Annotated in this window: 54 protein-coding genes and 1 pseudogene (2 of these 55 cut by a window edge); 19 read left to right on the plus strand and 36 right to left on the minus strand. The window is 67.0% G+C overall.

The window, feature by feature from the left end; translation table 11 throughout:
* Positions 1 to 76, minus strand: the 5' end (the start) of a protein-coding gene (uriT, locus tag ACWRN3_RS16410; RefSeq protein WP_476741307.1) for a uridine transporter UriT. 1,355 nt of this gene lie to the left of the window's left edge; the window shows 76 of its 1,431 coding nt (coding positions 1–76); its start codon is at positions 74 to 76; its stop codon lies off the left edge, out of view.
* On the minus strand, positions 77 to 1,198 hold the full coding sequence (gene uriH, locus ACWRN3_RS16415; protein WP_476741308.1) for a uridine-preferring nucleoside hydrolase UriH: 1,122 nt from the start codon (positions 1,196 to 1,198) through the stop codon (positions 77 to 79).
* Positions 1,199 to 1,466: 268 nt separating this feature from the next.
* Here uriH and ACWRN3_RS16420 point away from each other — a divergent pair, with 268 nt between their 5' ends.
* From ACWRN3_RS16420 to ACWRN3_RS16430, 3 genes are read left to right on the plus strand one after another with little or no spacing between them, the layout of a single operon-like run.
* Positions 1,467 to 2,456 (plus strand): LacI family DNA-binding transcriptional regulator, encoded by a 990-nt coding sequence (locus ACWRN3_RS16420; protein ID WP_476741342.1) that lies wholly within the window; start codon positions 1,467 to 1,469, stop codon positions 2,454 to 2,456.
* A gap of 34 nt (positions 2,457 to 2,490) precedes the next feature.
* A complete protein-coding gene (locus tag ACWRN3_RS16425; protein ID WP_324643712.1) occupies positions 2,491 to 3,597 on the plus strand; it encodes a GTP pyrophosphokinase in 1,107 nt (368 codons plus the stop codon).
* 9 nt (positions 3,598 to 3,606) lie between these two features.
* The gene (locus ACWRN3_RS16430; RefSeq protein ID WP_476741309.1) at positions 3,607 to 4,584 is read left to right on the plus strand and encodes a hypothetical protein; all 978 of its coding nucleotides are present in this window, start codon (positions 3,607 to 3,609) and stop codon (positions 4,582 to 4,584) included.
* Between the two features lie 87 nt (positions 4,585 to 4,671).
* On the opposite strand, the gene ACWRN3_RS16435 is transcribed toward ACWRN3_RS16430, so the two are convergent.
* Positions 4,672 to 5,244, minus strand: a complete 573-nt coding sequence (locus ACWRN3_RS16435) for a hypothetical protein (RefSeq protein WP_476741310.1) — start codon at positions 5,242 to 5,244, stop codon at positions 4,672 to 4,674.
* 421 nt (positions 5,245 to 5,665) lie between these two features.
* Here ACWRN3_RS16435 and ACWRN3_RS16440 point away from each other — a divergent pair, with 421 nt between their 5' ends.
* The 6 genes from ACWRN3_RS16440 to ACWRN3_RS16465 all read left to right on the plus strand — a co-directional run bounded on the left by ACWRN3_RS16440 (position 5,666) and on the right by ACWRN3_RS16465 (position 11,579).
* Positions 5,666 to 6,718, plus strand: a complete 1,053-nt coding sequence (locus ACWRN3_RS16440; RefSeq protein ID WP_476741311.1) for a D-2-hydroxyacid dehydrogenase — start codon at positions 5,666 to 5,668, stop codon at positions 6,716 to 6,718.
* 17 nt (positions 6,719 to 6,735) lie between these two features.
* Positions 6,736 to 7,473: a fumarylacetoacetate hydrolase family protein gene (locus tag ACWRN3_RS16445; RefSeq protein ID WP_476741312.1), complete on the plus strand. Its 738-nt coding sequence runs from the start codon at positions 6,736 to 6,738 to the stop codon at positions 7,471 to 7,473.
* 91 nt (positions 7,474 to 7,564) lie between these two features.
* Positions 7,565 to 8,362 (plus strand): IclR family transcriptional regulator, encoded by a 798-nt coding sequence (locus ACWRN3_RS16450; protein WP_324643690.1) that lies wholly within the window; start codon positions 7,565 to 7,567, stop codon positions 8,360 to 8,362.
* A 159-nt stretch (positions 8,363 to 8,521) separates the two neighbouring features.
* Complete coding sequence (locus ACWRN3_RS16455) at positions 8,522 to 9,871, plus strand: MFS transporter (protein ID WP_255173930.1); 1,350 nt, start codon at positions 8,522 to 8,524, stop codon at positions 9,869 to 9,871.
* A complete protein-coding gene (locus tag ACWRN3_RS16460) occupies positions 9,868 to 10,812 on the plus strand; it encodes an NAD(P)-dependent oxidoreductase (RefSeq protein ID WP_324643689.1) in 945 nt (314 codons plus the stop codon). Before ACWRN3_RS16455 ends, ACWRN3_RS16460 begins: the two co-directional genes overlap by 4 nt.
* 131 nt (positions 10,813 to 10,943) lie before the next feature.
* On the plus strand, positions 10,944 to 11,579 hold the full coding sequence (locus ACWRN3_RS16465; RefSeq protein WP_476741313.1) for an ANTAR domain-containing protein: 636 nt from the start codon (positions 10,944 to 10,946) through the stop codon (positions 11,577 to 11,579).
* A gap of 21 nt (positions 11,580 to 11,600) precedes the next feature.
* Here the strand turns inward: ACWRN3_RS16465 and ACWRN3_RS16470 are convergent, their stop codons facing one another.
* Positions 11,601 to 11,990, minus strand: a complete 390-nt coding sequence (locus ACWRN3_RS16470; protein ID WP_324643687.1) for a CBU_0592 family membrane protein — start codon at positions 11,988 to 11,990, stop codon at positions 11,601 to 11,603.
* Between the two features lie 256 nt (positions 11,991 to 12,246).
* Between ACWRN3_RS16470 and ACWRN3_RS16475 the strand changes: the two genes are divergently transcribed.
* The 3 genes from ACWRN3_RS16475 (at position 12,247) to ACWRN3_RS16485 (ending at position 15,595) form a co-directional block, all read left to right on the plus strand.
* Entirely contained in the window at positions 12,247 to 12,696 is a 450-nt protein-coding gene (locus ACWRN3_RS16475; RefSeq protein ID WP_324643686.1) for a helix-turn-helix transcriptional regulator, read from the plus strand.
* Positions 12,693 to 13,112 carry a VOC family protein gene (locus ACWRN3_RS16480; protein WP_324643685.1) on the plus strand — a complete coding sequence of 140 codons (420 nt, stop codon included), beginning with the start codon at positions 12,693 to 12,695 and terminating at the stop codon, positions 13,110 to 13,112. The genes ACWRN3_RS16475 and ACWRN3_RS16480 overlap by 4 nt, the downstream gene beginning before the upstream one ends.
* 113 nt (positions 13,113 to 13,225) lie before the next feature.
* Entirely contained in the window at positions 13,226 to 15,595 is a 2,370-nt protein-coding gene (locus ACWRN3_RS16485) for an excinuclease ABC subunit UvrA (RefSeq protein ID WP_324645338.1), read from the plus strand.
* A gap of 16 nt (positions 15,596 to 15,611) precedes the next feature.
* Here the strand turns inward: ACWRN3_RS16485 and ACWRN3_RS16490 are convergent, their stop codons facing one another.
* Complete coding sequence (locus ACWRN3_RS16490; protein WP_324643684.1) at positions 15,612 to 16,586, minus strand: alpha/beta hydrolase; 975 nt, start codon at positions 16,584 to 16,586, stop codon at positions 15,612 to 15,614.
* Positions 16,587 to 16,647: 61 nt separating this feature from the next.
* On the opposite strand from ACWRN3_RS16490, the gene ACWRN3_RS16495 reads away from it, so the two are divergent.
* Entirely contained in the window at positions 16,648 to 17,220 is a 573-nt protein-coding gene (locus tag ACWRN3_RS16495) for an MOSC domain-containing protein (protein WP_324645337.1), read from the plus strand.
* Positions 17,221 to 17,258: 38 nt separating this feature from the next.
* On the opposite strand, the gene ACWRN3_RS16500 is transcribed toward ACWRN3_RS16495, so the two are convergent.
* The 18 genes from ACWRN3_RS16500 to ACWRN3_RS16585 all read right to left on the minus strand — a co-directional run bounded on the left by ACWRN3_RS16500 (position 17,259) and on the right by ACWRN3_RS16585 (position 35,533).
* Positions 17,259 to 18,884, minus strand: coding sequence for an aldehyde dehydrogenase family protein (locus ACWRN3_RS16500; protein WP_476741314.1), 1,626 nt, complete (start codon positions 18,882 to 18,884; stop codon positions 17,259 to 17,261).
* Entirely contained in the window at positions 18,881 to 19,651 is a 771-nt protein-coding gene (locus ACWRN3_RS16505) for an HD domain-containing protein (protein WP_255173922.1), read from the minus strand. Before ACWRN3_RS16505 ends, ACWRN3_RS16500 begins: the two co-directional genes overlap by 4 nt.
* Positions 19,652 to 19,681: 30 nt before the next feature.
* Complete coding sequence (locus ACWRN3_RS16510; protein WP_476741315.1) at positions 19,682 to 20,983, minus strand: NAD(P)/FAD-dependent oxidoreductase; 1,302 nt, start codon at positions 20,981 to 20,983, stop codon at positions 19,682 to 19,684.
* Between the two features lie 2 nt (positions 20,984 to 20,985).
* Entirely contained in the window at positions 20,986 to 21,306 is a 321-nt protein-coding gene (locus ACWRN3_RS16515) for a 2Fe-2S iron-sulfur cluster-binding protein (protein ID WP_110542213.1), read from the minus strand.
* A gap of 49 nt (positions 21,307 to 21,355) precedes the next feature.
* Positions 21,356 to 22,099 carry an SDR family NAD(P)-dependent oxidoreductase gene (locus tag ACWRN3_RS16520; protein ID WP_324643681.1) on the minus strand — a complete coding sequence of 248 codons (744 nt, stop codon included), beginning with the start codon at positions 22,097 to 22,099 and terminating at the stop codon, positions 21,356 to 21,358.
* 37 nt (positions 22,100 to 22,136) lie between these two features.
* On the minus strand, positions 22,137 to 23,999 hold the full coding sequence (locus tag ACWRN3_RS16525; RefSeq protein WP_476741316.1) for a PEP-utilizing enzyme: 1,863 nt from the start codon (positions 23,997 to 23,999) through the stop codon (positions 22,137 to 22,139).
* Between the two features lie 67 nt (positions 24,000 to 24,066).
* On the minus strand, positions 24,067 to 25,146 hold the full coding sequence (locus ACWRN3_RS16530) for a PEP/pyruvate-binding domain-containing protein (RefSeq protein WP_324643679.1): 1,080 nt from the start codon (positions 25,144 to 25,146) through the stop codon (positions 24,067 to 24,069).
* 5 nt (positions 25,147 to 25,151) lie between these two features.
* Positions 25,152 to 26,429 (minus strand): cytochrome P450, encoded by a 1,278-nt coding sequence (locus ACWRN3_RS16535; RefSeq protein ID WP_476741317.1) that lies wholly within the window; start codon positions 26,427 to 26,429, stop codon positions 25,152 to 25,154.
* A 125-nt stretch (positions 26,430 to 26,554) separates the two neighbouring features.
* A complete protein-coding gene (locus ACWRN3_RS16540) occupies positions 26,555 to 27,349 on the minus strand; it encodes an IclR family transcriptional regulator (protein WP_324643678.1) in 795 nt (264 codons plus the stop codon).
* Positions 27,350 to 27,446: 97 nt separating this feature from the next.
* Complete coding sequence (locus tag ACWRN3_RS16545; RefSeq protein WP_324643677.1) at positions 27,447 to 28,136, minus strand: HD domain-containing protein; 690 nt, start codon at positions 28,134 to 28,136, stop codon at positions 27,447 to 27,449.
* A gap of 196 nt (positions 28,137 to 28,332) precedes the next feature.
* Positions 28,333 to 29,313: a cyclase family protein gene (locus tag ACWRN3_RS16550; protein ID WP_255173914.1), complete on the minus strand. Its 981-nt coding sequence runs from the start codon at positions 29,311 to 29,313 to the stop codon at positions 28,333 to 28,335.
* The gene (locus tag ACWRN3_RS16555; protein WP_255173913.1) at positions 29,310 to 29,567 is read right to left on the minus strand and encodes a hypothetical protein; all 258 of its coding nucleotides are present in this window, start codon (positions 29,565 to 29,567) and stop codon (positions 29,310 to 29,312) included. Before ACWRN3_RS16555 ends, ACWRN3_RS16550 begins: the two co-directional genes overlap by 4 nt.
* A 9-nt stretch (positions 29,568 to 29,576) precedes the next feature.
* Entirely contained in the window at positions 29,577 to 30,914 is a 1,338-nt protein-coding gene (locus ACWRN3_RS16560; protein ID WP_255173912.1) for a TRAP transporter large permease subunit, read from the minus strand.
* Between the two features lie 79 nt (positions 30,915 to 30,993).
* Positions 30,994 to 31,773 (minus strand): NAD(P)-dependent oxidoreductase, encoded by a 780-nt coding sequence (locus ACWRN3_RS16565; RefSeq protein WP_255173911.1) that lies wholly within the window; start codon positions 31,771 to 31,773, stop codon positions 30,994 to 30,996.
* Positions 31,774 to 31,816: 43 nt separating this feature from the next.
* The gene (locus tag ACWRN3_RS16570; protein ID WP_324643676.1) at positions 31,817 to 32,443 is read right to left on the minus strand and encodes an RraA family protein; all 627 of its coding nucleotides are present in this window, start codon (positions 32,441 to 32,443) and stop codon (positions 31,817 to 31,819) included.
* 24 nt (positions 32,444 to 32,467) lie between these two features.
* Positions 32,468 to 33,475, minus strand: a complete 1,008-nt coding sequence (locus ACWRN3_RS16575) for a tripartite tricarboxylate transporter substrate binding protein (RefSeq protein WP_255173909.1) — start codon at positions 33,473 to 33,475, stop codon at positions 32,468 to 32,470.
* Between the two features lie 49 nt (positions 33,476 to 33,524).
* Positions 33,525 to 35,027: a tripartite tricarboxylate transporter permease gene (locus tag ACWRN3_RS16580; protein ID WP_476741318.1), complete on the minus strand. Its 1,503-nt coding sequence runs from the start codon at positions 35,025 to 35,027 to the stop codon at positions 33,525 to 33,527.
* 2 nt (positions 35,028 to 35,029) lie between these two features.
* Positions 35,030 to 35,533: a tripartite tricarboxylate transporter TctB family protein gene (locus tag ACWRN3_RS16585; protein WP_255173907.1), complete on the minus strand. Its 504-nt coding sequence runs from the start codon at positions 35,531 to 35,533 to the stop codon at positions 35,030 to 35,032.
* Between the two features lie 120 nt (positions 35,534 to 35,653).
* Here ACWRN3_RS16585 and ACWRN3_RS16590 point away from each other — a divergent pair, with 120 nt between their 5' ends.
* Positions 35,654 to 36,454, plus strand: a complete 801-nt coding sequence (locus ACWRN3_RS16590; RefSeq protein ID WP_324643673.1) for an IclR family transcriptional regulator — start codon at positions 35,654 to 35,656, stop codon at positions 36,452 to 36,454.
* A gap of 146 nt (positions 36,455 to 36,600) precedes the next feature.
* Here ACWRN3_RS16590 and ACWRN3_RS16595 read toward each other — a convergent pair whose 3' ends face one another.
* The 4 genes from ACWRN3_RS16595 to ACWRN3_RS16610 form a co-directional block, all read right to left on the minus strand.
* Positions 36,601 to 37,770 carry an MFS transporter gene (locus ACWRN3_RS16595; RefSeq protein WP_476741319.1) on the minus strand — a complete coding sequence of 390 codons (1,170 nt, stop codon included), beginning with the start codon at positions 37,768 to 37,770 and terminating at the stop codon, positions 36,601 to 36,603.
* Positions 37,767 to 38,432: a GntR family transcriptional regulator gene (locus ACWRN3_RS16600; RefSeq protein ID WP_476741320.1), complete on the minus strand. Its 666-nt coding sequence runs from the start codon at positions 38,430 to 38,432 to the stop codon at positions 37,767 to 37,769. Before ACWRN3_RS16600 ends, ACWRN3_RS16595 begins: the two co-directional genes overlap by 4 nt.
* Positions 38,433 to 38,580: 148 nt before the next feature.
* The gene (locus ACWRN3_RS16605) at positions 38,581 to 39,951 is read right to left on the minus strand and encodes an MFS transporter (RefSeq protein ID WP_476741321.1); all 1,371 of its coding nucleotides are present in this window, start codon (positions 39,949 to 39,951) and stop codon (positions 38,581 to 38,583) included.
* Between the two features lie 195 nt (positions 39,952 to 40,146).
* Positions 40,147 to 41,019, minus strand: coding sequence for an NAD(P)-dependent oxidoreductase (locus ACWRN3_RS16610; protein ID WP_476741322.1), 873 nt, complete (start codon positions 41,017 to 41,019; stop codon positions 40,147 to 40,149).
* Between the two features lie 138 nt (positions 41,020 to 41,157).
* Here ACWRN3_RS16610 and ACWRN3_RS16615 point away from each other — a divergent pair, with 138 nt between their 5' ends.
* Entirely contained in the window at positions 41,158 to 41,418 is a 261-nt protein-coding gene (locus ACWRN3_RS16615; RefSeq protein ID WP_476741323.1) for a DUF3072 domain-containing protein, read from the plus strand.
* Positions 41,419 to 41,524: 106 nt separating this feature from the next.
* On the opposite strand, the gene ACWRN3_RS16620 is transcribed toward ACWRN3_RS16615, so the two are convergent.
* Positions 41,525 to 41,728 (minus strand): hypothetical protein, encoded by a 204-nt coding sequence (locus tag ACWRN3_RS16620; protein WP_159634846.1) that lies wholly within the window; start codon positions 41,726 to 41,728, stop codon positions 41,525 to 41,527.
* Between the two features lie 299 nt (positions 41,729 to 42,027).
* On the opposite strand from ACWRN3_RS16620, the gene ACWRN3_RS16625 reads away from it, so the two are divergent.
* Both ACWRN3_RS16625 and ACWRN3_RS16630 read left to right on the plus strand, forming a co-directional pair.
* A complete protein-coding gene (locus ACWRN3_RS16625; protein ID WP_476741324.1) occupies positions 42,028 to 43,371 on the plus strand; it encodes a glycosyltransferase family 87 protein in 1,344 nt (447 codons plus the stop codon).
* 28 nt (positions 43,372 to 43,399) lie between these two features.
* Positions 43,400 to 44,656 carry a glycosyltransferase 87 family protein gene (locus ACWRN3_RS16630; RefSeq protein ID WP_476741325.1) on the plus strand — a complete coding sequence of 419 codons (1,257 nt, stop codon included), beginning with the start codon at positions 43,400 to 43,402 and terminating at the stop codon, positions 44,654 to 44,656.
* A 24-nt stretch (positions 44,657 to 44,680) separates the two neighbouring features.
* On the opposite strand, the gene mptB is transcribed toward ACWRN3_RS16630, so the two are convergent.
* On the minus strand, positions 44,681 to 46,306 hold the full coding sequence (mptB, locus tag ACWRN3_RS16635) for a polyprenol phosphomannose-dependent alpha 1,6 mannosyltransferase MptB (RefSeq protein WP_476741326.1): 1,626 nt from the start codon (positions 46,304 to 46,306) through the stop codon (positions 44,681 to 44,683).
* A 149-nt stretch (positions 46,307 to 46,455) separates the two neighbouring features.
* Positions 46,456 to 46,857: a MerR family transcriptional regulator gene (locus ACWRN3_RS16640; protein ID WP_255173888.1), complete on the minus strand. Its 402-nt coding sequence runs from the start codon at positions 46,855 to 46,857 to the stop codon at positions 46,456 to 46,458.
* A 184-nt stretch (positions 46,858 to 47,041) separates the two neighbouring features.
* On the opposite strand from ACWRN3_RS16640, the gene ACWRN3_RS16645 reads away from it, so the two are divergent.
* Positions 47,042 to 48,541: a SulP family inorganic anion transporter gene (locus ACWRN3_RS16645; protein ID WP_476741327.1), complete on the plus strand. Its 1,500-nt coding sequence runs from the start codon at positions 47,042 to 47,044 to the stop codon at positions 48,539 to 48,541.
* A 58-nt stretch (positions 48,542 to 48,599) separates the two neighbouring features.
* Here ACWRN3_RS16645 and ACWRN3_RS16650 read toward each other — a convergent pair whose 3' ends face one another.
* The 5 genes and pseudogenes from ACWRN3_RS16650 to ACWRN3_RS16670 all read right to left on the minus strand — a co-directional run bounded on the left by ACWRN3_RS16650 (position 48,600) and on the right by ACWRN3_RS16670 (position 53,363).
* Entirely contained in the window at positions 48,600 to 49,721 is a 1,122-nt protein-coding gene (locus tag ACWRN3_RS16650) for an NAD(P)/FAD-dependent oxidoreductase (protein WP_476741328.1), read from the minus strand.
* A gap of 79 nt (positions 49,722 to 49,800) precedes the next feature.
* The gene (locus ACWRN3_RS16655) at positions 49,801 to 50,844 is read right to left on the minus strand and encodes a Gfo/Idh/MocA family protein (protein WP_476741329.1); all 1,044 of its coding nucleotides are present in this window, start codon (positions 50,842 to 50,844) and stop codon (positions 49,801 to 49,803) included.
* On the minus strand, positions 50,844 to 51,626 hold the full coding sequence (locus ACWRN3_RS16660) for an amino acid ABC transporter ATP-binding protein (RefSeq protein ID WP_303694166.1): 783 nt from the start codon (positions 51,624 to 51,626) through the stop codon (positions 50,844 to 50,846). The genes ACWRN3_RS16655 and ACWRN3_RS16660 overlap by 1 nt, the downstream gene beginning before the upstream one ends.
* A pseudogene (locus tag ACWRN3_RS16665) lies at positions 51,623 to 52,410 on the minus strand (amino acid ABC transporter permease). The gene ACWRN3_RS16660 and the pseudogene ACWRN3_RS16665 overlap by 4 nt, the downstream one beginning before the upstream one ends.
* A gap of 89 nt (positions 52,411 to 52,499) precedes the next feature.
* Positions 52,500 to 53,363, minus strand: coding sequence for an ABC transporter substrate-binding protein (locus ACWRN3_RS16670; protein ID WP_364398447.1), 864 nt, complete (start codon positions 53,361 to 53,363; stop codon positions 52,500 to 52,502).
* A gap of 173 nt (positions 53,364 to 53,536) precedes the next feature.
* Between ACWRN3_RS16670 and ACWRN3_RS16675 the strand changes: the two genes are divergently transcribed.
* Complete coding sequence (locus ACWRN3_RS16675; RefSeq protein ID WP_476741330.1) at positions 53,537 to 54,646, plus strand: LacI family DNA-binding transcriptional regulator; 1,110 nt, start codon at positions 53,537 to 53,539, stop codon at positions 54,644 to 54,646.
* A 25-nt stretch (positions 54,647 to 54,671) separates the two neighbouring features.
* On the opposite strand, the gene ACWRN3_RS16680 is transcribed toward ACWRN3_RS16675, so the two are convergent.
* On the minus strand, positions 54,672 to 55,219 hold the 3' portion of the coding sequence (locus tag ACWRN3_RS16680) for a LacI family DNA-binding transcriptional regulator (protein ID WP_476741331.1). 496 nt of this gene lie beyond the right edge of the window; only the last 548 of its 1,044 coding nucleotides appear in the window; the start codon falls outside the window, past its right edge; the stop codon is at positions 54,672 to 54,674.

A 55,219-nucleotide genomic window follows, 5' to 3' on the forward strand; every position in this document is an offset into this window, starting at 1 on the left:
CGGCCAGCAGGGCGGTCATGAGGGCGGCGATGTTGCCGCGGCCGGTCTTGGTTTCAGTTATGGTTGCGGTCGTCATTTACTTGACCCCTCCGGCGGTGAGGCGGGCACTTTCCGGGCGTACGACGTCGGCCGTGCTGCCCTGGGTGCGCTCTGCACCTTGGTGCGTGCCGCCGTCGTCCGCTGTGGTGTTGGCGCCCGGCTCCCCGATGCGGACCAGCGCGTCGGTGACGAGGTCCCAGAACCGTCCGTGGTCCAGGTCCACGGCCACGCTGGTGTGGCAGTCGGCGGGTGCGGGGGCGCGGAAGTCTGCCACGGTCATGCCCAGGGTCAGCGTGCCCTGGAGTTCGATGTTCACGGGGACCTTGCGGGTGCTGACGATGCTGGGGTCGATGACGTACGCGACGGCGCAGGGATCGTGGACCGGCGGGTAGTCGAAGCCCTGCGCGTCCTTGTAGGTGTGGGCAAAGAAGTCCATCAGTTCGGTGACGAACTTGGCGGGCCCGGTGCCGATGGCGGCGATTTTCTCCACGACCTCCGGGGTGGCCAGCGCCTGGTGGGTGAGGTCCAGGCCCACCATGACCACGGGCCACTTCTCGTTGAAGACGATGTGGGCGGCCTCGGGGTCGATGATGATGTTGAACTCGGCCACGGCGCTCCAGTTGCCCACGTGGTAGCCGCCGCCCATGAGGACCACTTCCTTGACGCGTTCCACGATGCGCGGTTCCTTGCGGGCAGCCATGGCGATGTTGGTCAGGCCGGCGGTGGGGACGAGGGTGACGGTGCCGGGCTCGTGCGCCATGACGGTGTCGATGATGAGGTCGACGGCGTGGCGCGGGTCCAGTTCGATGGTGGACTGGGGCAGGGCGGGGCCGTCCATGCCGGACTCGCCGTGGATGTCCGGTGCTGTTTCGATGCTGCGGACCAGCGGGCGGGGGCAGCCGGCCGCGAAGGGGACGCCGGTGATGCCGGCGATGGTGCCGACGGCCAGGGCGTTGCGGGTGACTTTTTCGAGGGTCTGGTTGCCTACCACCGTGGTGACGGCCAGCAGTTCGAGGTTGGGGTTGCCGTGTGCCAGCAGCAGGGCCACGGCGTCATCGTGGCCGGGGTCGCAGTCCAGGATGATCTTCCGGGGTTCTGTTGAACCCGTCCGGTGCTGGCTCGCTTGGGGATTTGGTTCCACGATGGTGCTCCACGTCATTGGGGCCTGCCGGGGAGGCAGGGGTCTTGAGTATTCCGGGAGTGATCATGGCAGGGTTTTGTGGTGTACGTCAAACGCTTAACGTTGCCTCGGCATTACCGCACGTCAAACGCTTGATGCCTTGGTGGGCATAGAAGTTCACCACTCTCACCATGCCCATCTTTTTGAGGCGGGACCGGTGCCCGGCCGTGCCTACTACGATCAAAGTATGGATTCCGGGGAACAGGTGCAGCAGCAACGGCCACGGCCGCGGCGGGTGACGGCGGCGATGGTCGCTGCGCGGGCCGGCGTTTCGGTGGCCACGGTGTCGCTGGTGGCCAATGGCAAGACAGCCGGCCGCGTGGCCGAGGACAACATTTCCCGGGTACGGGAGGCCATTGCGGAGCTGGGGTACGTGGTGGACGGGATCGGCAGTTCCCTGGCCAAGGGGGTCAGCTCGATCGTGATCCTGGTGGCGCCGGACATCTCCAACCCGTTCTTTGCCAAGGTGATTGCCGGGGTGCGGGAATCGCTGGGCCCGCAGTACCAGCTGCTGCTGTCCGTCACCGAGGCCGGCGAGTTTCCGGAGGCCGACGACGTCCGGCGCCTGATGTCCCTGCGGCCGGCGGGGCTGCTGGTGGACGCACCCAACGCGGGGTTCCTCGAAGACCTGGCGTCGCCGTCGCCCCTTGTCCTGCTTGATGCGCCGGGGCTGGAGTCCTACGCGCCCTCCGTGAACCTGGATGTGGCCAGCGGGGCACGCCAGCTGGCGGCGCACCTGGCCGACGCCGGGCACAGGGAAGCTGCCTATGTGGACAGCGTGACCGGCACCGGGACGTTCGCGGTCCGGCGCGCAGCGTTCCTGGCGGAAGCCGCCTCCCGTGGCGTCACCGTAAGCCCGGAACGCATTATCAGCACCACCATCGACGTCGGCGCGGCGGCGGGCGCGTTCGCCGAAGCGTGGCCGGACTGGCAGCGCGCGGGGGTAACCGCCGTCGCCTGCGCCACCGACACCCACGCGTACGGGGTGCTGCAGGAAGCGCGGGTTGGGGGAATCCGGATCCCCGGGGAGCTGGCCGTGGCCGGGTTCGACGACCTGCCCTATTCGGCTACGAGCAATCCGGGCCTGACCAGTGTGCACCTGCCGGCCACCGCCCTGGGTCAGAAGGCCGGGGAGCAGCTTCGCGGCCTCATGGAGGGGAAGTCGCTGGGGTCCGGCGGCGTCACCCTGGAGACATCGCTGGTGGTGCGCGGGTCCACGTCAGCAGCCGCAACGTAGGCTTCCTGTCGGACCCCGGCCGTAAGCTGGGATCATGCCGAGTAACTGGGAAAGCCTGGACGAGCCGCTGCGTGAGTCGGTGCAGCACAACGTGGAGATCTATGAGCGCGTCCGGCCTGCCCTGAAGCTGGTTACCCGTGATGTCCTGCTTGTTTTGCGGGACATGCTGAAGGACAGCGAGGTCACGCCGCTGTTCGTTACCGGCCGCACCAAGACAGTGGAATCCTTCAAGGAAAAGATCTCGCGTACCGAGGAGCCGCTTGAACCGGGCGGGCGGAGGCTCCTGAAGTTTCCGGACCCGTTCCGCACGCTCAATGACATGGTGGGCATCCGGGTGATCACCAAGCTGCCGGCGGAGAATGCCGCGGTGGCCAATGTCATCAAGCGCCAGCGGCAGCTTTTCGACTGCCGCGGCGACCGGGAAAAGGACATTGGCTCCATCGAGTCAGGAACCTACGGGTATTCGAGCCGGCACCTGATCCTGCGCACCATCCAGAATGAAGCCGTCAAGGAGTACCAGCAGGTCTTCAACCCGGATCTGCAGCCCAACGGCAGCTACTTCTTCGAGTGCCAGATCCGCACCATCTTCGCGCATGCGTGGAGCGAGATTGAGCACGATATCCGGTTCAAGGCCGAGGACCCGCGCGCCTGGACGCCGCACTTCGACCGGCAGTTCACCGCCACCGCCGCCATGCTGGAAACCGTGGAAACCGCCTTCTCCGACCTTCACGAAAGCTACGAGGAAGTCCGCGGCTATTGGGACATGGACGGCGAAGGCGCGGCCCCGCTGACGCCCAACCGGATCCGGGACGTCTGGCGGACCCTGCTCCCGCACGTGGACCGGAAGGTGGACGATGACTGGGGCTGGGCTGCCGAGCTTCTCGCCGCGCACGGGCTCAACCAGACCATGCAGCTGGCCGGGCTGCTCAGCGCCAACCAGATCACGGAGGTCCGCAAGGCCCTGGACCACCGCTACTCCCCCGGCCCGGACCGGCTCCTGGACGACCTTCTCCTCTGGCAGTACGGCACCAAGCACATCGACCTCACCGCGGAAGATCCCGACGCCGTCCCGCACCCGCGGCGCGACAGCCTCCTGCGGCGGTTGCGGCAGATCGAGCGGTACAGGATGACGAAGAAGTAAGGGCCGTTGGTGAAACCCGTGCGGCTGGTGCTGTCCGGCTTCGGTGCCGTGGGCCGCGCCTTTGCCGAGGTTGTCCTGGAGCAGGGTCCCCTGTTGCAGATTGCCGCCGTCCGGGGCCACGGGACGGAAGTCTTCCTTGCGCCCGGTTCCGCTGCGCCTGCGCGTTCTGCATGGGAGCCGGTCAGGTCCGCTGAGGAGACACTGGCCCGGACCGGCGCCTCCGTCCTGGTCCAGGCACTGCCGTCCTCGCCGGAGGCTCATGCGCGTGCACTGCAGGAGGCGGTTTCTGCCCTCCGGAGCGGGGTGGATGTGGTGACAGCAACCAAGAGCCACGTACTCAGCCATTGGCGGGACCTTGAGCGTGCGGCCATCGATGGCGGGAGCCGCATCCGGATCTCCGGGGCTACCGGCGCCGCGCTTCCCGCGGCGGACATGGCCCGGGTCGCACTGCGGGGCATGGGCTGCAACGCTGTCCGGGCCTGCCCCAACGGCACGTCCACGTTCATCCTGGATGAGCTGTCCCGCGGCGCCGGGCTGGAGTCCGCAGTCCGGGAGGCGCAGCGCAGGGGCATCGCGGAGGCAGACCCTTCCGCGGACCTGTCCGGTAAGGATGCGGCCACGAAGATGCGGCTTATCGCCGGGCTTCTCTGGAACTGGGACGTCTCCCGGATTGCAGTGGAGGCGGAGCCAATCGATGCTTCCACGGCCGCCAGGGCGCTGACGGCGGCTGGGGACGGACTTCGTTTGCGCGCCGTGGCGGCCGCATCCTTGGAGCGACCCATGGTGGTTACGGTTCGCTTGGAAGCCGTGGGAGCGGCGGACCCGCTTTTTGCTATTGCGGGCCCGGAGAAGGCCATGGTTTTCAGCTGCCCGGACGCCGGGGACATCACCGTCCAGGGCGGGCGCTCCAGCCCGAAGGGGGCGGCGCTGGCGATGCTGAAGGACGTACTTAACCTGGTTGGGTTAAGTGGATCCGGATTCCATTAGAGACCTGCGGGGCCTGCCTCTTGGCGGGCCGGTACCGCACAGCCGGCAGTCAGCCCAACAGTCACTGCTTCCAGCCGAAAAGGCCCTTCAATCGCTGCCGATTGCCCACAGCCTGTATATGCAAATGCCGATATTGGCCAGGGCGAACAGGGTCAGTCCGATTTGCCAAATGACGTAGCTTGGCCAGGAAAATACGCGGAGATACCGGGGGCTTTCCAGCCCGTAGTCTCCAGGCCGGTAGGCACGTCCCAAACGCGGGGCCCGCTCATATTTCCACGCCCAAGAGTGCGTGGACAGCGGCTCAATGCCCATGGATTTTTCCAGTTCCATAAGCTTGTGTTTTTCAATGAGTTCAAGAAAACGATGCCTCCCAAGTAAATGCATCGACATGAGTATGAGAACTGCTGCCAGCCCTGCCGAAGTTGCGGCCGCCAGGTTGGCGACGTCGCGGCTCAGTGAGATTGTCATCAGGAATGACTGCGCGGTGAGGGCAAGAACGGGCGTTTGCCATAGCAATTCGTCGTGCGCAAGGAATCGGGCAGTCAACATTTCATAAGTCAGCTGGTCATGCCCGTGATTGATCTCCTGGGGCGGGAAGGATTGACCCGACGACCGCCCTTCCGCCGGATTCACTTCAGGACCTCCTGCGACGTCAGGCATGGCGCACCGCGATCCCAGCTGGCCCGGCGTGTGGATAAGAACCCGCAGAGACGCCGCTGCCAAAATGAAAAAGGGTCAGCAGATTTCCAGGAATGCAAAAGGATCGAAAATGGCGCATCCGGACCTCCAGAATGGACGTAATTCGCCCATCCTCCACCCGTTGTCACGCAGCAACTAGGGGTAATACTCCCCTTCTTTCATTTCCGAGTACTAGGGGTGGCCTTATGAATTACCTCCGAGGACGTAATCAGCCCCTGCCGAGGGGACGGATGGATGCTGCGGGGCGCTCCGGCGCCATCCCGATGGTTCCCCTTGTGACTGTGGCCTCAGTAGCGGGCAACTGGACCCGCCTAAGCCACCTCCGTCAGTTGGAGGTCCACAAATGTTCATTATTTCGAACGTTGACCACTATGCTGTACGCATGACTTCCATCAAGACCGTGGCCATCGCCGTCCCGCTCGAAGCAGAGCTTGTGGACCAGATCCGCGCCGTTGACCCGTCCATCAACGTCCTCTACCAGCCGGACCTCCTGCCGCCCGAACGTTTCCCGGCCGACCACGCAGGGGATCCGGCCTTCAAACGGACGGACGAACAGGAACAGCGCTACTGGGCAATGCTCAACAGCGCCGAGGTGCTGTACGGCTTTCCGAACGAGAATCCTGACGGCCTGGCGCGCATCGCGCGGGAAAACCCAAGGCTCGAGTGGGTCCACGCGATGGCGGCCGGGGCGGGCGGAGCCGTCAAGGCATCGGGCCTGAGCCAGGACGTCCTGCAGAAGTTCAGGATCACCACCTCCGCCGGGGTGCACGCCCTGCCCCTCGCAGAGTTCGCGGCGATGGGAATCCTCAACGGCTTCAAGCGCAGCGCCGAACTTGCCCAGGACCAGGCCGCGAAGGCCTGGCCCAGCCTCCGGGTCCCCACCCGTCTGGTCAACGGATCAAACCTGGTCATCAGCGGCCTCGGTGAAATCGGGCTGGAAACCGCCCGGATCGCCCGCGCGCTGGGCATGAAGGTCAGTGGCACCAAGCGGACCGTGGAGCCCATCGACGGGATCGACCACGTCGTGGACAACGAAGGCCTCCCCGCCCTCCTGGCCACGGCAGACGCCGTCGTCAACACTCTGCCCGGCACCGCCTACACGGAAAAGCTGTTCAACCGGGAGATGTTCGCCGCCATGAAGCCCGGGACCACCTTCGTTAACGTGGGCCGCGGAACCGTCGTGGACGAGGATGCGCTGCTGGAGGCACTGGACAATGGCCAAGTGGGCTACGCGTGCCTGGACGTCTTCGCCGTGGAGCCACTGCCGCAGGACAGCCCCCTGTGGAACCACCCCAAGGTCATGGTCTCACCCCACACCTCGGCCCTCAGCGCCGCCGAGAACCGCCTCATCACGGAGCGGTTCTGCAGCAATCTCCGGACGTTCCTCGACGGCGGGGACCTGCCCCACCTCGTGGACACCGTCCACTTCTACTAGGGCTGGGCGGAGAACCGGTGCGCATCGCAAGACTAAAAACAGCAGCAGGCCCGCAGCACGCAATCGAACGGGACGGCACGTGGCACCACATTGCCGACCCGTTTGAGGAAACCCTCCGCTACACCGGCGGCGCCACCGCTCACAGCGAGGCTACGTTCCTCGCCCCGGTGACGCCCGCCGTCGTCCTCGGCATAGGCCACAACCGGACCTTGAATGACCACCCCCTGCCCATCCAGGCGTGGCACAAGTCCGTCCACACCGTCGCCGGGCCGGGCGACGCCATCACCGCAGTCCGCGGTCACGGCACGGTCAATGCCGAGGGCGAACTCGCCGTCGTGATCGGCAGGACAGCCGCCAACCTGACTTCAGAAAACGCCCTGGATCACGTCCTCGGCTACACCTGCGTCAACGACGTCACCAACGTGGACCAGAACGCGGTGGACGAGCGGAACTTCCAAGGCAAGGCCGGCGTCAACTACACACCCATCGGCCCCTGGATAGAAACCGGACTCCCGGACCCCGAAAAGGTGGCCATCGACGTCTATGTCAACGGGACAGCCAAGGCCACCTCCGGGACCTTCAACCTCCCCTCCTCGGTAGTGGAATGCCTCATCTACGTCACATCATGGCTGATTCTGGAACCCGGCGACGTGGTGATGACCGGAGCGCCCGCCACAGTGGTACCCGTCGAGCCCGGGGACCGGGTGGAGATTGTGGTGGAGGGCATCGGCACCCTGAGCAGCCCGGTGGCCTGACGGCGTCGTGGGCCGTTGCGGCATTTATGATGGATTGCGTTCAGTTGACTGAACGACACCGACGTCTGCCCTGGCGACCCAAAGGAGAATCATGGCCGATTCCCATGCCCCCGCTTCATCCGACAAAGCGGGAGCCACCTCGCCGGCTCCGGCTGTCACCCGGGCAGCAGCCGTCCTGGATGCCCTCGCCGCCTCGGCCACCGGGCGCCTGACCCTGAGCGACCTCTCGCGCGAAGTGGGCATCCCCAAGTCCTCCACTTCCAACCTCCTGCTGGCACTGGAGGAGGCCCGGCTGATCAGCCGGCAGGGCTCGGAGTTCACCCTGGGCCGCAAGCTGGTGGAACTGGGCGCCGCCTACCTTGGCCGGATGGATGAGGTGCAGGAGTTCTACCGCTACTGCGAACAGGCCTCCGTCCTTTCCCGCGAGACGGTGCGGATTGCCATGCTGGACGGCACCAATGTCATCTACCTGGCCCGGTACGAGGGCCATCCCGCGGTGCGGCTCACGTCCAACATCGGCGACAAGATGCCGGTGTCCCTGTGCGCCGTGGGCAAGGCGCTGATTGCGCGGCTGCGTGACCATGACCTGGAGGAAATGTTCCCGGACGACGCTGAACTGCCGGTGCTCACACCCAAATCCCTGCGCACGGGTGCGGAACTGAAGGCGCAGCTGAAGGAGATCCGCGAGCAGGGCTTTGCCTTCGAGGACGAAGAATCCACCACCGGCGTGGTGTGCCTCGCCGTCTCCGTCCCCACCCGCGGCGCCCACGGTCCCAGCCTGGGCCTTTCCGTGACAGCGCTCAAGGCCACCTACACGCCGGAGCAGGGCTCCCAAATGGTCAAGGAACTGCAGGAACTTGCCCACTCCCTGGGCAACCCGATGGGCTAGGAACGCGCCAACCGGACGGGCTTTTCGTAACTCAAAACCAAAAACTGTTGCTCGTTGTTCAGCTTGCTGTATTGTGTTCAGCATAGTGACCGACACAACAGGTGTTGTCGCTATCCCACCAGGCCAACGGGGGCCTGGAGTGCATTAGAGGGAGTTCTCGTGACAACTCGTACTAACTCACCGCAGGCCACCACGGACGGCGCCGTCGTCGATCCGGACCAGCTGCGAAGGGCAACACTTGCCAGCTCCGTGGGATCCGCCCTGGAGTACTACGACTTCTACATCTACGGCCTGGCCTCGGCCCTGATCTTTGGCCCGCTGTTCTTCGCGCCGCTCGGCGAGAGCGGAGCCGTCATCGCCTCCTTCGCCACCTACGGCGTCGGCTTCGCGGCGCGGCCCTTCGGCGGCGTGGTCTTCGGCCACATCGGGGACCGCTTCGGCCGCAAGATGGTGCTCATCCTGACCATCGGCCTGATGGGCCTGTCCAGCTGCGCCATCGGCCTCCTGCCCACCTTTGAACAGGCGGGAATGCTGGGAGCGGTGCTCCTGGTGACGCTGCGCATCCTGCAGGGTCTGGGCGCAGGCGCCGAGCAGGCGGGCGCCACCACCCTCATCTCCGAGGTGGCCCCGCGCCGTCGTCGTGGCTTCTTCGCTTCCCTGCCTTTCGTGGGCATCCAGCTCGGCACCCTCCTGGGCGCCGGCACCTTCGCCCTGATGGCCCTGGCGGACAAGCAGGTCCTGCAGGGCTGGCTCTGGCGCGTTCCGTTCCTGGCCAGCATCATCCTGATCGCGATTGCCGTGTTCATCCGCCTCCGCCTCAAGGAGACCCCCGTCTTCCAGGAACTGGAGAAGCACAAGGCCGTGGTCAAGAACCCGGTGGGCCAGATCTGGAAGCACTCCAAGAAGAACGTGCTGGTGGGCATTGGCCTCCGCATGGGCGAAAACGGCAACTCGTCCATCTACTCCGCGCTGCTGGTGTCCTTCATCAGCATGCCGGCCGGCGTCTTCCCCGGCGACAAGTTCATTGGCCCCACCGGCCTGCTGATTGCCGCGGGCTTCGCAGCGGTGCTGGTCGTTGCCTTCGGCGCCCTGTCCGACCGCTTCGGCCGGGTCCCCGTGTACCGCTACGGCGCGCTCTTCCAGGCCGTCATCGCCCTGCCGGCCTTCTACCTGGTCACGCTCGGCAACGTCGCCTTGGTCTGGGCGGTCATGGTGGTGGGCATCGCCCTGGGCGTGCAGTCCATGCTTGGTCCGCAGTGCGCCCTGCTCCCGGAACTCTTCGGCTCCCAGCACCGCTTCACCGGCGTGGCGCTCAGCCGCGAACTTTCCGCGGTGCTCGCCGGCGGCTTTGCCCCGATGATCGGCGTCGCACTGCTGGCGGCCACCAACCATTCCTGGCTGGTGCCCGCGATCTACTCGCTGGTCCTGGCGGCAATCTCGTTCGCCACCACGTTCTTCACCCCGGAAACCAACGGCCGCGACCTGGTCCTCGTGGAGGACGCCAGGTGAACAACGGCAACCCCGGCCCGGCGGATCCCGCACCCAAGCGCGCGGGGTTCGTCGGGCTGGGGCTGATGGGGGCACCGATGGCCGCCAACCTGCTCACGGCAGGGTGGCAGGTCACGGGCTGGAACCGCTCCCCCGCCGCGGTCCGCGACCTCGAGTCGCTGGGCGGGACCGGCGCCAGCCACGTTGCGGACCTTCGGGACGAGCCCGTCATCATCTTCATGCTCCCCGACCTCCCCTTCATCGAGGACGCTGCGGCGGGGCTCCTGGAAGCGTGGCGGGCGGAACCGCCCGCAGCCGGGACACTCGTTGTGGTGATGAGCAGCGTGTCCCCGGTCGCGGTGCGGGCCTTCGGGCTCGCTGTTGCGGATGCCAGCGGCGGGAACGCCTCAGTGCTCGATGCCCCGGTCAGCGGCGGAACGGACGGAGCGCAACGGGGGACCCTGGCCATCATGGCCGGCGGATCCCCGGAAGACTTCAACCGGGCCCTCCCGGCTTTGGAAGCAATGGGGACCTCCGTCCGCCGGCTGGGGGACCTGGGTGCCGGCTCGCTGGCCAAGGCATGCAACCAGCTGATCGTGGGAACCACGACGGCGGCACTCGCCGAAGCTGCCGAGCTTGCGGAACGCTCCGGCCTGGACGTCAGTGCCCTCTTCGAGGTCCTGGCTGGCGGCCTCGCTGCCAGCAGGGTGCTGGATCTGGTGGGCCCCCGGCTCGCGGCAAAGGATTACACGCCGACGGGACCGGCGAAGTTCATGCACAAGGACCTGTCCTTCGTGCTGGAAAGCGCCGCCAATGCCCGCACCGCTACACCCATGGCTTCCGCTGGCGTCGACCTGTACGCAGAACTGGTGGCGCAGGGCCTGGGCGACCAGGACCTGGCCGCGGTACGGCAGGCCATTGCCAATCTGGGCACCGCCTCCGCCGAGGAGTCTCCGCACTAAGTCCGCTGTTCGCCCGGCCCTGTTTAAGCCGCCCGGGCCTGCGGGCCCAGCCGCGGGCCCGCTGCTATATTCTGGTGTTTTCAGGCCTGGGCGCAGGGGAGCCGGGCTACAGCACGTCGAACGGCCCTTCAGTGATTCCCAACAGTGCACACCCAGACTCCATACAGGGGAAAGTCCCGCCCACCGATTTCCTCAACTGCCCCACCGGATTCGTCGAGTACTACTTCGCGGACGGCGTCTTCCGCTGGTCAGACGGGCTGTACCGGATGTACGGGTACGAACGGGGCGAGGTGGTCCCGACCATGGAGATGGTTCTTCCCCACGTCGAGCCCGAAGACCGGCCAAGGGTCCAGGCATACTGGGACCATGTGTCCACCCATGGCGGACCGTCATCCCTCTACCTGTCCATCCGGGACCGCAAGGACCGCCAGCACAAGCTGCTTTACTCTGCTGACTACATCATGGACGGAGACACCCCGATCGGCGTCTGGGGCGTGGTGGTGGACCTCACCACGTCAATCCATACGGACCGGCACCAGCTTGCCACCGAGGCGGTGGCGGCGTCGGCCCTCAACCGGGCGGTCATCGAACAAGCCAAGGGCGTCCTGATGGGCCGCACCGGAGTCACCGCCGACCAGGCCTACGGGCTCATCAACCAACTGAGCCAGGACACAAACCGCAAGGTCTACGCTGTTGCGCAGGACATCGTTGACCGCGCCACCGTCCGCGCCGGAGATCCGGAGAACCAGGGCCACCCCCTGCTGTAACCGCCGGACGCCGTCATTGGCCTAGACGGCCAGCCGGGGCCCGTCCGACAGGACGGGCGCGGAACTGACCACGGGCAGGGCGTCAGTGAATGCCTCGACGACGGCCAGCTGGCCGGTGGAGTCCGGAACACCCGGATACTGGACATGCGCGGCTTCAACCGGCTCGGCGGCCGCTTCCTCCGAACGCATGCGGACCAGCGCCACGGCAGAGATCAGGAACCAGGCAATATTGGTAACCACTGACGGCCAGGCGCCGTGCAGCGTTCCGTTGATGATGAAGGCGACCGAACCGAACAGGTTGGCGGTCTGGAAGCCCTTCCCGGCCTTCAGCCACCCCATGGAAACAGACAGGTACGCACTGAGAATCGCAACCGCGCCTGCCCAGCCGGCAATTTCCCACAGCAGTTCCATGGCGTCCTTCCAAGGTGGTGCCTGCGCAGTATCAGGGCAGGGCTCAAGAGGTGGTTCAAGGGTGGTTTCGCCGGATGCCGTTCCGTGGGAATCTGCATCATCCAGCTCTGCGTTGACTCGAGCCCTGTTCGGGCGAGGACCTCTTACGCTGGCCGGCGGCATAATCATATCCTGCGCGCTGACGCCCAAATTACTGCCGATACGTGATACTCCCCACGTCTGGACAAGGCCTGCGCGGCGTAGCACGATCGAAGCTGTGACCAGCAGTCCTGCCTCCGATCCCTACCTCCGCGAACTCACCCAGCTGAGGCGCGTCAAAGACCGGATGGACCGCGAATATGCCCAGCCGCTGGACGTCGAATCCCTTGCCAGGGATGTCCATATGTCGGCCGGCCATTTCAGCCGCCGCTTCAAGCTGGCCTACGGCGAATCCCCGTACAGCTACCTCATGACCCGCCGGATCGAACGGGCCATGGCGCTGCTCCGCAAAGGTGACCTCAGCGTCACCGAGGTGTGCTTCGCCGTCGGCTGTTCCTCGCTGGGCACCTTCAGCACCCGCTTCAGCGAACTGGTGGGCATGCCGCCGAGCGTCTACAAACAGGAGGCAGCGGAGTCGACGGCGGGGATCCCGGCCTGCGTGGCGAAACAGGTCACCAGACCGGTCAGGAATCGAGAAGCGCCGGCCCGTGAGCCGTCACTAGCATGACTGCCATGGACATCAACATTTCCTCAACCTTCCTTCCCGCCACAGACCCGGACGCCTCCCTGGCGTTCTACCGCGACGCCCTGGGCTTCGAAATCCGCAACGACGTAGGCCGCGGCAGCATGCGGTGGATTACCGTAGGCCCCGCCGGCCAGAAGGACGTTTCCATCGTCCTTCACCCGCCCGCCGTGGACCCGGGCATCACCGAGAGTGAGCGCCGCACCATCACCGAGATGATGGCCAAAGGTACCTACGCCACCATCGTCCTCTCCTCCCCCGACGTGGACGCCGCGTTCGCCAAGGTGGAGGCAACCGGGGCCGATGTGGTCCAGGAACCCATCGACCAGCCCTACGGCATCCGCGACTGCGCCTTCCGCGACCCGGCCGGCAACACGGTCCGCATCAACCAGCAGCCCTAGGCATATAAACAGACACGTATATACCGGACGAGGCCGGAACGGGGGCTGCCAGCGCAGCTCCGCTTCGGCGCCGCTCCAGGAAGAAGGGGGACACTTTGAGCACGGAAGCAGACATGGAAACCAGGCAGGGAGCGCACGTTGCCGACAGCCACGACCTGATCCGGGTGCAGGGCGCGCGGGAGAACAACCTGAAGGACGTGAGCCTGGAGCTGCCCAAGCGCCGGCTGACCGCGTTTACGGGTGTTTCCGGCTCCGGCAAGAGCTCGCTGGTGTTCGCCACCATCGCCGCCGAGTCGCAGCGGATGATCAACGAAACCTACAGCGCGTTCGTGCAGGGGTTCATGCCCAGCCTGGCCCGGCCGGACGTGGACCGGCTGGAGGGGCTGACCACGGCGATCATCGTGGACCAGGAGCGGATGGGCGCCAACCCGCGCTCCACCGTAGGCACGGCCACCGACGCCAACGCCATGCTGCGGATCCTGTTCAGCAGGCTGGGCAAGCCCTACGTCGGCCCGCCCACGGCCTTCTCCTTCAACGTGCCCACCCGCAAGGCCAGCGGCATCATGAGCACCGAGAAAGGTGGCCGGGTGGAGAAGAACGTGGTACGCCAAGTCACCTACCTGGGCGGCATGTGCCCGCGCTGCGAGGGCATGGGGAACATTAGCGACATCGACCGGACCGCCCTCTATGACGAGTCAAAGTCCCTGAACGAGGGCGCGCTCACCGTTCCCGGCTACTCCATGGACGGCTGGTACGGCCGCCTGTTCGAGGGCATGGGCCTGCCCATGGACAAGCCGATCGCCAAGTTCACGGCGAAGCAGCTGGACACGATGCTGTACGCCGAGCCCACCAAGATCAACGTGGAAGGCGTCAACCTCACGTTCGAAGGGGTCATCCCCAAGATCCAGAAGTCCATGCTCTCCAAGGACGTGGAGGCGATGCAGCCGCACGTGAAGCGGTTCGTGGAGCGCGCCGTCACGTTCGCCACCTGCCCGGACTGCGGCGGAACCCGCCTGACCCCGGAAGTGCTCAACTCCCGGATCAACGGCAAGAACATCGCGGACCTGTGCACCATGCAGATCAGCGACCTGGCACAGTGGATCCGCGGGCTGGACGAGCCCTCCGTGCGGCCGCTGCTCGCCGGGCTGCGCGACCTGCTGGATTCGTTCGCCGAGATCGGCCTCGGCTACCTCTCCCTGGACCGCCCGGCGGGCACCCTCTCCGGAGGTGAGGCGCAGCGGACCAAGATGATCCGGCACCTGGGCTCCTCCCTCACCGATGTCACCTACGTTTTCGATGAACCGAGCATCGGCCTGCACCCGCACGACATCGAGCGGATGAACACGCTCCTGCTGCAGCTGCGCGACAAAGGCAACACGGTCCTGGTGGTGGAGCACAAGCCGGAGATGATCGCCATCGCCGACCACGTCGTCGACCTCGGTCCCAAGGCCGGTACCGGCGGCGGCGAGATTGTCTACGAGGGCAATGTGGACGGGCTGCGTTCCAGCGGCACCATTACCGGCCGGCACCTGGACGACCGCGCCCGCCTGAAGGACTCCTTCCGGAAGGCCGCCGGCGCCCTCGAGGTCCGCGGCGCGTCAACGAACAACCTGCAGGACGTCGACGTCGATGTGCCGCTCGGCGTCCTCTGCGTGGTGACGGGCGTGGCCGGCTCCGGCAAGAGCTCCCTGATCCACGGCTCGCTGGCAAAACGCGAAGGGGTGGTCGTCATCGACCAGGGTGCCATCAAGGGGTCCCGACGGAGCAATCCGGCCACCTACACGGGCCTGCTGGAGCCCATCCGAAAGGCGTTCGCCAAGGCCAACGGCGTAAAGCCGGCGCTCTTCAGCTCCAACTCAGAGGGTGCCTGCCCCACCTGCAACGGCGCCGGCGTGATCTTCACCGAGCTGGGCGTCATGGCCACGGTCGAGTCCACCTGCGAGGACTGCGAGGGGCGCCGTTTCCAGCCCGCCGTCCTCGAATACACTCTGGGCGGCCAGAACATTGCGGACGTCCTGGACATGTCGGTGGATGCGGCACTGGCGTATTTTGCCGAGGGCGAGGCCAAAACGCCCGCCGCGCACAAGGTCCTGGAACGCCTGGCCGACGTGGGCCTGGGCTACATCTCCCTGGGCCAGCCGCTGACCACCCTGTCCGGCGGCGAGCGCCAGCGGCTCAAGCTGGCCACCCAGATGGCGGAGTCCGGAGACGTCTACATCCTGGATGAGCCCACGGTGGGGCTGCACCTGGCGGACGTCGAACAGCTGCTGGGGCTGCTGGACCGGCTGGTTGATTCAGGAAAGTCCGTGATCGTCATCGAGCACCATCAGGCGGTGATGGCGCACGGTGACTGGATCATCGACATCGGCCCGGGAGCAGGGCACGACGGCGGCAGGATCGTCTTCGAGGGCACCCCGGCTGACCTGGTGGCCGGCCGGGCCACGCTCACCGGCCAGCATCTGGCGGCGTACGTCGGGGCCTGAAGCCGCTGGACCCTGCTTAGCGTCCGCCTGGCAGCTGACCCAGGAAGCTGACGGTGGCGGCGGCGACCTGCTGCTGGGCGGCGCTGCGGCTGATGCCGGGCTGGCCGTCGCCCGGTTGTGCGCCGTAGTCACCGAAGAACGCGTGCACTCCGCCCTGGACGGCGGCGAACTCCGTGTCCGGGGGCAGGAGTTCCCGGGAGGCCTGGATCTTGTCCGGCGTGCTGAGACCGTCCTTGGTCCCGGAGACGGACAGGACGGAGAGGCCGGGCCGTCCCCGCAGCGATTCCACCGGGTAGGAGGCGTACAGGACCAGGCCATTAATGTCGGTGTTCGCCAGGGCGAATGACGATGCGGACACCCCGCCCAGGGAGTGGCCGCCCACCGCCCACGTGGTGATGTCCGGGTTGTCCTCGATGGCGCTGCGGGCCTGGTTGCCGTCCAGCAGGCTCAGCCCGAGCGGCTCCTTCAGGATGACCACCCGGTACCCGGCGCCCACCACGGGGCCCAGGATGTCCTGGTAGGCCCGGGCGTCCACGCGTGCGCCCGGGTAGAAGACCAGTCCTTTGGTGGCGTTTGCTGCGTCGGGTGACATGGTGATGGCGGTACTGGTTTCGGTGACAGTGAGGTCCGATGCCGGCCCGGCCTCCGCCGTTGGGCCCGGCTGGTAGGCGAAGGGGCTGAGCCAGGCCAGCCCGGCGGCGAGCGCCAGGACGGCAACCCTGCCGGCCCACGCCGCGACGGCCCGGACGCGGGAGCGGGGCCGGGGGACATCGCGGCGGCGCCAGAGCAGAGCTGCCCAGCCGGCACCGGCGGCAGCCGCTGCCAGCAGGATGCCCGGCAGCAGCGGGTGGCCGCCCAGGACAGCCGAGTTCCCTGCCAGCATCCACAGCGCAACGCCGGTCAGGGCGGCGGCGCACCCTGCCGATGCCCAGAAAAGGGCCGTCCGTTTCCTGGGCAGCGCGCTGGCTTGGCCGGCAGGTGAGGTCTCCATGGTTCCTGATCCTTCCATCCGGCGGCAGGATTTCAATGCCGGGCTGGCCTACGCTGGCCGTATGCCCGAAAAGTTCCGGTACGACGTCGAGATCCTGCACCTGCTGGTATCCCCCGCGCACGCTTACTTTGGCCGGGCCCGGGACGGTGCCGCCAGCGTTCCCACCACTGATGCTCCGCAGGCCGAGGTGGTGGCCGGCAAGGGCATCGTGGGCGACCGCTTCTTCGGCAAGGCCGCCCACATGGATGCTGCGGTGACCCTGTTCGCCGTCGAATCCCTCGAAGCCATCGCCGCCGAGTTGGGCACGGCGCCGTTCGATCCGCTGCTGACCCGCCGGAACGTGGTGCTGCGCGGAGCCCAGCTGGTGCCGTTGCTGGGGCAGGACTTCGTGCTGGAATCCGGCGGCTCCTCGGTGACCCTGCACGGCGGCCGGCACGCCCAGCCCTGCGCCTGGATGAACGAAATGCTCGCCCCCGGCGCCCATCCGGCCATGCGCGGCCGTGGCGGCATCCGCTGCCGGGCCGTCTCCAGTGGATTTTTGCACCAGGGTCCTGCCGTGCTGGTCAGCCCGGTGCCGCTGGACCCTGCCCGGGCAGGCGAGGCGAGCGTCCTCCGTCCGTCCCGCCTGCCGTAGCAGGCCCCGCCCTGCAAGACGTAAGACGGACGACGGCGTCACGCACGGCACGCTTTCGGCCCACCTTGGGCGGGGAAGCCCCGGAAATCCTGGCTTCCGCCGTCGTGCGCTGCCTGAAAGCATGCCTGGCGCGACGCCTGCCGCGCCCTACCTTTCCGGTGGATCGACTTGTAGCTCAGGTAGGCGTTGAGGCCCTCGATCCCGTACTCGGTGCCCAGCCCGGAGTCGTGCCGGCCGCCGAACGGGGCGGAGTGGTTGGAGGCGAAGAAGTTCAGTCCCACCGAGCCCGTGTCCATGCGGTCCGCCACGGCGAGCGCGGCGTCCTCGTCCCGGCCGAACACCAGGCCGCCCAGGCCGAATTCAGTGTTGTTCGCCAGCGCCACTGCCTCCTCGACACTGCCGCCGGCGTCGTTGTATTTGAGGATGGTGATCACCGGCCCGAAGATCTCTTCGCGGGCGATCCGCATGTCCGGGGTGACGTCGGCGAACACAGTTGGCTCCACAAAGTAGCCGTTCTCCAACCCTCCGGTCAGCGACGCAGCGCGCCCTCCGGTGGTGGCGCGGGCGCCTTCAGCCAGCCCGGACTCGACGTACTCCATGACGGTCCGGTACTGCGGTTCGGTGGCGCAGGGGCCAAACACCGTCTCGGGATCCAGCGGATCACCCTGTTTCCCGGCGGCGATGGTGGCAGTAACCATGTCCACCACTTCGTCGTAGCGGCTGGCCGGGGCCAGAATGCGCGTGGAGATGTAGCAGGTCTGCCCGGTGTTGCGCATGGAGGACTTGATCAGCACCCGGGACATGGCGTCCAGGTCCGCGTCCGGCAGGACGATGGCGCTGGACTTGCCGCCCAGTTCCAGCGTGACAGGGCGCAGCAGCTCGCCGCAGGCCGCGGCGATCTTGCGGCCCACCGGCGTCGAACCCGTGAACGCTACCTTGGCCACTCCGGGGTGCTTGACCAGCACGTCACCCAGGCGGCCGGAGCCGGTGACCAGGTTGACGACGCCGGCCGGGACGCCTGCTGCGGCAATGGCGTCGATGATCACGCGGATGGACAGCGGGGTGGGGGACGCGGGTTTGATCACCACGGTGCAGCCGGCCAGCAGCGCCGGCGCCAGCTTGATCATCACCAGGTTGATGGGGAAGTTCCACGGGGCGATCAGGGCGCAGACGCCCAGGGGATCGCGCCGCACCACCGATTCGCCGCCGCCACGGGGGAAGGGCCGGACGTCCTCCTGTTCCAGGTATCCGGCCAGGGTGGCGAAATAGCGGAGGATCCCGGCGGCGTTGGCGGCAGCACCGGACGATTCGGCCACCGGCGATCCGTTCTCCCGCGAGTTGGTCAGGGAGAGTTCGTCAGCGCGCTTCTCCACTTCGTCGGCGATCCGGAGCAGGTAGGCGGCCCGCCCGGACGGTGCCAGCCGGGGCCATTTGCCAGCGAACGCTTTTTGGGCGGAGCCGACGGCGGCATCCACGTCCTCCGGGGTGCCGTCCGGGACCGAGCCCCAGATTTCGCCGGTGGCGGGGTCGGTGACCGGGTTCCGGCCGGTGCCCCGGGACCGCTGCCAGGCGCCGTCGAAGTAGATGGTGTCCACGTGGGTGTGCGGCAGGGCAAGGCCGGACCGTGTGGCCAGGGCCGGTGCGTCATGCGTGGCGGAGGTCATCGGATCACCGCCGTCTTCAGCAGGGCGTTGGACCGGCAGAGGTCCGCGGTGGCCATCTCCAGGGCAGCCTCAGTGATGAGTTCCGGGATGATTTCGGCGGCCAGCCGGTCCGTGTAGGTGGCGGGGTCCATCCCGAACCAGGATGAGGCCAGGGCGATGCCGGCGTGGTCGAACCGCCACAGCCTGTCGGCGTCACGCATCAGCGCGTCCTCCAGTGAGCGGGCCACGGGCCGGGTGTCGTGGCCGTCGATGATCGCACAGACCTGGTCCACGAAGCCGGGGGCGTAGCCCAGTCCGGGGAGGACCCGTCGGGCCACGTCGCAGCCCTGCTTCTCGTGCTCATAGCGGATGGTGGCCTTGCGCCAGTCCCCCGTGAACCCTTCCGAGAGGATCCGGGACTCATCCACGTGGGCCCAGCCGGTGTCGTGCAGCAGCGTTGCCACCCGGACCAGTTCGGCGTCCGCGTCCGGGTAGGCCCGGCACAGCCGTTCGGCGAAGGCAAGGGAGATGGGCAGGTGGATGTCGTTGCCGCGGGTCCTGGTTTCGTGGACCACTGCTTTCCAGAGCGCGTCGAGCGAGTCCAGGGCCGCGGGGGTGCCCGTGATGGGGGTGGTATCCACGGGTCCCGGGGCGGGAATGGGCCGGACGCTGTACTCAGCGGCAAAGGCATCGGCCAGGGCGTCGCCCGTGTCCGGTGCGGTGCCGGGGGCGCTGCCGGCGGCGGTGCCGGGCTCCGCCGGGGCAAACGGCGTCTTGGGGGTGCTCATAATGCTCCTTCGGGTTGGCCGGCCTCGCGGCTAGCTGTCCGTAGTGATGGTCTTGAGTTGGGTGCCGGGGTCTGCGGCGGCATCGGCGGGAATGTTGAGGCCCTTGGCGAGCGCGTTCTTGACGGCCATGAAGTCGAGTGGTGCGTTGACGCAGTCCGCGGCGATGATGCGGCCCTGGCGGTAGTAGAGGACGCTGAATTTTCCGCGTTCCTGGTCGTTCCGGACCACGGTTTGGTCGTAGCCGTTGCACAGGCCGGCGATCTGCAGCTTGAGGTCCGCCTGGTTGGACCAGAACCACGGGATGCCGGCGTATTCCTCGCGCCGTCCGGTCAGCGAATAGGCGGCCACCTTGGCGTGCTCGATGGCGTTGTTGACGCTTTCCAGCCGGATCCGTTCCCCGGGCTCGGAGCCGGGAACGGGGTTGGGCATGTTGGCGACGTCCCCCACGGCCACCGTGGTGCCGTCGGAGGCCAGCGCGAACCGGTCCACCACCACGCCGTTGTCCACGGCCAGGCCCAGCTGTTCTGCCAGCTGCGTGTTGGGAATGACGCCGATGCCGATCAGGACGATCTGTGCCGGCAGTACCGTCCCGTCCTGGAGTTCGACGGCGGCAACCCGGGTGCCGCCGTCGTCAGCGGTGAAGCGCGCCGCACTGGTGTTGAGGCGGATATCCAGGCCGCGGGACCGGTGGGCCTGCAGGAAGTATTCGGCGGTCTCCTCCCCTACGGCCCTGCCGACCAGCCGCGGCCCGAACTCGAGCACGGTGACATTTTTACCCATTTTCTGCAGGCTGGACGCGGCCTCCAGGCCGATGAACCCGCCGCCGATCACCACCACATCCGTGGCGTCGCCCACTCTTGCCTTCAGTGCCAGGGCGTCGTCGGCATTGCGGAGGTAGAGCACGCCGTCCAGGCCGTTGCCGTCAATCTCCAGCTTCCGGGCACGGGCGCCGACGGTGAGGGCCAGCCGCTTGAACGGGAACTCCCGGCCCGAGGACGCATGCGCCACCCCGGAACCGTCCGCGTCCTTGTCGATCCGGACGATGTATTCGCCCTTGACCAGGTCCACGTTGTGCTCGGCCCAGTAGTCGTTGGACCGGAAGATGAGGGATTCGCTTTCCACGGTGCCCTGCAGGAACTCCTTGGACAGCGCCGGCCGCTGGTACGGGCGGTGGTCCTCGTCCCCCAGCAGGGTGATGTGTTCGTCGAAGCCCAGCGCCCGGAGCGATACCGCCAACTGCACGCCGGACTGGCTGGCGCCGATGATCAGGAGCCCGGTCCTGGTGGGAACCGTGGCCGTTCCGGCTTCCTGCTGTACTGCCTGCGTTCCCATGGCTACACCTGGGTTTCGGGGGTGGTGACGAAGAGTTCCAGCTCCTCCGTCAGGCGGAGCTGACAGGACAGCCGGGAGTTGTCCTCACGGTCCACGGCAGTGCCATAGAGCATTTCATCCTCCATGTCCTCCATGGCGGGCAGCTGCGAGGCGCAGTCCTCGCGGACGAAGACGTGGCAGGTGGCGCAGGACAGCGAACCGCCGCACTCGGCCACGATGCCGGGAACGCCGTTGCGCACCGCGGTTTCCATGACCGAATCGCCTGCATTGCCTTCGACGTCCCGGACGGTGCCTTCTGCGTCGGTGAAGTGAACCGTTGGCATTGTGGTCCTCCTTGCTTGAAGTTGGTTGGATGGGGGCGGGGGTGGCCGGTCAGATGAACTGCCGGCCGCCGTCCACCACCATGGTCTGGCCGGTGTAGTAAGAGCTGTCAGGCCCGGCGAGGAACAGGGCGGCGCCCACAATGTCCTCGGGCTGGCTGGCGCGTTTGATGGCGCCGCGGTCCACGCCGTAGTTCTCGGCGTTTTCCATCAGTCCGTAGCTGGCCTCGGTGAGCGTGAAGCCGGGGGCGATCGCGTTCACCGTGATCCCCCGCCGACCCAGTTCCTTGGCCATGACCCGGGTGAGTGCCACCACGCCGCCCTTGGAGGCGACGTAGTGCGCCCATTGCTCGGAGCCGCTGAAGATCGTGGCGCTGGAAAGGTTGATGACGCGTCCGCCTTCCCCCAGGTAGGGGCTCGCGGCACGGGTCACCAGCCAGGGTCCCTTGAGGTTGACGTTCATCACCAGGTCCCATTCGGCCGGATTGATGTCCTCGAAGCGGCTGCGGGTCACCCCCGCGTACACCGCCGCGTTGTTGAGGACGACGTCGATGCGGCCGTTGCCGAACTCCACGCAGCTTGCGGCTAGCTGCTCCGTGGAGTCGACGTCGGTCACGTCGGCGGCGAAGGCAGCGGCGTGGGCGCCCGCTTCACGGACCAGCTTGGCGGTCTGTTCGGCACCCTCGAGATTGATGTCCGCCACCGCCACCCGGTATCCACGGCCGGCAAAACCGAGCGCGAACGCCCTGCCCAGCCCGCCCGCGGCGCCGGTGATAAGGACCGTCTTTTCGTTCATGCCTTCAGCGGAATATTCGCCTGAGGGCATGTCCCGTTCAGACATGGCTGTGGCTGTGGGCGCCGGGTCCGGCAACCACGAGGTCGTCCTCGGCGTCCAGGATCTGGACCGTGCCCTTGGTGCCGTCCACACGCAGCCGCTGGCCGGTCTTGATGGTGGTGGATCCGGAGCCCGTGCCGGTGACGGCAGGCAGGCCGTATTCGCGGCACACGATCGCGGCGTGGCTCATCATGCCGCCGATGTCCGTGACCGTGGCGCTGATCTTGCCGAAGATGGGACCCCAGGAGGGAGCCGTCACCGTGGCCACCAGGATTTCGCCCTGCTGCACCTCGGAGAGCTGGTCGGCGTCGGTGACCACGCGGGCCAGGCCTTCCACCACGCCGGGTGAGGCGGCCATGCCGCGCAGTCCGCCGCCTTCCACTTCTTCACCGGCTCCCAGCCACTGCTGGACCTGTTCGGTGGTGATGCCCCAGAGCATCCGGGTGAAGGGTTCGGTGATGGATGCCGGCGGGGTGTTCAGGGCCGGCGCGGGGCGGGCGGTCTTGAGGGCGTCCACGATGCCGCGGCGGCGTTCGATCTCTTCGGGCCAGTAGTCGGGGCCGATGGGCTTGGCACCCACGCCCCACCCGGTGACCAGGTCGAAGAGGGCGTCGCGGACCTCGTTGCGGCCCAGGTAGAGCAGGTCGTCCGGCTGGGTCCAGAAGCCCTCGGCATGCATCATGCGGGAGAGTTCGCGGATCTTGCGCCAGAAGACGCCCATGGTCCAGTGTTCGATGTAGAAGTTGTGGTTCTCCACGTAGGGGTAGGCGGTGGCAGCGAGGCCGCGCTTGGCGTCGAAGACTGCCTGGTTCTCGCCTTCAAGGAGGTCACGGTATTCCTCGATGATGCGGTCGCGTTCGGCGATGAGGGCCTCGACGGGACGCATAATCTCCTGGCCCTCGTCCACGCGCCGGATGTAGTCGGCGATGTAGCCCAGCGGGATTTCCTGGTTCACGTTCCAGTACTTGTCGTGGCCGTAGAAGCCGTTGCCCACGGTGAAGTTGAACCACGGGTCCTTGGCACCTTCGTACTGGGCCAGCCAGCGGTCCCCGCCCGGGGCGGCGGCGATGGCACCCAAAGTAGCCTCGACGTCGTCCGTGTTTCCAAAGTGGGGCTGGAGGCCCAGTTCGACGGCAAGCTTGGCGAGCTGCTTGAGCTCGTCATCGGGGCGGAACAGTTCCATGTCCACGCCCTGGACCATGCTGGCGATCGACTGGTCCGGGATGTTCGGGAAGACCTGCTTGCAGAAGTTGAAGAAGTCCAGGTAGGCGATGTAGCCCAGGTTCAGGAACTCGAAGTGGTACTGCCAGTTCTGGTAGGCCAGCTGGATGAGGCGGTCGTAGCTTTCCAGGAGCTTCTCGGAGCCGTCCTTGCCCTTGCCGGAGGTGATGTCCTCCATGGGGACCATGGCCGGCAGCTTGGGGAAGGAAATGGTCTCCATCTCGGCGATGGTGCCCTTGACCTTGACGTGCCATTCCTTGAGCAGCTGCTCCCAGTTCTGGAAGTAGTGGCCGACGCGCTGCTCGAACAGCGGCACACGGGCGGCAATCTGATCCTCCGGGACGGGAATGGGGGACATGTAGAGGTACCCCAGGTGGATGCGGAACTCGATGCCGTTGGCGTTGGGGATCATCAGGTGCCGGGCGTTGTACTGGCCCAGGCACTTGACCGCGAATTCGCCGCCGATGGTCTCGAAGGGCTTGAACACGGTGGGCCAGTGCTGGCTGTCGCAGAACCAGAACTTGGCGTCCTCCTGCTCCTTGAGCTTGTCCTGGAACACCAGGTAGTAGGGGTAGATCTTTTCCCAGCCTTCGGCCCCGGCGGGAACCGGCAGCTCGGAGGGCTTGGGGAACGACTTCATGGACATGGCGGTCCTTTCAGGAGGGCTCGGCGGTGAGCCTTGGTGGGGGTGAAGCCTCGGATGGGGGTCAGGCAGTCGGCTTGAGCGCGGGGGTGCTCAGTCCGCTGAAGTAGCCGCCCGTGACGACCGGTTGGGGCGCGGTCACCGGTGCGGGCTTGGAGGAGTGGACCGTTTCCGGCCGGGACTGCAGGAGGAGCAGGTTTTCGCCGTCCGGGAGGTCGGCGTCGAGGGCCCACTCAATGTCTTGCGGGCACTTGTAGTGCTTCTCGGCCCGCTTGGCCATCTGGGCGACGGCGGTGAGCTCGGCGTCGGTGAGGCTGCGGCGGCCCCGGCGTTCGTCGTCGACCTCGCGTTCAACCAGCCCTTTGGCACCGGCGTCCGGGACCAGCTCGGCGTGCTTGTCGCCCAGGTGCTCACTGACGACGGCGAGGGTCACCTTGTCCAGCACGATGTTGTCCGGGGTGACCTGGCCGGAGACCACCATCTCGCCCACGCCGTAGGAGGAATCGATGGTGATCTTGGACCGGTCGCCGTTGGTGGGGTCCATGGTGATGGCCACGCCGGAGACCTTGGAGTTGACCATCTTCTGCACCACTACGGCCATCGACAGGCCTTCGTTGGGGATGCTGTTCTTGAGCCGGTAGATGATGGCGCGGGAGGTGTAGAGCGACGCCCAGCACTGGCGGATGTGGTCGGTGACTGCCTTTACGCCATCCAGCCAAAGGTAGGTGTCCTGTTGGCCGGCGAAGGAAGCGTCCGGCAGGTCCTCGGCGGTGGCGCTGGAGCGCACTGCCACCGGGACGGGGGCGTCGAAGCGGGCCATCAGCGATTCATAAGCGGCAATGGTCATACTGCGCAGGGCCTCCGGTACCGGGCGGGAGCAAATGTCCTCGCGGATGGCTGCGGACACCTGGTCCACCTGCCGCGTGTCCTCCGGGTCGAGGCCGGCGAGCAGTTCGTGGATTTTCGCCGTGATGCCGGCTTCGTCCATGAAGGCATCGAACTGCGCGGTGGTGACGACGAATCCGGGCGGAACGGGCATGCCGGCGGACGTCATGGTGACCAGGGACGCGCCCTTGCCGCCGAGGTTTTCAAGCTTCGGCTCAATGCCGCCGTCGAAGAACTGGACATAGTCATTGCTGTGCATGGTGCTTAGGCCTTCCAGGTGACAGGAACGGTCTCGGGAACACGGAAGGAGAGGTTTTCGCGGAAGGCGATGTCCTCCGGGGCGTCGAGCTGCAGCCTGGGGGCGAGCCGGGCCACTTCCTCGAGCGCGATTTTTGCCTGGAGCTTGGCGAGCATGTTGCCCAGGCAGTAGTGGATGCCAAATCCGAAGGAAAGGTGCTCGCGGGCATTGGGCCGGGTGATGTCGAAGTCCTCGCCGGCGGTGAACTTGGTTTCATCGCGGTTGGCCGAGCCCATCAGGAGCAGCAACTGCGAGCCCTTCTCGATGGGAACGCCGCCCACCTCGGTGTCTTTCAGGGCCTTGCGGCGCCATCCGACGATGGAGCCTGCGTAGCGGAGGACCTCGTCGATCGCGGCGGGGATCTTCTTAGGATCGTCCACCAGCTGCTGCCACTGCTCCGGTCGCGCCAGGAGCTCGCGCAGGGCGTTGGAGATGAGGGTGGTGGTGGTCTCGTGGCCGGCGAAGAGCAGGCTGTACAGGACCGAGGCAATCTCGTGGTCCGAGATCTCGGCGCCGTCCTGCTGGGCCTTGACCAGGTCTGCGGTGAGGTTGTCGCCGCCCTGTTCGTGGGCCACCCGGACCAGGCGCAGGCATTCCTGCCAGTACTCCACCAGGTTGTGGGCATGCGGGATCTGCTGTTCGTCGCTGAGGTCGCCCCAGGTCATGGCGGCCCGGGAGTCCGACCAGCGCTTGAACGTGTCCACCTGGGAAACGTCGGCCCCGATCAGGGTGAGGATGGTGATCGTGGGAACGTCGTAGGCCAGGTCCTTGACCAGGTCCCCGCGGCGCTCTTCACGGGAAAGCATCTTTTCGAGCAGGTCCACCACGTTCTGCCGGATGAACGGTTCCAGGGCCTTGTACCGGCGGGGCGTGAAGGCCTTCTGCACCACGGCGCGGATGCGGGTGTGCTCCGGCGGACGGCGGGCGGACAGGCCGGAGTAGGCGGTGAACCCGCCGTCCTCCATGATCTTTTTCGCGGCGGGTCCCCGCTCCCGGACCGGGGCCTGTGCGTTCTCGCTGGAGAACGTTTCCCAGTCCTCGAAGACGGCTTTGATGTCGTCGTAGCGGGAGACGACGTAGAGGCCGATACGCTCATCGAACATCACGGGCTGCTCGGCCCGGAGTTCTGCGTAGGCGGTGAAGGGATCCTTCATCTGGAAGGGTTCGTAGCCGTGGTGCCCGGCGGGGGCTTCGGCGCCGTACCCGAAAGGACAGCGGCCAGCCGTTTCTGTCGACGATGACATGGTGACTCCTGGTGACTTTGGCTCCGTCCGGCGCCTCAGGGCGGCGGGGGGTTCTTAGTGACCAGTGTGGTCCACATCACCGGGCAGGGACAGCGCGGGCTTCCACTGGACGGAAACGAATGGCCTCAGCCGCGAGGTCCTTTGTGGACGCCGATCAGTGTCTCCAGGGGGATGCGTGCTGTGGCCTTTTCGATCTGGGCCGATATGCCCTTGAGGACGGGAAGGTACCTGGTCATGGTGGACGCCTGGGCGGTGGGCAGCACCAGGCCGATGGCGGCGCCAATCCGGCCTGTATGGAACACCGGGACCGCGATGGAGCATGAGCCAAGCCGCACTTCCTCGAGGGTGGTGGCGTAGCCCTGCGCGTGGATGTCCGCCAGCTCGGCGGTGAATTTCTGCGGGTCGATGTGGGTGTGGGCGGTGGCGCGTTCCAGGTCCCGGTGCAGGTAGGCGTCGCGCACCCAGTCGTCTTCGAACGCCAGGATGACTTTCCCGACGGCGGTGGCGTGCATGGGCAGGCGGCCGCCCACCCGGGATGCGCGGGGCACGCGCTTGGAGCCGTAAACGCGGTCGATGTAAAGGACCTCATTGCCGGCCCGGATGGCCAGGTGTGCCGTCTCGCCGGTCAGCGAGAACAGGTCCTGGATGTAGGGATGGGCGGCATCTCGCAGCTGGCGGCCGGTGTTCTGCGCCAGCTCCCACAGCCGGATGCCCAGCTGATAGCGGCCGTTCGGTTCCCGCGACAGGAATCCCCAGTCGGTCAGTTCGTTCACCAGGCGGTGCGCGGTGCTGAGCGGCAGCCCGGATTTGTCCGCGATGTCGGTCAGGCTCAGGGCGCCGCGGGAGGTCTCGAAGGCTTCCAGGATGGACAGCACTTTGGACGTCACGGTGCGTCCGGGGTCGCGGCTGCCGCCGGCCATGGGGGCCTCCTCGCTCCTGGCGCTGGGCCCAGGGTGCCGGCAGCGTCCGGAAAGAGTCTAAGCGCGGGAACGGCTCCGGGCCGCGCCGGTTTCCAGTTCAGCCAAGCAGGCGTTGCCGCTGCGGCCAGAGGGTGACCGATTCCAGTGCCGACAGTGCCCGCGCCATTGCCTGGGCCTCTGCGGTGAACAGGTGGCCGTGCACGCGCTGCGAGCAGAGCCGCAGGGCCTGTCCGCGGTCCAGCCCGAACCAGTCCATGACGGTGTCGATCCCGTGCGGGCTGAGGCGCCAGGTCTTGTCCGCGTCCTTGACGATGGCGTCCTCGATGGAGAGGGCCTCCCGCCGGGAATCGTGGCCGTCGATGATGTTCAGGATGGCGGGGATCCTGGTGCGGTCGTAACGGCACTCCGCGAGGATGTCCGCGGCCAGGCGCGCCCCCTCCTTTTCGTGCAGCAGCACCAGGTCCGGCCTGCCGCCGCCCGGTGCAATGGCGGCCAGGACGTCGCCGGGCGGGACCTGTGACCAGCCGATGTCGTGCAGCAGGATGGCGGGGAGCACGACGGCGGCGTCCGCGTCCGGGTGGGCGTCCAGCAGGGCGCGGGCCAGGCCGAAGGCGTACAGGGTATGGGCGTCGTTGTCCCGGATCGTCAAGTACGGCGCAGCGAGTTCCCAGATCCCGGCCAGCGCCGGTTCCAGCGCGATGACCCCGGCGGGGTTCGGCTCGATCCCGGAGGCAACAGCGTCGGCGTCGAGGCCTGAATGGTTGGCGGCGGGCTGCAGCTTCGTCATTCACACAGCCTGCCCGGCAACCGGCCCACGGGCAACGGGTGGCTTCTGTCCAGTGGAACCGGGTGTTGTGGCGGCCGACGGCGTCACGCCCGGCACGCTTTCGGCCCACCATAGGCGGGGAAGCCCCGGAAACCCGGGATCCCGCCGTCGTGCGTTGCCTGAAAGCATGCCCGGCGTGACGCGGCGCGGCCTCAGCTCACACGATGGCGGTGGCGTTGGCCGGGGAGCCGGTGCCGCCGGTGATGTTCAGCGGCTTGATGGTGATGAACGCGTCCCACCTGCCCGTGCTGCGCATGTGCCGAGCCAGCGGGCCGAGCCGCCACAGCTCGCCCAGGGGCAGGCCAAGCTTGGCCAGGAGCTGCTGGTGCATCATGCCGTGGTCGTTGAACGCGGACTCCCGGTAGGGGCTTCCCGGGACCGCGGGGAGGCACTCGAAGGCAAAGTTGTCGGCGGCAATCACGGCAAACCGGCTGTCCCACGCCCAGGCCACGAACTCCTGCGACTGCGCCACGCCCGTTGCCTTCCGGCTCTCACGGAGCCGCTGCTTCTCCCCCGGATCCAGCGCGAGGAACCATTCGCACCACCCGGTGTGGAGCATGAGGATGTCGCCGGGACGGGTGGCCAGGGACTGGGACTCCAGGGCCGCATGGAGCAGGTCAAGGCCCAAAGGTTCCCCGGCTGCGTGGTCTATGGGCTGGCCCAGGCCGTTCCGGAATCCGTCGAGGTCCACCAGGATGCCCCGGCCAGTGATGGGGTGTTCGGCCCATTCCTGGATCCCCAGGTCCCGGGTGCCTTCGGTGATCCGGTGGTCCGGGACGCCGTTGTAGAACCCCACGTCATCGGCCCGGCGGTGCCGGAGCCCGTCAATCTGGGTCGATCCCTGGAGGAAGTACCCGTCCAGATAGTCGTCCCGGTGGGCCGGATGGGAGGAGTACATGGTGTGCCGGGGCGCACCGCGTTTGAGCGACATGCCCGGATCAAAGGCGTCAGCGGGATAGTCCAACCCGAACACGGTGCCGGTCCGGATGCTGTTCCTGGCTTCCAGGACGGCCGCGGGGGTGATGAAGGACGGTGTACCCCTGTCCGGGGCCGGAAAGAGGCCCCAGGATGTTCCCGCCAGGTTGCCCTCCCTCGCCAGGAGTTCCGCGAAGGTGGGAAATGGTTTGTGGGCAGTCATCGGCTGGTTGCTTCCTGTTTCTCCCCGGCCTCTTTCCGGGGCTGCCCGTAGCTGAGCAGGAAGCCTGCCACCGCGCACGCCGATGCGGCAATGCAGAGGGGCGGTTTGATGACGTTGTTGAAGAACTCGAGCCAGCCGTTTTGCCCGGCCACAAGGCCCGCGGCCTGCCCGGCCACGAACAGGACGCCGCCGATGAGGAGGACTGCGAGGGTGAGGGTGAAGACGGTTCCGGTGATCCTGCGGGATGTGTTCATGGTGGTTCCTTAGATCGGCAGGACGCCGAGGATGATCAGCACGCCGATGACCAGCAGGGGCAGCGCATAGTGGGTGAGCAGGCGGGCGAAGGTCTTGATGGGGTTGACGTCCGCGATGCCGCAGGCAACATAGAGCGGTGCCCCGCCGGGCGGGACCGCGGCCTCGCAGGAGGAGAACACCAGGACAGCCACGGCCGCGGTGGTGGCCGGAACACCGGCCGCGACGAGGGCGGCGACGCCGACCGTTCCGACGGCGGCCATGGTGGCCGTGGCGGACAGCGGGGCCGCGACAGCGATGACGATCAGCCCGATCAGGATGGCGAGCAGCCAGAGGGGAAGGTTCATCCCGTTCAGCAGGGCGGTCATTTGCTTGGGAAGGCCGGTGGCGGCCAGAGCGTTGGCTCCGGCGAAGGCGAAGAGCACGGTGACGCCCACGATGCCGAACCGCGGAGCCGAGCCCTGCAGCAGGTTTCCCCAGTCGCGCCCGGTGCGGGGCAGCTGCTTCCTGCCCAACAGCGCACCGGTGATGAGGAGGACCACCGGGATCCAGACGATGACGCTGACGGACTTGCTGACGTCACCGCCGGTCCAGTCCGAGAGCGCCGGGGTGAGGAACCCGGAGGTGATGGCCAGGGGAATGGCGACGACGACGAACAGCAGGAGCGTGGCCCACCCCTGGCCGAAGGCGGCCCGGACAGACAGGCGGTGGGCGGCGTCGAGCGGCGCCATCCCGCTCTTCCTGATGAGCATCCAGGTGACGATGAGCCGGTGCAGGAAACACCACAGGCCGCCGAACAGCAGGGGAAGGACGAGGGCGTTGATGTCCAGCAGGGGCCCCACCGTGGCGGAACCGACCAGGACGAACATGGAGGCACTGAACGGAAAGGTGATGCCCATGCCGGCGTTCCCGGCCACGAGGGTTGCGGCAGCAGGCTTGTCGAGCCTGGACTTTTCCATCCAGGGAATGGTCACTGAGCCCACCGTCGCGGCGATGGCCGCCTGGTTGTGGACCACTCCGCCCAGGCCTGCGGAGGCTACCGTGGAGACCCAGGCCGGACCGCCCTTAACTCCGCCGATCAGCGAGTTCAGCAGGTCGATCAGCCGATCCAGCACGCCGCCCTTATCCAACAGGTAGCCCATGAAGACGAATGCCATGGTGGCGTAGACAATCTCGTCGGTCGCCGCCGAATAGAAGGCCGACCACCCAACCTGCGCCGCGGCGGCCCCGGTAAACGGCAGGACCACCAGGAAGCCCAGGATCATGGCCTCCCCCACGCTGCGCTTGATTGCAGTCGTCCAAAGCAGGATGACGGCAAGGTAGGCGCCCAGTGCCCAGATGCCGATCATGCTGCTGCTCCTGACGGTGGAATGCCGGTTGCTGTTGAAATCACGTATTTCCCGTTCCTGATTGTGCCCTGCTGCGCGGTCAGCGCAAGGCCGGCTCCGTGTCCTGCGTCATCCGGGCAAGGGCGGCGGCGGAGGCGGTGGTCATCTCGGCCGGGACGCCGAGGTCCGAGAGGTAGCTGGCGGTGTCCTGCATTTCCTTGGAGCGGCGGACGGCGTGCTTGGCGGTTCCGGTGAGGAACCTGTCAATGACAGCCTGGCCGTCGCCTGCCAGCTGGTTCGCGATCTGGCCCCGGATCCAGTCCTCCAGGCCGGCTGCCTTACCGGCCGTGACCGCTTCCACCACCACGGATGCCAGGCCCTTCATGAGGACGCTGCGCAGGAGTTTGTGGGCCATCGCCGATCCAGGCTCGCCCTCGGCGATTTCAACCTGCACGCCGAGGGGACGCAGCAGGCCGGCAACGGCCTGGGCGCCTGGACCGCTCACCATCAGCGGAGTCTTTTCCCCCAGCGCGGAGACCGGGCCAAGGATGGCGACGTCGGCAAAGCCGGCCTTGGTGGGCAGCTGTCCAAGTTCCTGCATGACGCCCGGGGAGGAGGATGTGAAGTCGGCATAGACACTGCCGGCGCCAAGGACCGGCAGGCACTCCTGCGCCACGCTGCGTGCCGCGGCAGCGCCGGTCATCACCAGGACGATGTCAGCCCCGGTACATGCTTCGGCCGCGGTGGCCACCCGAATCACGCCCTCCGGGGTGGTGGGGGCCACGGGATCGAACCCGGTGACCTGGTGGCCCGCAGCTGCGAGCGCTGCGGCATAGGTGGCTCCGGCTTCGCCGAGGCCAATGACGGTGCACGCTGTCATGGTTTGCTCTGTTCCTTCTGGGACGTTGTGGGGGTGGTGCGGTTCAGTTGCGGGCGGCGACGATTGCCTGGCGGCGGCCGGACTCGTCCGCGAACACCGCTTCGGCGGCTTCGGCGACGGCGGCGGCCTGCTCCCGTGGGACGACCACCACGCCGTCGGAGTCACCGACAATGACATCGCCTGGCAGGACGGGGACGCCGCCGAAGGCGACGGCGGTTCCCAGCCTGAAGGGGCCGTCCTTGTAGGGGCCGGCGGGCGAAGTGGCCCGCGCGAAGACCGGCATGCCGATCTCACCCAGCGCCTCGGCGTCGCGCGCTGCTCCGTCCAGCGCGAAGCCCGCGACGCCGAGGTTGATGGCGCGCTCCCCGATCAGTTCACCAAGGAGGGCGCGGGTTTCATCGGCGCCGCCGGCGACCACAATGACGTCTCCGGGACGGGCCAGCTGCAGGGCAGCGTGGATGCCCTTGTTGTCGCCGGGACGGGTCCATACGGTGAACGCCGGTCCGGCCAGCTTCGCACCGGGCCACACGGCCTGGATGGCGGAGTCCGCGACGCCGAGCCGGTCCATGGCGTCACCGATATTGGCAGCGGGCAGCTTGGCGAGCCGGTCCACGATCCCCTGGTCGGGGCGGGCAAAGTCGGCGCTGGTGTCAATGGCTGGAGTTGTCATGGTCGGTTCCTTAGGGGCTGTGGGTCAGTCTTTTTTCTGGACCAGCGGAAGGACCTTCTTGAAGTCGTCTTCCTGGCCTGCCCAGAACTTCTGGTAGTCGGTGCCGTTGAGGTAGCTGGTCTGCAGGCCCAGGTCCTTCATCTTCTGCACCACGGCGGGGTCCTCGATGGCCTTCTCGATGGCGGCTTCGAGCTTCTTGGCAACGTCAGCAGGGAGCCCTGCGGGAGCGGAGTAGCCGCGGGCGGTCCCGGCGGTCAGGTCGTAGCCGGATTCCTTGAACGTGGGGATGTCCGGCAGCGAGGGGGCGCGGTCCCCGGACATGACGCCCAGCACCCGCGCCTTGCCCTGCTTGCTGAGGTCGTTCACGTCGCTCACGTTGGCCACCAGGACGTCTACGTGCTTACCCAGGAACGCGGTGGTGGCCTGCGAGGCCCCCTCCGAGAAGTGGACCGGTGCGAACTCCGAGCCGGTGCTCTCTTGGATCTGGGCCAGGGCGAAGTGTTCGCCGGTCTGGATGCCGGTGGTGCTGGCGGTGAGTGACTTCGGCTTGGCCTTGACCGCTTCCAGCAGCTCTTTCAGGGTCTGGTAGGGACTGTCCGGCTGGACGGCGATGACGGTGGGGTCGATCACCTGCCGGCCCAGTGGCTGGAAGCTGTCCCTGGTGTACTTCGCGCCGCGGGCCGGATCCAGGGGTGAGACCACCACCGAGGGGGATCCCGTGGCGCCGAGGGTGTAGCCGTCCGGCTTGGCGCTGGTCAGGGCGGTGTAGCCGATCTGGCCGCCGGCACCGGGCTTGTTGATGACCTCAACGTTGGTGCCGAGTTCCTTTTCGAGGACCGGCTGGATGAGCCTGGCGGCGGTGTCCACGGCGCCGCCCGAAGAGAAGGCGACGATCAGGTCGATTGACTTGCCTTTCTTGGGGAAGTCGCCGGCGGCTGCGGCGGAGTTGCTGGCTCCGGCGTTGGCGCCGCAGCCGGTGAGGGCGAGCAGGGACGCTGCTGCAACGGCTGCGAAGATCTTCTTGCGTGACATGGTTCTTCTCCTTTGAAGCGGTGCGGGAAATGTGGGTTGTGGTGGGGAATCAGGCTTCCGGGTCCTCCATGAGGGCCTTGGGTTTGCGGAGTTTGAGCAGGGGGCTGCAGATGATGAGCAGGCCAAGGCCGATCAGCACGGCGGAGATGGGACGGCTGGTGAAGACGGTGAAGTCGCCCTGGGATATTTCCAGGGATTCGCGCAGGGAGCGTTCCATCAGCGGCCCCAGCACCAGGGTGAGCACCATCGGGGCCAGCGGAATGTCGAGGTTCCGCAATGCCAGGCCAAGGAGGCCGAAGCCGATCATGACGTAGACATCGAAGACGCTGAAGTTGATGGTGTAGGCCCCGATGACCATGAACACGAGGATCACTGCGGTCAGGATCGGGGTGGGCACGCGGAGGATGGAGGTCCACAGGCCCACGAGCGGGACGTTCAGCAGCAGCAGCAGGACGTTTCCGATGAAGAGGCTGGCGATGATGGCCCAGGCGATCTCCGAATGTTCCGTGAACAGGCTGGGTCCCGGGGTGAGGCCCTGCTGCAGGAACGCGCCCATCAGCACGGCGATGGTGGGCGAGGCGGGGATGCCAAGGGTGAACAGCGGGATGAGGGCAGCGTTGGCGTGGGCATTGTTGGCGGTCTCCGGACCGGCGACGCCTTCGACGGCCCCCTTGCCGAGTTCATGGCGGAACCGGGAGAACCTCTTCTCCGTGGCGTAGGAAAGGAGCGAGGACACGGAGCCGGTCATGCCGGGAATGAGGCCCAGGCCGAAGCCGACGCCCGTGCCACGGGCCATGGCGGGTGCACTGCGGCGCCATTCGGTCCTGGATGGGAACAGCTGCCGGAAACCGGGGGCATGCACCACCGGGGTGGGCTCGTTCCGGCGGAAGGAGAGGATTTCGGAGAGCCCGAAGACGCCGACGATGACGGCGACGAAGCTGACCCCGTCCATCAGGTTGTCGATGCCAAAGGTGAAGCGCGGCGCTCCAGCCACGGGATCGATGCCCACCATGGAGATCAGCAGGCCCAGGGCGCCGGAGATCAGGGCCTTGACCATGGACTTTCCAGCCAATGCGACCAGCAGTGAGATGCCGACCACCATGAGCGCGAAGAATTCGGGCGGCCCGACCAGCAGGCCCATCTCGCCGAGCGGCCTGGCAGCGGCGACCAAGCCGACGGTGGCGATGGTGCCGCCGATGAAGGAGCCGACGGCGGCCAGCGTCAGCGCCGCTCCGGCCCTCCCCATCTTTGTCATGGCATAGCCGTCGATAGTGGTGATGGCTGAGGAGGCTTCGCCGGGAGTGTTCAGCAGGACACTGGTAATGGTTCCGCCGTACTGGGTGCCGTAGAAGATGGCACACAGCATGATGATGGACCCTGCGGGGTCGAGGTTGAGCGTCAGTGGGATGAGCAGTGCCACGCCCGCGACGGGTCCGACGCCGGGCAGGACGCCGATGATGGTGCCGAGCAGGCAGCCGAGGAAGGCAAACAGCAGGTTTTGCCAGGTCATGGCGGTGGCAAAGCCGCCAAGCAGTTCGTTGAGGGTTTCCATGCCTAGAGTCCGATCAGGTTCAGCGGAGTAAATGCCGAGACGGGAAGGGCCACGTTCAGTCCGTAGTTGAAGGCGTAAAAGGCGCCGACGCTTCCCGCCAGGGCGATGATCAGTGAGGGCACCCACGTCCGGCGTCCACGGATCTTCAGGTGGTAGAGCAGGAACGCGAACATGCTCAGCTGGAAGCCCAGCAGGTCCATCACGGCCGCCAGGATGACGAGGCTGGTCACGACGGAGATGACCACCTCCTTGTCCACGCCCGCACCCCTGGCGCTGGGCCTGCGGAGTTCCTGGAGGAGCCAGACGGCCGACATCGCCACCAGCAGCGTCCCCATCGCGAAGGGGAACATTCCGGCGCCCGGGCCGAGTGAGGTCCAGAGCCCCAGGCCGACCGAGCTGACCAAGACATAGACGCCGACGGCGGCGAAGGCGCCGATCCCCGCCAGCACACCGGGCGCGACCCGGATGGTGCTCCCTGCTTTTGTCGTGACTGACTCCGTTGTCATGAGTTTCCTTTTCACAGCGCGTCATTGCATTTCATAGAATGAAACTATATTGCGTACTGAGAAATAGTGACAGGAGACACAAGGACTGTCAAGCGCAAGAAACTTACATAGAATGAAAGAATGGCTATGACGACTTCCAGTACGGCCGGCACGGCAGAAGAGGGCCCCAAGTCCTCGAATATGCGCTCCCTCTCGAGGGCCATGGAGGTCTTCGCCGAACTGCAGCGGGCCGAACGGCCGCAGCGGCTCAGTGACTTGGCGCGGAACTGCGGCATGAGCCTGCCCACCACGCTGAGGATCCTCCGGGTGCTGCAGGATTTCGGAATGGTGAGCCAGACGGATAAGTCCTACCGGATTGGTCCCGCCGTCCTGCCCGCCGCACGGAGCTTCCTGGAGAACGATCCCCTGGTGGTCGCCGCCCGCCCCGTCCTGCAGCAGGTGGCCTCGCAGACCGGACTGACGGCGTCGCTGTACTCACGGCTCGGCTTCGAGCGCATCCTGGTGGCCCGCGTCGACGGCGAGGCGCCCCTCCGCTACGACCTCCCGCTTGGCAAGCGGCTGCCCCTGACGCTCGGCGCTGCAGGAAAGATCCTGCTCGCATCGGCGTCCGATGACGAACTTCAGCAGGCGGTGGCGGCAGCCGCGGCAGCCGGCCAGGAAGACGCGGACCTGACGGCAAAGGAACTGCGCGCGCGGCTCCCCGCGCCGGGAACCGACTTCGCGTTCTCCGCCGATGAGCGTGCCACGGGCGTCCTGTCAGTGGCCATGGCCGTGCCCAACCGGACGGGCCGGCCCACCGAATCGATCTCGCTCACCAGCCCAGTGGAAGCGGCCAGTGAGGCGACCTTGAAAGCCGGGGTCCCCGAGCTGCGCCGCGCCGCCGGCCGGCTCTCTGAGCTGCTGGAGGGCTCCGTCTACTGACCCCGCCGTCCGCCGCCGCTAAAAGACGGACGACGGCGTCACGCACGGCAGGCTTTCGGCCCACCATGGGCGGGGAAGCCCCGGAAACCCGGGGACCCGCCGTCGTGCGTTGCCTGAAAGCATGCCCGGCGTGACGCGAGGACGCGCTAGTCCAGCTGTACTCCCCTGAGCAGCAGGAGCGTCCCGCCCACCACGGCGGCTGACGCAAGGAACACGCCGCCCGCGCCCAGTCCGGCGGCAACGACGCCGATGGCACTGGGCAGGACCACCTGTCCCACCCGGTTGCCGGCGAGCCGGAGGGCCAGCGCCCGCCCCCGCTGCCCGGCCGGTGCCTGCGCCGAAAGCCACGACATGGTCAGGGGCTGGCCGATGCCCAGGCCCAGCCCCAGCACGGCCATCACAATGAAGAGCAGCCACGCCGGCATGGGAATGGCTGCGGCTGCCAGCGCCGCGGTGGACAGGGCCAGGCTCACCACCAGCAGCCGCATCCGGCCGATCCTCCGGGACACCCGGCCCAGCAGGAGCCGCGACACCATGGAGAAGACGGCGCGGACCGTCAGCATGGCGCCCACGGTTGCCGCGGTGAGTCCACGGTCGGCGCCGAGGGCCGGCAGGTAGACCATGGTCAGGTCCACCACGGCCAGGACGGTGGCGCTGGTGGCCAGGGCTCGCGCCACGCCGGGCGACTTCAGCAGCGATACCGCGCTGCCCGTACCGGCGGAAACGGCCTTCCTTTTCCCGGCGCTGACGTGGGCCGGGACAACAAAGGTGGTGGCGAACAGCACCAGGCTCATGACGACCGAAAGGAGGAAGATCGCCTGGGTATCGGGACGGATGGAAGCGCCGCCCACCAGGGAAATCGCCAACGGCCCCAGCGCCTGCCCCAGGGACGCGGCGAACGTCAGGTATCCGAACGCGGAGTCCATCCGGGACGAGGCGGCATTGTTGGCCACCACCGCCTGCTGCCCCACAACGCAGGCCAGTTGCCCGGCGCCCAGCAGCGCGGTTCCGATGACCAGGGCCACGATCGAGGAGCCCCACAGCAGCAGGAAGACCGAGCAGGAAAGGACGACGGCGGACCCGATCGCCATGAGCCGGCGCTCACCCAGGCGGTCCACCAGGCCGCCCGTGGGCACGGCGAGCAGCAGCGGAAAGACGGCGTAGCTGGCGGCCAGCAGCCCCAGGGCGAAGCCGGGAACGTCCAGCTCCAATGCACGGTAGGTGGCTGCCGGGCGGACCAGGAACGTGACGGCCTGAATAAGCGCGGAATGGACCAGCAGGGCCGTGGACGTGCGCCGTCCGAGTTCACCGATCATGCGCCGGTTGTGGCGGTGCCGGAGATGGCCCGCACCGCGGCGTCCCGGGCGCCCATCACGTGATCGAACGCGATGGCGGCAGCCTTGTCCGGCTCGCCGCCGGCCACTGCATCCACCAGGGTCCGGTGCTGGGCCAGGGCCTGGTCCCGGCGCTCCTGCGTGCTGTTGGTGAAGTGCCGGTACCGCTCCATGTGGCTGGAAATCTGACCGTGGAAACGGCGGGCCCAGGAGTTTCCGGCGATCGCGGCGATTTTGGCATGCAATGCCATGCCCTGCTGCATGGCATCGTCGGCGAACGTGACCATGGCGGCGTTGCGTTGAAGGATGCCGTGCAAGGCTTCAATATCAGCGGGCGTCGCTTTCAGGCAGGCGTTGCGGGCCATCAGGGATTCCATTGCCGCGCGGACCTCATACAGTTCTGATATGGCAGCTTCATCCAGGGCCGGCACCAGCACCCCGCCTGTGGGCTGTTGTTCCAGCAGGTCCTCGCTGATGAGGCGCCGGATGGCCTCGCGCAGCGGCGTGCGGCTCACCTGCAGCGCCGACGCCATCGCCGGTTCGTAGATGCGCTCCCCCGGCTTCAGCTCAAGGCTCAGGATCCGGCGTTTGAGTTCCTGGTAGACAAAGTGTGCGCCGGTGTTCCGGGCGGGTGACTCTGGCATCGTTTGTACCTCCGCCAGTCATCATACTTGTATACATCTATACAAATCGTCATTGCGCGCATGCCGCCCTGCCCGGGGCACAGGCCCGGCCCACGAAGAAGGAGGGGCAGCACGCGCTGCCCCTCCTTCTGGCTGGTTGACTGCGGACCTAAACGCGGCCTGCGATTCGTCCGGTCTTTTGCGCCTCGAGGTCCTCGAGAGACGTGCCCTTGGTGTCGGAGGACATCAGGGTGGCCACCGCGGAGACCAGGCAGATGCCGAGCGTGACCAGCCCGATGGTCAGGGGGATGTTGGCCGAGCCGGGAGGAGCGATGGCGGTGAAGATACTCGGGAAGAACGACGCGATCATGAGTCCGATGTTCTGCGAGACAGCGAAGCCGGTTACCCGGATCCGCATGGGGAACTGCTCCTGGAAGAACGTGGCGAACGTGGCGTTCCACATCTGGAAGAAGATGCCCTGCACGATGACCACGCAGACGAAGACCAGCGGGAGGCTCCCCTGCTCGATCGCCCACAGGTATCCGGTCACCAGGACGCCGCCGATAACGCCGCCGGCCGCCATCAGCATCCGCCGGCCGATCCTGTCCGAGAGCGCGCCGAACACCGGAATGGTGGCCACGGCCGCGATATTGGCCACCAGCGTCACCCACAGGAACTCGCTGCTGGAGAAGCCGTTGCCGTAGCCCTTCTGGGTGGCAAAGGAGACGCCGAAGATCAGGGTGGCCATGCCGATGACGTTGGTGAAGGTCATGAGGATGCAGCGGAGCAGTGCGCCCGGCCGGGTGCGCAGGAGCTCGGCGAGCGGAAAGCGGTGTTTGGTTCCCTCGGTACCCGCGGTGTAGGCAGGGGGCTCGGTCACCCGGCGGCGGATGAGGTAGCCGGCAAAAATGACGACGGCGCTGAGCAGGAAGGGGATGCGCCAGCCCCAGGCACCGAACTGGTCAGCCGGGAGGAGGGCGGCGAGCGGCAGCAGGACGGCGGTGGCCACGATTGACCCCACCTGTGTGCCCTGGAGGCTGAAGCTGGCGAAGAAGCCGCGCCGGGCGTCCGGCGAGTGTTCGACGATCATCGCGCTGGCACCGCCGAGTTCGCCGGCCACCGCGAAGCCCTGGATCAGGCGGAGGATCACCAGCAGGGCGGGGGCGAGGAGGCCCACTTGCCCGTAGGTGGGCAGGAGCCCGACCGCGAAAGTTGCGAAGCCCATGAGCAGCATGGCGAAGACGAGCACTTTCTTGCGCCCGTGCCGGTCCCCGTAGGCGCCGAGGACGACGGCGCCTACCGGGCGGGAGACGTAGCCTACCGCGTAGGTTGCAAGGGAGGCGATGATTCCGACGGTGGGGTTTTCCGCGGGAAAGAAGATGGTGGGGAAGATCAGCGTGGCGGCCAGCGAGTACAGCGCGAAGTCGTAGTACTCAAGGGCACTTCCGATCCAGCCGCTCATGGCCGCCTTCTTCGGATCCCGCAAAACCGCACCGGCAGCTGGGCTGGAAGGGGCCACGCGGGTTGGGGTGGTGCTCATGTGCTTGTCCTTCGTCTTCTTTGGCAAGGAACCGGAACCGCTGGAAACAGTTGTGGCGGTGTCTGCGCCGCAAACCGCCGGAGAGGGGCTTGAGCGTCAGCTCTTGAATCGATTCATCAAATATAGAAGGTGACGTGCATTACGTCAACGGGCAAGCGCTATCCGGCCTGCTGTGGAGCCGCCGGGACGTCCCTGCTACCGGCTCGCGAAGTACGCCGCAGCCATGTCCTGCTTGGCACGGCCCTGTTCTGCCACTCGGTCCAGCCTGGCGGCGAACGCTTCGGCGCCGTCAAGCTTCAGCCCCTGTTCGGCGGCGGCATCGACAATCAGGTGTGCATCCTTGCAGGCGGTATCCACAGCGAAGGACGCAGGCTCGAGTCCCTCATCCAAAATGAGGCCCATCTTGGTCCGCAGGTAGGGAAGGTCCAGGCCGCCGCCGTCGATGACGTTGAGGAACTGCTGCGGATCGACGCCGAGCGCCTCAGCCAGGGCAACCACCTCGCCGGCCGCATTGGAGGCGGCAATAACCCAGCTGTTCACCACGAGTTTGAGCCGCGTGGCGGACCCTTCCGCGGGGTCCTGCCCTGTCCAGATGGTCCGGGCGCCAATGGCATCCAGCACCGGTGCCACCCGCCGTCGCACCGCGTCAGGCCCGGCGGCCAGCACCAGAAGCTGGCCGGCTTCCGCGGGCGCGCGAGTGCCGGACACAGGCGCCTCCACCAGGTCCAGGCCGAGCTCCGCGGCCAGTTTGGCCACAGCGGGCGCGTCCTGCACACCCACGGTGGTGGACTGGACCCAGGCCGTGCCCGGCCGGAAGCCCGGGGCTGCAGCCCGAACGACTTCTTCCACCGCAGCGGCGTCGTAGAGCATGGTCAGGACCACGTCGGCCGCCTCAACGGCGTCGGCCGGGCTGGCGGCACGCCGGGCGCCGTCAGCAGCCAGGGGTTCCGTTTTGGCCGCATCCCGGTTCCACACCGAAACCTCGTGGCCCGCCCGCAGGAGGTTCCGGGCCATGGCCGCTCCCATGATTCCCGTCCCGAGCACTGCGACTTTGAGCTTGGTATCCATCGAGTCATTCTCCTGGCTGCGTTGGTGTCTGGCGTCTACCTACTCAACGTCTCCATGATTCCCCGACTTATTCAAGGGGAGGCATTCCAGCACGCACGCTCCGGCGGAATGTCTGCGCCCCGGCCTAGACTCGTACCCATGAGCGACAGCAACCAGGAAACGATCGGCAGCCCGGAACCGGAACCCAACGCAGGCCTCAACAGGGACCCGGAAGACTGGGTGACCGGGGACGAGCCCATGACGGCGGCCCAGCGCAGCTACCTCGATACCCTTGCACGCGAGGCAGGGGAGGAACTTCCGGCGGACCTGAGCAAGGCGGAGGCGTCAAAGCACATCGACCGGCTGCAGCAGCGCAGCAATCGCGTGGGCGGCGACGGGGACACCAGCACCGGCAGCTAGACGGGGCAAGCGGGCGACGCCGGCACTGACGGCGGGGCCAAAGGCACCGCCGTCAGTGGCAGGCCAAGTTCGGGGGCCGGCTATGCCAGCCGCCGGCCGAAGGGGCCTACCAGGCCTGGTGTTCGCGGGTGAGGCCGAAGGGGACGGCGTCGCTGAGGTCCACCGTGAACTTGTCGGCGCCGTGGCGGGTCACCAGGATGCCGTGGCGGCGGCCGATCAGTGCATGGGCCTTGGCGGCTGCCACCGCGGCGTCGAGCTCGGTGTCCATGCTGTGGCGGTCGGAGACGGTGAGGGTCAGGGGGAAGTTCATGGTATTGCCTGTGTCTTTCAGGGGATGGGTGGGCATACTCCGCCCAGCGCTCCCCCTGGCTGCATAGGCGGTGGGCGCTTTCGCGCCTCGACCATGGTGCCTGAGCAAAAATGGGCCAGCAACTTTAGATAAATGACGCAGGTCAGCGCCTTGGGCACCACCTTTTGTCCTGACAATTACTGGCCGCAGGGCGCCGTCAATTAGAGTTGAAAGGGAGTGGGAGCCGGTTTTCGGGGCTTCCATCTGCCCTTGAAACCCGCCTCGCGGCCCACCGAGCCATTATTGCGCGACCGCTGACTGTGCAACGACCTGACAAGGATTCCGCCATTTCCACCGACGCTCTCTTCGGCAATCTGACCAGGATCCGCAACGTCATCCTCCCCACTCCCGTGCGGAGTGCACTGAATTCCGGGCGCGGACTGCTGGGCGGCTTCATTGTGGTCCACCTTGTCTTCCTGGTCTTCGCAGCTTCACTCTCCCTGCGCGGTGAGGCATTCAGCGACACCTTTATCTACCGCGACTGGGCCATGGCCGGCTTCAACGACGCCAACCTCCGGGGCGGCCCCAGCCCCTGGGTTTATCCCATCCTGGCCCTGATCCCCATGGCCATTGCGGGCCTCGCAGGTCCTGGACCGTTCTTCTTCCTCTGGGTCCTCATGACAACGCTCCTCAACGGCTGGGCGCTGCTGAAACTCACCGGACGCGGCCGCATCACCAACGCCATCCCCGCGGGCTGGTGGTGGCTGGCCTTTACGTTCCTCATGGGCTGGCTGGGATTCGCCCGCGTTGACGGCCTCACCGCACCGCTGGTCCTCGTTGCCCTGGCATACGGCGTCCAGCGCCCGTTCATCGCCTCGGTCCTGCTGGCCATCGGCACCTGGGTGAAGGTCTGGCCGGCGGCCATCATGCTGGCCCTCTTCGCCGTCGTCAAGAACCGCCTGCTGGTGGTGCTGGCAGGAATCGCGACGACGGCGGGCGTCGTTGCGCTGGCAGCAGCCCTGGGCAGCGTCCCCAAGCTCCTGAACTTCCTCACCCAGCAGGGCGACCGCGGCATGCAGCTCGAGGCCACCTTCACCACCCCGTGGCTCTGGCTGTCCGTCCTGAACGTGGGCGGCTCCCGCATGTACATGAACACGGACATCAACTCCATGCAGGTGGACGGTCCGGGCACCGCCACCATGTCCGTGCTGATGCAGCCGCTCCTGGTCCTGGCCGCCCTGCTCGTGGCGGGCCTGGCCTTCTGGGCGCTCCACAACGGCAAGCAGCACAAAGTCGCAGGCGGCGTGGACCGGACCGAGCTGCTTCTCGCCGGCGCCCTCGCCCTGGCCGCCGCCTTCGTGGTCTTCAACAAGGTGGGGTCGCCCCAGTTCATGGTGTGGCTCGGCCCCGCCGTCGCCGTCGGCCTGGCGCACAGCTGGCGCGAATGGCGCGTCCCGGCACTGATGCTGATCGCCATCGCCGTGGCCACCTACTTCATCTACCCCCTCTTCTACGACGCCCTCAGCCACAACAACCCGTGGATGGCACTGGTGCTGACCATCCGCAACGTCCTGCTGGTGGTCCTGTTCCTGTGGAGCGTCCGCCGCCTGTATTCACTGGGCAAGAAGACCCCCGCACCCGCCCCCGCGCTCAAGGAGACCTGAGATTTCCACAAGGTTCTTTGACCGTTTGGTGACGGTCCGCAGCAAAGTCCTGCCGGCCAAGGTAGTGGACTGGTTCGCCCGCCCGTCCAGCGTGTGGTGGGGCTTCGCCGTCGTCCACTTGTACTTCCTGGGCTGGATGGCGTCCTTCTTCCTGAACGGCGACACGTTCAGCGACACCGAGCAGTACCGGCAATGGGCCACGGCCGGGTACAACCCGGCGGACCTGACCGGGAAGATCAGCCCCTGGGTCTACCCCGTGCTGGCGCAGATCCCCATCTTCCTGGCGAACATCGCCGGGCCAAGCCTCTACCTGCTGGTGTGGTTCCTGATCATCACGGCGCTCAACGCCGTCGGCCTGCTCTACCTCACCCGCGGCCCGCGGAAGGTGACGGGCCTGGCCCCGGCCTGGTGGTGGCTGTTCTTCACCGTCTTCATGGGCTACCTGAGCTTCGCCCGGGTGGAAGGCATCACCGCACCCATCGTGCTGATCGCGCTGCTCTACGCGGCCGAGCGGCCCGTGGTGGCCGGCGTCCTGCTCAGCGTGGCCACCTGGATCAAGGTGTGGCCCGCAGCCGTGCTTGTACCCATCGTCATCGCCAGCCACAAGCGCATCCAGGTGGTGCTCGCCGGCGCCGCCGTGACCGCCGTCGTTGGACTGGGGACCTGGCTGACCGGCGGATTGCCGCACATCATGGACTTCCTGCTCAACCAGGGCGAGCGCGGCATGCAGCTCGAGGCCACCTTCTCCACACCGTGGGTCTGGCTGAGCGTCTTCCACATTGCCGGCTCGAAGATGGCGGACAACACGGCCATCAACTCCACCGAGGTCTACGGCCCCGGAGCCAGTACTGCAGCTTTCCTGATGCAGCCGCTGCTGGTCCTCGCCGCCGTGACCGCTGCCATCCTGCTGGTGCGTGCCATGCGGCGGGGCGCCGAGCGCGAGGAACTGTTCCTCGAGGGCTCCCTCATGATGGTCACCGCGTTCATCGTGTTCAACAAGGTGGGCTCGCCGCAGTTCATCATCTGGCTGGCTCCGGTGATCATCGCCGGCCTGACCCACGACTGGGAGCGCTGGAAGGTACCCGCTGCCCTGCTGATGGGCATCGCCATGACCACGTTCGTGATTTACCCGCTGTTCTATACGCCGCTGATCCACGCCCACCCAGTCATGGCGGCCATCCTCACCACCCGCAACGTGCTCCTGGTGGTGCTGCTGTGGTGGTCGGTGAAGCGCACGGCGGAACTGGGCCGCAAGACGTCCACGCGGGTGCCGGCGGAAGCCTAGCTTTTTATGTGGCCGGCCGCCCGGCTAGCGGCTTTCGGACCGGTCGACGGCGGCGGGGGCCTGGGGTGCGCGGGTGCGGCGTGCCGCCCGCCGCTCCACGGCCCACTGCCACCCGCGCCGGGCAAGGTCCAGCGGCTTTCCCTCGATGAGCAGTTTCCGGGTGTGGACGTCCAGCACCAGCAGGTAGAACGTGAACGCGAGGGCGGTGAAGAACGCCAGGGAGGACGCGTCGATGGGCAGTTCCACAAAGGACCAGACAGAGAGCTGGTCCTGGGCGCCGAACACCACGAAGAACGTCACGCCCACGTAAAGCGAGCGGATCTGCCAGTCGTCCCGGATGCCGGTGACCGCGAGGAACGGCAGGAACCACAGGATGTACCAGGGCTGGATGATGGGTGAGAGCATCACCACGGCGGTGAACGCCAGGGCCATCCGGCGCACCGCCCGGGAGTAGTCGCCGCGGAACATCAGCAGCAGGACCAAGGCGATGGCGGCCCACTTCATGGCCGTCCTCAGCCAGGTGGCCAGCGTTCCCCCGGGCAGGCCCAGGGCGTTGGCGAGCAACTCCACCTGCTGGCCCAGGAAGCCCGACGGGGAGTAACCCGTGTAGCCGGGGGTGGGGTCCATGATGGCCCAGGTCCAGCCGATGCCCAGGTTGTAGGGGATGCCGCTGAGGGCGAGCACGCCAAAGCTGATGCCCGCCGTCGCGCCCCACATCAGGAACTTGCGCGGCCAGGAAGCGGAGGGGCCCGCCCACATGACCCCGATGAACGGCAGCAGCAGCACGGTGATGGGCTTGATGCCGATGGAGGCGGTGACCAGGAGGATGCCCAGCAGGTAGCGGCGCGTGGCGGCCAGATAGACACCGGCGACGGCGAGCCCCACCATGAGTGCGTCGTTGTGGGCACTGGCGATGAAGCTGATGAGGAACAACGGGTTGGCCACGGAGATCCAGAGGGCCCGCGCACCGTTGATGCCGTGCAGTTCGGCCAGTTTGGGGACGTAGATGACGCAGAGCAGGACGCCGACGCCGGCCAGGAGCCTGAAGAGCAGGACTGACGCGTCGGGCTGGGCACCGGTCAGCCCCACGACGGCGCGTGCCAGCCACAGGAAGTACGGTCCGTAGGGGGTCCTGTTCTCGGCCCAGGCGGGGTCGGCGCCCAGCGAAAACCAGTTGTTGAGCGTGGAAATGCCCACCTCATACGGGTTCTGGCCCTCCTGGACCAGGCGGCCCTGGCCGGTATAGGCGTAGACGTCGCGGGAAAAGACCGGGACGCAGAACAGCAGCGGCAGGGACCAGGCGGAGATGGCCACCACCACGGACCGCAGCGAGGACTGCCCCCAGTCCCCCAGCCGCTGGCCCAACCTCAGCCAGGAGCGCATCAGGAGCATGGCGCCGGCCGTCAGCAGCACGGTGGACACGGCAACACCCCACCCCTCGGTGCGGAGCGCGATGACCACTGGCTGCCGGATCATGGGCGAGCCGTTGGCGATCCAGCCCGTGCCGATGGAGCCGACGAACATCATGAGGGCGCCGACGAAACCTTCGATGGTGGCGAGGTAGGCGCGGCCCCTGGCGGGCGCGGAGGCGTCGACCGGTTTGCCCGGCCGGCTCTCCGACGTCTCAAGGTGTGACCCGCCTGCCGTCATGATTGTGTGGTCCCCTACTTTGTTACGGCACTGGTTGCACCGGCTCTCCGGGCCGCCCTGCAACCCGGTCATTTTATCAGCCGTGCTTACTGCTGCCCCGGGGCCATGGCCGGGCGGCAAGGCACAGTTTGGCAACAGCGGCGGGTTCCCTACCGTGCACGCAGCAGCGCCAGGAACTCGTCGGCCATGCCGAGTTGTTCCTCCAACTTCGCACGGCGCCGTGCTGCCTCTTCAATGAAACCGTTCAACTCAGTCCTGATATCCGTAACATCCTCGCCGGGCGCGGCCGCCTCCAATGCGTCAATGACCTTCAAGAGCCCGGCCATGGCCTCGAGCGTGAACCCCAGCGGCTTCATCCTGCGGATCAGCAGCAGGCGCGTGAAATCACGCTCGGTGTAGAGGCGGAATCCGCCGTCGGTGCGGCCGGACGGTTTGAGCAGGCCCACCTCGTCGTAGTGGCGGATGGTGCGCAGGGACATCTGCGAACGGTCCGCCAGTTCGCCAATATGCATCGTGGCCACCACTTCTTCGGCGGTCATCTCTTTCACCATCACGTCACCAATCCGGGCTCAACCCTCACGTTAGGGTAGTGTTGCATGCGCAGCCGGCAGTCACCGGCGCCTTTTCTCTCCACCCCAATTGTCTTCCATGGCAGGGCTGGACCCTTGCGCACCGTGGCGCGCACAACGTTGCCCACCCGCTCTTTCCTGAGAGCCAAGTCCCTGGAGCCGCTCCTTGGCCGTCGCCGACCGCCCCCGCCCCACCCGGCCGCCGAACACCGTCATGGCCGCGCTGCGCTCTCCGCGGCAGCTGACCCGCGAAGTCCTCGCCGGCATGGTCACCACCCTTGCGCTCGTCCCGGAGGTCATTTCGTTCTCGATCGTGGCCGGGGTGGATCCGATGGTCAGCCTTGTCGCCTCCATCGTGCTTGCCCTGGCGATGTCCATCCTTGGCGGACGGCCCGGCGTCGTAACGGCGGCAGCTGGCTCCGTCGCCCTGGTCATCGCCCCGCTGGTGCACGAGCACGGGGTCCAGTACGTCCTGCCGGCGGTGCTGCTTGCCGGGGTGATCCAGGTGGTCTTCGGCCTGGCCGGGCTTGCCCGCCTGATGCGGTTCATCCCGCGATCGGTGATGATCGGGTTCGTCAACGCCCTGGGCGTGCTGATTTTCATGGCGCAGGTGCCCCATGTCCTCAATGTCCCCTGGCTCGCCTACGTCCTGTTTGCCCTGACGCTGGCCATCATCTTCGTTCTTCCCCGCTTCACCAAGGTGGTCCCGTCGCCCCTGGTGGCCATCGTCGTCGTCACGGCGATCGCCATCATTGCGGGCCTCTCCGTTCCGAACGTCGCCGACGAGGGTCCCCTCACGGGCCGGATGCCCGGGATCACCCCCTTCCTGGTTCCGTTTGACGCTGAGACCTTCAAGCTGGTCCTGCCCACGGCGCTGAGCGTGGCGTTTGTCGGCCTCATGGAAACCCTCCTCACGGCGAAACTGGTCGATGACATTACGGAGACCCCCTCGCACAAGGGCCGCGAGTCCTGGGGCCTGGGCGTCTCGAACATCCTCGCCGGGTTCTACGGCGGCATCGCCGGCTGCGCCATGATCGGCCAGACCGTCCTCAACGTGAAGACAGGCCAGGCCCGCACCCGGATCTCGACGTTCGTGGCCGGACTGTTCCTGCTGGCCTTGGTGACGGGACTCAGCTCGATCATGGGGCAGATCCCCATGGTTGCCCTTGCCGCGGTGATGATGGTCGTGGCCGTTACCACCGTCGACTGGCACAGCGTGGAGCCCTCCACCCTGAAAAGGATGCCGCTGCCGGAGACGATCGTCATGGGCGTCACGGTGGCCGTCGTCGTCTTCACGGGCAACCTTGCCTACGGCGTCCTGGTGGGCGTCGTCCTGGCGATGGTGCTGTTCGCCCGCCGGGTGGCCCACGTCATCACCGTCGAGCGGACTTTGGCAGGCGACGGCGGGAGCGTGCGCTACGAGGTGGTGGGACCGCTGTTCTTCGGCAGCAGCAATGACCTGGTGGAGCATTTCGCGTACGCCGACGATCCCGCTTCGGTGACTATTGACCTCAGCCGGGCCCAGATCTGGGACGCGTCAACGGTCGCTGCCCTGGACTCCATCGAAACCAAGTACGGGCACCACGGCGCGGTGGTGTCCATTGAAGGCCTCGATGAGCGGAGCACCGGGTTCCACCGGCGCCTTACGGGGCACTTGGGCGCCTGAGCAGCAGCGCGTGCGCGGAAGGGGGGGGGCCGCGGCCCCGCCCCTTCCTGTTGGAGAACTAGGAGAAACGCCCCGGCCGGAACGTTGCCAGCATGGGGTGCTTCCGGCCGGTCAGGATCTCGCCGGCCAGGAGTTCGCCGGCAATGAGTCCCAGGGTGGCGCCCGAGTGCGTGAAGGCAACGAAGCATCCCGGCACCTGGCCCAGTTCCCCCAGGACGGGTTCGCCGTCGCCGGGGATCGGCTTGTAGCCCATCTTCCAGGAGGCCGGCTTGAGTTCCGGATTGCCGGCAACCAGCCTGGAGGCTTCATCAGCCAGTTCCTGCACCACTTCTTCCGGAATGGTGAACGAACCGTCCGCGTGCTCGGTGATGTGTTCCTCATACCAGTCGTGGTCCAGCGCGAACGTGCCGCCGGGGTTGGGCCGGAGCGCGGCGCGCGGAGTGTTCATCACGGCGGTGACGTCGTGCTGCACCTGCTTGGTCACCACCAGCATGGACACGGGCGAACCATTGGGGATGTGCACGCCCAGAGGCTGGACGACGGCGGGCGTCGCGGCGCCGCACGCCACCAGGACCGCGTCGGCAGGGTAGGTCCCGCCCGCCGCAGTCTCCACCCCGGTGGTGCGGCCGCCCTCCACCATGACGGAGGCCTTGCCGGCGTTGAGGACCAGTTCGCCGCCCCGTGAGTGGAACTCCTCCATCAGGAAGTCGATCAGGTCCGGCAGGCTTACCCAGCCTTCGCCGGGATTGAAGATGCCGTTGTCCGGTACGGCACTGGAATCAACGCCGGGGGTGGCTGATGCAATCTCTTCCGGAGCGAGCAGCCTGGAGTCGTAGCCAATGGACTTCTCGTAGGCGTGCCGGGCTTCGGTCGCTTCAGACTGGCCGGCCACGTTCCACATGAGACCGCCGCCGAACTGGAGCCACTCCCGCCGGGGGTTGGAGGCGAAGAGCGTGCGGTAGCGGTCCACGCCGGCCACCCGCAGCTGGTGGTAGGGGGTGGACCGTTCGCCGGCGGAATTGAGCCAGGACAGCGAGCGTCCGCTGGCTTCGCTGGCAAGGCCCCGCTCGGTCAGCAGGATGACCGAGGCGCCTTCGCGGAGCAGGTGTACGGCGGTGGAGACGCCCAGGATGCCGCCGCCGATGATCGCGACGCGCTTGGTGGCTGGAGCAGAGGACATTGGAGTCCCTTTCTGTGGAATTCGTGGTTCTGATGGGACGCGAGCGGTGCGTCAATGGAGAAGAGTTGGGTGGGGTACCTCACGCCAGGGCGTGGATCCCCTCAATGACTCTCAGTACTTCGAGGGGACCGGCGGGGTCGACGGGCAGCGCCCCCTCCCCGCGCAGGGCTGCGGCCAGTTGCACGTAAAACTGGGGGTAGGCGCCACGTTCGGCAGGAACGGGGGACGTTGCACCATCGATGCCCAGGAGCCCCCAAGACTCCTGGGGGTCGAGGCCATATGCAGCGTCCGACGGCGGCATCCCCGCCGCGAGGGCAGGTTCCTGGCCGTCAAGGCCCCACTTGGTGTACCCGGCCTCGGAGCCGAGGACGTGGAAGCGGGCCCCCGCCTGGGCGGCCATGCCGTTCATCCACAGCCGGGAGCGGACTCCGGAGGCGTGCAGCAGTGACACGAAGGCTTCAGTGTCGGCAGCGTCCGGATGTGGCCCGCGGTTGGCCGTCTCGCCGTAGCTCCGGTCCACCGGGCCGAACAACTGGATGGCCTGGTCGATCAGGTGGGCTCCCAGGTCGTGCAGGATGCCGCCGCCCTCGGAGAGGGACACGGTGTCCCGCCAGTTCCCAAACCCTTCCGGCCGCCACCATTCGAACCGTGATTCGAAGCTGCTGACCTGCCCCAGCGCTCCCGAGGCCAGGATCTTCCGGAGGGTCAGGAAGTCCGCATCCCACCGGCGGTTCTGGAACACCGTGAGCCGCACCCCGCCGTCGTCCGCCCTGCTGATCAGCTCCTCACCCAAGGCGGACGTGGGCACGAACGGCTTGTCCACCACCACGTGCAGGCCGTGGGCGATGGCCGTCGCGGCCAGTCCGAAGTGGGTGTGCGGCGGGATGCCAAGGATGACCAGGTCCAGGTCCGCGGACAGGGCGAACAGCTCTTCCGGAGTTCCAACGATCCGTGCCCGTGGGTAGAGGCGGGCCGCCTCGGCGGCGCGCCCGGGCTGGGCCGTCACGATCACGTCAAGCGAGAAGTCCGGGTTGGCCGCGATCAGCGGCACGTGGAAGACCTTTCCGGAGATTCCAAAGCCGACGACGGCGGTCCGGATGGGTGCAGCGGTAACCGTACCCATCAGAGCACCTCGGAGAGGAAGCGTTGAAGGCGTTCGCTGCGGGGGTTGTCGAAGAGTTGGGTGGGGGTTCCTGCTTCAACCACTTCGCCTTCGTCCATGAAGACCACCTGGTCGGCGACTTTGCGGGCGAAGCCCATTTCGTGGGTGACTACCAGCATGGTCATGCCGCGGCCGCCCAGGCCGGCCATGAGGTTCAGGACGCCCTTGACCAGCTCAGGATCCAGGGCGCTGGTTGCTTCGTCGAAGAGCATGACTTCGGGTTCCATGGCCAGGGCGCGGGCGATGGCGACGCGCTGCTGCTGGCCGCCGGAGAGGTCGCGGGGGCGGTGGTCGGCGCGTTCGGCGAGGCCTACTTCGGCCAGGCGTTGACGGGCGCGATCCATGGCCTGGGCCTTGGGCATGCCCTTGACGCTCCAGAGTGCCAGGGCCACGTTTTCTTCCGCAGTATGGTCCGGGAAGAGGTTGAAGTGCTGGAACACCATGCCGATGCGGGTGCGCAGGGTGTCCGGGTTGGTGCCCAGGATGCTGTCGCCGGCGAGCAGCACGTCGCCGCTTTTGGGTTCGTGGAGGCGGTTAATGCCCCGCAGGAGGGTGGATTTGCCCGAGCCGGAGGGACCGATGATGCAGGTGGTGGTTCCGGGGGCAACCGTGAGGCTGACGTTGCGCAGGACGTCGATGTCGCCGTATGCCATGGTGACGTTGCGCAGTTCCAGGCTGGAGCCGTGGAATGTCGGGGCCTCCGCGGGCCCTGCTGTGGTGGCTTTCTTTGTGGGGGTGTTCATGTGTTGCTCCCGGTGGTGAGCGGCGAGGCCGCGTCGAGTTCCTTGACTTCTTTCAGGCCGCTGGTGGGCGGCGCGGCGCGGCGGCGTCCGGTGCGGAACTTGTTGTCGAAGTGGTTTACCAGGTGTGTCAGCGGGACGGTGATTACCAGGTAGAACAGGCCCGCCGCCACCAGGGGTGAGAGGTTGCCGGAGAGCACGGCGGCGTCCTGGCCCACGCGGAAGAGTTCGCGTTCGGTGACCAGCAGGCCCAGGAAGTACACCAGGGAGGAGTCCTTGACGATCGCGATGAACTGGTTCACCAGGGCCGGCAGGACCGGCGTACGCCCTGCGGGACCACCACCAGGGCCATGGACTTGGCGTAGCTCATCCCCAGGGCGCGGCAGGCCTCGCCCTGGCCCTTGTCCACGCTGAGGATGCCGGCGCGGAAGATCTCCCCGATGTAGGCGCTGGCGATCAGGCTCAGCGCGATGATGCCCAGCGGGTAAGGGGACGGGCCGAAGATCGACTGGCTGAGCCGGGCGAAGCCCTGGCCGATCAGCAGGATGGTCAGGATGGCCGGCAGGCCCCGGAAGAGGTCCGTGTAGATGCGGGCCGGAACCCGCAGCCATTTCGAGGGTGAGATGCCCATGACGGCCACCACCATCCCCAGCACCGTGCCAAGGACGGTGGCGGCGATGGAGATGATCAGCGTGTTCAGCAGGCCGACCGCCAACAGTTGGGGCAGGACCTCGGCCATAGCGCCGAAGTCGAAGAAAGTACGGATGATGGTGTTGAACCAGTCCATGGTTGCTCTCAGACGTAGATTGAGTGGAGGTGCCGGGGCGGGCCGCGGGCCCGCCCCGGCCGTGAAGCCGGAGGGCTGGTGCTCGCGGGCTACTTGCTGGGTGCCGGTGAGGCGGAGGCGGCCTGTTCGGCCTTGGGCAGGTACTGCTTGGGCATCGGGGAGCCCGGGAACCACTTCTGGTAGAGCTTCTTCCAGGTGCCGTCCTCCATGGCGGCGGCGAGTCCCTTGTTCAGGGCTTCCTTGAAGGCCGTCTTGCCCTTGGCGACGGCGAACCCGGCCGGAGCGTCGAAGGACGGGATGTCCGCGGCGCTGACCAGGCCGTGCTGGTCCTCGTAAGCCTTCGCTGCCTCGTAATCCAGGAAGTGGGCGTCCACGCTGCCGCTGTTCACGGCCGCGATGGCGGTGTTGTTGTCCGGGAAGCGGACCAGGCTGGCTGAGGTGAAGTTCTTGACGGCGTACGCTTCCTGCAGGGTCCCCTGGACCACGCCCAGGCGCTTGCCGGCCAGGCCCTCGGCGCTCGTGATGCCCGACGTCTTGGTGGTGATCACCGTCAGGTAACCGGCCAGGTAGCCGTCCGAGAAGTCCACGGTTTCCTTCCGCTTGTCCGTGATGCCGATCGCGGCAACCCCGGCGTCGAACTGCCCGTTGGCCACTGCGGCCAGGAGGCCGGAGAAGTCCTGTCCGGTGAAGACGACGTTGTCCACACCGGCCCGGTGGGCCACATCCTTGAACAGTTCGACGTCGAAGCCGGTGAAATTACCGGACGCGTCGGCGAAGGTGTACGGCTTGGAGTCGCCCAGGCTGGCCACGCGGATGGTGCCCGGCTGGATCAGTCCGTAGGGGTTGTTCTCTGTGGTGGAAGCGGGGGAGGTGGAGCTGCAGCCGGAGAGCGCCAGGACCGCAGCCAGTGCCGCGGCGGCGATTCCGGCCGGGCGGAGGTTCTTTTTCTTCACAGCGTTGTCCAATCGTTGGGAGGGAGGCGGTGCTGTCAGGGCCGCCGAAGAAAGTCGCCGATGCTCTTGTTGAGTCCGGTCTCACACCCTAGGATTGAGACCGGACTCACATCGATGGATAGAAATGTAGCGGAAGTCACAGGGGGCGTCAACAGCCTCTTCGAAAGGTGAAGATGAGCGCTGAAGGAGCACGACGGCGGGACGTCACCGTCGCGGACGTCGCAAAGGCAGCCCAGGTCTCCAAGGCCCAGGCCGCCCGCGCGTTGGGCAATTACGGCGCCGTCAGTGACGATGTCCGCGAGCGCGTCCTGGCCGCGGCGGAGGCCCTTTCCTACCGGCCCAATGAGCTTGCGCGCAGCATGAACACGGGCAAGTCGCACACCATCGGCGTGGTGGTGGGAGACATCGAAAACCCCCACTTTGGACTGGCAACCCGGGGCATCACGGACACGGCAAAGAAGGCCGGCTACAACGTCATCCTGGTCAATACCGACGAAGACCGCGAGGCGGAAGTGGACGCCGTGCGGGTGCTGCTGGACAAGCGCGTGGACGGGCTGATCGTCGCTCCTGCGTCATCGGTGGACACCGGACATCTCCAGGAGGTGCACCGGTCCGGCCGGCCCATGGTCTTCATCGACCGCACTGCCGGGGACATGCCGGTTGAGACCATGGCCGTGGACATGGCGCGGATTTCGCGCGAGGCTACGCGGTACCTGCTGGATGCGGGGCACCGCCGGATCGCCTTCATTTCCACATTGAGGACCGATGCCCCGTACACCCCCGGAATGACGCTGGAGTCCTCCCAGATCGCCGACCGTATCGAAGGCATGCGGGAGGCCTTCCTGGAATCCGGGCTGGCTTTTCCGGAGGACCTGGTCCGGTTGAACGCGGGCGATGAAGACTCCATCCGCAGCACTACCCGGGAAGTGCTCAGGGGGCCGGACCGGGCCACGGCCGTGGTGGCGTCCGACGGCCTCATCGCCCTCAGCGTTGTGGAAGCGGTCCAGGAACTGGGCCTGTCCATTCCAGCGGATGTTTCATTCCTGATGTACGACGACTTTGCGTGGACCAGGCTTACAACCCCGCCCCTCACAGTCATCGCCCAGCCCGTCTACAACATGGGAGTGGCGGCAGCGAAGGCGCTGATCCGGCAAATGGAGGGGCTCCCGCCTGCCGCTCCCGCACAGTTCACGGCGACCCTGGTGCGGCGTGGGTCAGTGGGGCCGTGCCCGGCCACTACCGGGAAGCCTGGCCGCGAACAGCTGGCGGGAAAGCCCGCCTGACGCCCCGTGCGCCCCGCCCCGGCGTTCAGGCGGCGGGAGGGGCGGTGGACTCGCGGACAATCACGTGGGTGGCCAGCTCCACCCGGTGGGAATCGAGGACTTCCCCGCGTGCCTGGCGCAGCAGCGACCTCAGGGCAGCCCGTCCCATCTCCTCGAGGGGCTGGGCCACCGAGCTCAATGAGGGGACGGACTGCTCGCCCTGGTTGGTGCCGTCGAAACCGATGAGGCTGATGTCCTCCGGGACCCTGATCCCGTGGTGCCGCGCCTCGCTCAGGACCCCCAGCGCGATCGTGTCGCTTCCCGCGAAAATGGCGGTGGGAAGTTCATCGAGCTGCAGCAGGGCTTTGAGTCCCTTGACCCCGCTCTCGGTCCGGAACCGGCCCCCGGAGACAATGTACCGGGGGTCCACCGGCACGCCGGCAGCCATGAGGGCAGCCATGTAACCGTGAAGCCGCGCCTGGTTGCATTCGGCCCCCTCAATCCCGCCGATGTAGGCGATGCGGCGGTGCCCCAGCCCCAGCAGATGCTCGGTGGCCGCCTTGCCGCCGGCCCAGTTTGTCGCGCCGACGCTGA

The organism is Pseudarthrobacter sp. rb (genome assembly GCF_056389225.1).

Coding starts and splice junctions, on each gene's coding strand:
- uriH (WP_476741308.1), bottom strand. CDS start 1,198: ATGACGTGGAGCACCATCGTGGAACCAAATCCCCAAGCGAGCCAGCAC.
- ACWRN3_RS16420 (WP_476741342.1), top strand. CDS start 1,467: ATGGTCGCTGCGCGGGCCGGCGTTTCGGTGGCCACGGTGTCGCTGGTG.
- ACWRN3_RS16425 (WP_324643712.1), top strand. CDS start 2,491: ATGCCGAGTAACTGGGAAAGCCTGGACGAGCCGCTGCGTGAGTCGGTG.
- ACWRN3_RS16435 (WP_476741310.1), bottom strand. CDS start 5,244: ATGCCTGACGTCGCAGGAGGTCCTGAAGTGAATCCGGCGGAAGGGCGG.
- ACWRN3_RS16440 (WP_476741311.1), top strand. CDS start 5,666: ATGACTTCCATCAAGACCGTGGCCATCGCCGTCCCGCTCGAAGCAGAG.
- ACWRN3_RS16450 (WP_324643690.1), top strand. CDS start 7,565: ATGGCCGATTCCCATGCCCCCGCTTCATCCGACAAAGCGGGAGCCACC.
- ACWRN3_RS16470 (WP_324643687.1), bottom strand. CDS start 11,990: ATGGAACTGCTGTGGGAAATTGCCGGCTGGGCAGGCGCGGTTGCGATT.
- ACWRN3_RS16480 (WP_324643685.1), top strand. CDS start 12,693: ATGACTGCCATGGACATCAACATTTCCTCAACCTTCCTTCCCGCCACA.
- ACWRN3_RS16485 (WP_324645338.1), top strand. CDS start 13,226: ATGGAAACCAGGCAGGGAGCGCACGTTGCCGACAGCCACGACCTGATC.
- ACWRN3_RS16490 (WP_324643684.1), bottom strand. CDS start 16,586: ATGGAGACCTCACCTGCCGGCCAAGCCAGCGCGCTGCCCAGGAAACGG.
- ACWRN3_RS16495 (WP_324645337.1), top strand. CDS start 16,648: ATGCCCGAAAAGTTCCGGTACGACGTCGAGATCCTGCACCTGCTGGTA.
- ACWRN3_RS16500 (WP_476741314.1), bottom strand. CDS start 18,884: ATGACCTCCGCCACGCATGACGCACCGGCCCTGGCCACACGGTCCGGC.
- ACWRN3_RS16505 (WP_255173922.1), bottom strand. CDS start 19,651: ATGAGCACCCCCAAGACGCCGTTTGCCCCGGCGGAGCCCGGCACCGCC.
- ACWRN3_RS16510 (WP_476741315.1), bottom strand. CDS start 20,983: ATGGGAACGCAGGCAGTACAGCAGGAAGCCGGAACGGCCACGGTTCCC.
- ACWRN3_RS16515 (WP_110542213.1), bottom strand. CDS start 21,306: ATGCCAACGGTTCACTTCACCGACGCAGAAGGCACCGTCCGGGACGTC.
- ACWRN3_RS16520 (WP_324643681.1), bottom strand. CDS start 22,099: ATGAACGAAAAGACGGTCCTTATCACCGGCGCCGCGGGCGGGCTGGGC.
- ACWRN3_RS16525 (WP_476741316.1), bottom strand. CDS start 23,999: ATGAAGTCGTTCCCCAAGCCCTCCGAGCTGCCGGTTCCCGCCGGGGCC.
- ACWRN3_RS16530 (WP_324643679.1), bottom strand. CDS start 25,146: ATGCACAGCAATGACTATGTCCAGTTCTTCGACGGCGGCATTGAGCCG.
- ACWRN3_RS16535 (WP_476741317.1), bottom strand. CDS start 26,429: ATGTCATCGTCGACAGAAACGGCTGGCCGCTGTCCTTTCGGGTACGGC.
- ACWRN3_RS16540 (WP_324643678.1), bottom strand. CDS start 27,349: ATGGCCGGCGGCAGCCGCGACCCCGGACGCACCGTGACGTCCAAAGTG.
- ACWRN3_RS16545 (WP_324643677.1), bottom strand. CDS start 28,136: ATGACGAAGCTGCAGCCCGCCGCCAACCATTCAGGCCTCGACGCCGAC.
- ACWRN3_RS16550 (WP_255173914.1), bottom strand. CDS start 29,313: ATGACTGCCCACAAACCATTTCCCACCTTCGCGGAACTCCTGGCGAGG.
- ACWRN3_RS16555 (WP_255173913.1), bottom strand. CDS start 29,567: ATGAACACATCCCGCAGGATCACCGGAACCGTCTTCACCCTCACCCTC.
- ACWRN3_RS16560 (WP_255173912.1), bottom strand. CDS start 30,914: ATGATCGGCATCTGGGCACTGGGCGCCTACCTTGCCGTCATCCTGCTT.
- ACWRN3_RS16565 (WP_255173911.1), bottom strand. CDS start 31,773: ATGACAGCGTGCACCGTCATTGGCCTCGGCGAAGCCGGAGCCACCTAT.
- ACWRN3_RS16570 (WP_324643676.1), bottom strand. CDS start 32,443: ATGACAACTCCAGCCATTGACACCAGCGCCGACTTTGCCCGCCCCGAC.
- ACWRN3_RS16575 (WP_255173909.1), bottom strand. CDS start 33,475: ATGTCACGCAAGAAGATCTTCGCAGCCGTTGCAGCAGCGTCCCTGCTC.
- ACWRN3_RS16580 (WP_476741318.1), bottom strand. CDS start 35,027: ATGGAAACCCTCAACGAACTGCTTGGCGGCTTTGCCACCGCCATGACC.
- ACWRN3_RS16585 (WP_255173907.1), bottom strand. CDS start 35,533: ATGACAACGGAGTCAGTCACGACAAAAGCAGGGAGCACCATCCGGGTC.
- ACWRN3_RS16590 (WP_324643673.1), top strand. CDS start 35,654: ATGGCTATGACGACTTCCAGTACGGCCGGCACGGCAGAAGAGGGCCCC.
- ACWRN3_RS16595 (WP_476741319.1), bottom strand. CDS start 37,770: ATGATCGGTGAACTCGGACGGCGCACGTCCACGGCCCTGCTGGTCCAT.
- ACWRN3_RS16600 (WP_476741320.1), bottom strand. CDS start 38,432: ATGCCAGAGTCACCCGCCCGGAACACCGGCGCACACTTTGTCTACCAG.
- ACWRN3_RS16605 (WP_476741321.1), bottom strand. CDS start 39,951: ATGAGCACCACCCCAACCCGCGTGGCCCCTTCCAGCCCAGCTGCCGGT.
- ACWRN3_RS16610 (WP_476741322.1), bottom strand. CDS start 41,019: ATGGATACCAAGCTCAAAGTCGCAGTGCTCGGGACGGGAATCATGGGA.
- ACWRN3_RS16615 (WP_476741323.1), top strand. CDS start 41,158: ATGAGCGACAGCAACCAGGAAACGATCGGCAGCCCGGAACCGGAACCC.
- ACWRN3_RS16620 (WP_159634846.1), bottom strand. CDS start 41,728: ATGAACTTCCCCCTGACCCTCACCGTCTCCGACCGCCACAGCATGGAC.
- mptB (WP_476741326.1), bottom strand. CDS start 46,306: ATGACGGCAGGCGGGTCACACCTTGAGACGTCGGAGAGCCGGCCGGGC.
- ACWRN3_RS16640 (WP_255173888.1), bottom strand. CDS start 46,857: ATGGTGAAAGAGATGACCGCCGAAGAAGTGGTGGCCACGATGCATATT.
- ACWRN3_RS16650 (WP_476741328.1), bottom strand. CDS start 49,721: ATGTCCTCTGCTCCAGCCACCAAGCGCGTCGCGATCATCGGCGGCGGC.
- ACWRN3_RS16655 (WP_476741329.1), bottom strand. CDS start 50,844: ATGGGTACGGTTACCGCTGCACCCATCCGGACCGCCGTCGTCGGCTTT.
- ACWRN3_RS16660 (WP_303694166.1), bottom strand. CDS start 51,626: ATGAACACCCCCACAAAGAAAGCCACCACAGCAGGGCCCGCGGAGGCC.
- ACWRN3_RS16675 (WP_476741330.1), top strand. CDS start 53,537: ATGAGCGCTGAAGGAGCACGACGGCGGGACGTCACCGTCGCGGACGTC.